The sequence below is a fragment of the Eisenbergiella porci genome (genome assembly GCF_009696275.1).
GTDB classification, from domain to species: domain Bacteria; phylum Bacillota; class Clostridia; order Lachnospirales; family Lachnospiraceae; genus Eisenbergiella; species Eisenbergiella porci.
Genome location: NZ_VUMI01000019.1, coordinates 1 through 57,671, shown reverse-complemented (window position 1 = coordinate 57,671; position 57,671 = coordinate 1). Strand labels below are relative to the sequence as shown.

The 57,671-nt window shown below is 49.8% G+C and carries 40 protein-coding genes (1 of these 40 running past the window's edge); 1 reads left to right on the top strand and 39 read right to left on the bottom strand.

Annotated features, from left to right (window positions below; all coding sequences use genetic code 11):
• From FYJ45_RS13050 to FYJ45_RS12990, 13 genes are all read right to left on the bottom strand, one after another.
• Nucleotides 1–1,220 carry the start of a glycoside hydrolase family 38 N-terminal domain-containing protein gene (locus FYJ45_RS13050; RefSeq protein WP_154464938.1) on the bottom strand. It extends 1,357 nt beyond the left edge of the window, so only the first 1,220 of its 2,577 coding nucleotides appear in the window; its start codon is at nt 1,218–1,220; its stop codon lies off the left edge, out of view.
• A gap of 96 nt (nt 1,221–1,316) precedes the next feature.
• Nucleotides 1,317–4,268 (bottom strand): FAD-dependent oxidoreductase, encoded by a 2,952-nt coding sequence (locus tag FYJ45_RS13045; protein ID WP_154464937.1) that lies wholly within the window; start codon nt 4,266–4,268, stop codon nt 1,317–1,319.
• Nucleotides 4,261–5,724 carry a sucrose phosphorylase gene (gene gtfA, locus FYJ45_RS13040; RefSeq protein ID WP_154464936.1) on the bottom strand — a complete coding sequence of 488 codons (1,464 nt, stop codon included), beginning with the start codon at nt 5,722–5,724 and terminating at the stop codon, nt 4,261–4,263. Before gtfA ends, FYJ45_RS13045 begins: the two co-directional genes overlap by 8 nt.
• Before the next feature lie 210 nt (nt 5,725–5,934).
• Complete coding sequence (locus FYJ45_RS13035) at nt 5,935–6,654, bottom strand: MBL fold metallo-hydrolase (protein ID WP_154464935.1); 720 nt, start codon at nt 6,652–6,654, stop codon at nt 5,935–5,937.
• Nucleotides 6,651–7,685, bottom strand: coding sequence for an ROK family protein (locus FYJ45_RS13030; RefSeq protein ID WP_035323524.1), 1,035 nt, complete (start codon nt 7,683–7,685; stop codon nt 6,651–6,653). Before FYJ45_RS13030 ends, FYJ45_RS13035 begins: the two co-directional genes overlap by 4 nt.
• Before the next feature lie 4 nt (nt 7,686–7,689).
• On the bottom strand, nt 7,690–10,233 hold the full coding sequence (locus FYJ45_RS13025) for a glycoside hydrolase family 2 protein (RefSeq protein WP_154464934.1): 2,544 nt from the start codon (nt 10,231–10,233) through the stop codon (nt 7,690–7,692).
• A gap of 58 nt (nt 10,234–10,291) precedes the next feature.
• Nucleotides 10,292–11,590 (bottom strand): sedoheptulokinase, encoded by a 1,299-nt coding sequence (locus FYJ45_RS13020; RefSeq protein WP_154464933.1) that lies wholly within the window; start codon nt 11,588–11,590, stop codon nt 10,292–10,294.
• A 32-nt stretch (nt 11,591–11,622) separates the two neighbouring features.
• Nucleotides 11,623–13,785: a Sip1-related alpha-galactosidase gene (locus FYJ45_RS13015; RefSeq protein WP_154464932.1), complete on the bottom strand. Its 2,163-nt coding sequence runs from the start codon at nt 13,783–13,785 to the stop codon at nt 11,623–11,625.
• Nucleotides 13,786–13,799: 14 nt separating this feature from the next.
• Nucleotides 13,800–15,023, bottom strand: coding sequence for an ROK family protein (locus FYJ45_RS13010; protein ID WP_025488581.1), 1,224 nt, complete (start codon nt 15,021–15,023; stop codon nt 13,800–13,802).
• Nucleotides 15,024–15,113: 90 nt separating this feature from the next.
• Nucleotides 15,114–16,466 (bottom strand): ABC transporter substrate-binding protein, encoded by a 1,353-nt coding sequence (locus FYJ45_RS13005; RefSeq protein WP_154464931.1) that lies wholly within the window; start codon nt 16,464–16,466, stop codon nt 15,114–15,116.
• 91 nt (nt 16,467–16,557) lie between these two features.
• The gene (locus tag FYJ45_RS13000) at nt 16,558–17,418 is read right to left on the bottom strand and encodes a carbohydrate ABC transporter permease (RefSeq protein ID WP_021639021.1); all 861 of its coding nucleotides are present in this window, start codon (nt 17,416–17,418) and stop codon (nt 16,558–16,560) included.
• Nucleotides 17,418–18,092 (bottom strand): carbohydrate ABC transporter permease, encoded by a 675-nt coding sequence (locus FYJ45_RS12995; protein ID WP_268890941.1) that lies wholly within the window; start codon nt 18,090–18,092, stop codon nt 17,418–17,420. Before FYJ45_RS12995 ends, FYJ45_RS13000 begins: the two co-directional genes overlap by 1 nt.
• A 658-nt stretch (nt 18,093–18,750) precedes the next feature.
• The gene (locus FYJ45_RS12990) at nt 18,751–20,748 is read right to left on the bottom strand and encodes a beta-N-acetylhexosaminidase (RefSeq protein WP_154464929.1); all 1,998 of its coding nucleotides are present in this window, start codon (nt 20,746–20,748) and stop codon (nt 18,751–18,753) included.
• A 266-nt stretch (nt 20,749–21,014) separates the two neighbouring features.
• Between FYJ45_RS12990 and arcC the strand changes: the two genes are divergently transcribed.
• The gene (arcC, locus tag FYJ45_RS12985) at nt 21,015–21,950 is read left to right on the top strand and encodes a carbamate kinase (RefSeq protein ID WP_154464928.1); all 936 of its coding nucleotides are present in this window, start codon (nt 21,015–21,017) and stop codon (nt 21,948–21,950) included.
• A gap of 185 nt (nt 21,951–22,135) precedes the next feature.
• On the opposite strand, the gene FYJ45_RS12980 is transcribed toward arcC, so the two are convergent.
• The 26 genes from FYJ45_RS12980 to rfbB all read right to left on the bottom strand — a co-directional run bounded on the left by FYJ45_RS12980 (nt 22,136) and on the right by rfbB (nt 57,345).
• On the bottom strand, nt 22,136–22,408 hold the full coding sequence (locus tag FYJ45_RS12980; protein ID WP_154464927.1) for a hypothetical protein: 273 nt from the start codon (nt 22,406–22,408) through the stop codon (nt 22,136–22,138).
• Between the two features lie 60 nt (nt 22,409–22,468).
• A complete protein-coding gene (locus tag FYJ45_RS32200) occupies nt 22,469–22,762 on the bottom strand; it encodes a phosphoketolase family protein (RefSeq protein WP_154464926.1) in 294 nt (97 codons plus the stop codon).
• A 33-nt stretch (nt 22,763–22,795) separates the two neighbouring features.
• Nucleotides 22,796–23,644, bottom strand: coding sequence for a MurR/RpiR family transcriptional regulator (locus tag FYJ45_RS12970; RefSeq protein WP_154464925.1), 849 nt, complete (start codon nt 23,642–23,644; stop codon nt 22,796–22,798).
• Between the two features lie 36 nt (nt 23,645–23,680).
• Nucleotides 23,681–25,417: a type 2 periplasmic-binding domain-containing protein gene (locus FYJ45_RS12965; RefSeq protein ID WP_154464924.1), complete on the bottom strand. Its 1,737-nt coding sequence runs from the start codon at nt 25,415–25,417 to the stop codon at nt 23,681–23,683.
• 56 nt (nt 25,418–25,473) lie between these two features.
• Nucleotides 25,474–26,583, bottom strand: coding sequence for a sialidase family protein (locus tag FYJ45_RS12960; protein WP_154464923.1), 1,110 nt, complete (start codon nt 26,581–26,583; stop codon nt 25,474–25,476).
• A gap of 132 nt (nt 26,584–26,715) precedes the next feature.
• The gene (locus FYJ45_RS12955) at nt 26,716–27,633 is read right to left on the bottom strand and encodes a carbohydrate ABC transporter permease (RefSeq protein WP_021639010.1); all 918 of its coding nucleotides are present in this window, start codon (nt 27,631–27,633) and stop codon (nt 26,716–26,718) included.
• Between the two features lie 87 nt (nt 27,634–27,720).
• Nucleotides 27,721–28,668: an ABC transporter permease gene (locus FYJ45_RS12950; protein ID WP_021639009.1), complete on the bottom strand. Its 948-nt coding sequence runs from the start codon at nt 28,666–28,668 to the stop codon at nt 27,721–27,723.
• A gap of 339 nt (nt 28,669–29,007) precedes the next feature.
• On the bottom strand, nt 29,008–29,466 hold the full coding sequence (locus tag FYJ45_RS12945) for a signal peptidase II (RefSeq protein WP_154464922.1): 459 nt from the start codon (nt 29,464–29,466) through the stop codon (nt 29,008–29,010).
• 75 nt (nt 29,467–29,541) lie between these two features.
• On the bottom strand, nt 29,542–31,290 hold the full coding sequence (locus FYJ45_RS12940; RefSeq protein WP_154464921.1) for a S8 family peptidase: 1,749 nt from the start codon (nt 31,288–31,290) through the stop codon (nt 29,542–29,544).
• A 132-nt stretch (nt 31,291–31,422) separates the two neighbouring features.
• Nucleotides 31,423–32,946 (bottom strand): ATP-dependent Clp protease ATP-binding subunit ClpX, encoded by a 1,524-nt coding sequence (gene clpX, locus FYJ45_RS12935; protein WP_154464920.1) that lies wholly within the window; start codon nt 32,944–32,946, stop codon nt 31,423–31,425.
• Nucleotides 32,947–33,353: 407 nt separating this feature from the next.
• Nucleotides 33,354–35,141 (bottom strand): S1C family serine protease, encoded by a 1,788-nt coding sequence (locus FYJ45_RS12930; protein WP_235930788.1) that lies wholly within the window; start codon nt 35,139–35,141, stop codon nt 33,354–33,356.
• A 138-nt stretch (nt 35,142–35,279) separates the two neighbouring features.
• Complete coding sequence (glmS, locus tag FYJ45_RS12925; RefSeq protein ID WP_154464919.1) at nt 35,280–37,106, bottom strand: glutamine--fructose-6-phosphate transaminase (isomerizing); 1,827 nt, start codon at nt 37,104–37,106, stop codon at nt 35,280–35,282.
• 21 nt (nt 37,107–37,127) lie between these two features.
• Entirely contained in the window at nt 37,128–38,060 is a 933-nt protein-coding gene (locus FYJ45_RS12920) for a glycosyltransferase family 2 protein (protein ID WP_102287601.1), read from the bottom strand.
• Between the two features lie 160 nt (nt 38,061–38,220).
• Complete coding sequence (locus tag FYJ45_RS12915; protein ID WP_154464918.1) at nt 38,221–39,501, bottom strand: LCP family protein; 1,281 nt, start codon at nt 39,499–39,501, stop codon at nt 38,221–38,223.
• 26 nt (nt 39,502–39,527) lie between these two features.
• Entirely contained in the window at nt 39,528–40,958 is a 1,431-nt protein-coding gene (locus FYJ45_RS12910) for an undecaprenyl-phosphate glucose phosphotransferase (RefSeq protein ID WP_154464917.1), read from the bottom strand.
• A 593-nt stretch (nt 40,959–41,551) separates the two neighbouring features.
• Nucleotides 41,552–42,523, bottom strand: a complete 972-nt coding sequence (locus tag FYJ45_RS12905) for a glycosyltransferase family 2 protein (RefSeq protein WP_154464916.1) — start codon at nt 42,521–42,523, stop codon at nt 41,552–41,554.
• The gene (locus FYJ45_RS12900) at nt 42,520–43,875 is read right to left on the bottom strand and encodes a glycosyltransferase (RefSeq protein ID WP_154464915.1); all 1,356 of its coding nucleotides are present in this window, start codon (nt 43,873–43,875) and stop codon (nt 42,520–42,522) included. Before FYJ45_RS12900 ends, FYJ45_RS12905 begins: the two co-directional genes overlap by 4 nt.
• 195 nt (nt 43,876–44,070) lie before the next feature.
• A complete protein-coding gene (locus tag FYJ45_RS12895; protein ID WP_154464914.1) occupies nt 44,071–45,798 on the bottom strand; it encodes a phospho-sugar mutase in 1,728 nt (575 codons plus the stop codon).
• Between the two features lie 127 nt (nt 45,799–45,925).
• Nucleotides 45,926–47,923: a glycosyltransferase family 2 protein gene (locus FYJ45_RS12890; RefSeq protein ID WP_154464913.1), complete on the bottom strand. Its 1,998-nt coding sequence runs from the start codon at nt 47,921–47,923 to the stop codon at nt 45,926–45,928.
• 96 nt (nt 47,924–48,019) lie between these two features.
• Complete coding sequence (locus tag FYJ45_RS12885; protein ID WP_195841804.1) at nt 48,020–50,014, bottom strand: glycosyltransferase family 2 protein; 1,995 nt, start codon at nt 50,012–50,014, stop codon at nt 48,020–48,022.
• Nucleotides 50,011–52,077, bottom strand: coding sequence for a class I SAM-dependent methyltransferase (locus FYJ45_RS12880; protein ID WP_154464911.1), 2,067 nt, complete (start codon nt 52,075–52,077; stop codon nt 50,011–50,013). The genes FYJ45_RS12885 and FYJ45_RS12880 overlap by 4 nt, the downstream gene beginning before the upstream one ends.
• 23 nt (nt 52,078–52,100) lie before the next feature.
• Nucleotides 52,101–53,525: an ABC transporter ATP-binding protein gene (locus FYJ45_RS12875; RefSeq protein ID WP_154464910.1), complete on the bottom strand. Its 1,425-nt coding sequence runs from the start codon at nt 53,523–53,525 to the stop codon at nt 52,101–52,103.
• Between the two features lie 37 nt (nt 53,526–53,562).
• On the bottom strand, nt 53,563–54,588 hold the full coding sequence (locus FYJ45_RS12870) for an ABC transporter permease (protein ID WP_154464909.1): 1,026 nt from the start codon (nt 54,586–54,588) through the stop codon (nt 53,563–53,565).
• 14 nt (nt 54,589–54,602) lie between these two features.
• The gene (gene rfbC, locus FYJ45_RS12865; RefSeq protein ID WP_021638982.1) at nt 54,603–55,157 is read right to left on the bottom strand and encodes a dTDP-4-dehydrorhamnose 3,5-epimerase; all 555 of its coding nucleotides are present in this window, start codon (nt 55,155–55,157) and stop codon (nt 54,603–54,605) included.
• Nucleotides 55,158–55,224: 67 nt separating this feature from the next.
• Nucleotides 55,225–56,094, bottom strand: coding sequence for a glucose-1-phosphate thymidylyltransferase RfbA (gene rfbA, locus FYJ45_RS12860; protein WP_154464908.1), 870 nt, complete (start codon nt 56,092–56,094; stop codon nt 55,225–55,227).
• Nucleotides 56,095–56,268: 174 nt separating this feature from the next.
• Nucleotides 56,269–57,345 (bottom strand): dTDP-glucose 4,6-dehydratase, encoded by a 1,077-nt coding sequence (gene rfbB / locus FYJ45_RS12855; protein WP_154464907.1) that lies wholly within the window; start codon nt 57,343–57,345, stop codon nt 56,269–56,271.
• Between the last annotated feature and the right edge of the window lie 326 nt (nt 57,346–57,671).

The window sequence follows — 57,671 nt, the reverse complement described above, 5'->3', positions numbered from 1 at the left end:
AGCTCGGCCTCCACATAATCATCAAACGGCTGGCTGTCCGTGTTGAACAGAACCAGCGGGAAGCCCTCTCCCCTGGTGGAAAGCCTGTTTACAATTCCCTGTATTGCCAGCGCCTTTATTTTGCCGGCCTGGGCACATACGCCGGAAAGCTGCATAATGGCTTCATCCCTGGCTGATTTGATGGTGGTTCCGCCCATGGTGTCATGGAATTCGTTGAACAAAAGAACCTTCCACAGCGCTTCCATTTCCCCGGTCTGCTTCCTCCAGGCCAGCTCGCTCCCGTCACCGCCGTCGGAAAGCATCGCCTCCATACTCATCAGGTTTTCGGCTTCCATCAGCCTGCTTTCCGCCAGCCGGTTCAGTCGCTTGAACTCTGAATCAATGGAATAGCAGCCTTCATTTACCTTTTCAAAAGGGCCTCTCAACACAGGCAGCTTCGTACCTGATGCGGCCGCATCCCCGGTTATCGCTTCCAGGAATTCCGTATAGGTGGAAAATTTCAGCTGTACGTCCCCATAGGCGGCAAAGGCTTCCTTATCCTTCCGGAGGCTCAGTATGCTGTTGATGTTTTCTATCGTGGGACCTCCGCCGTGATTGCCCACACCGTAGCAGCAGGGCATTTTATCATACTCCATGGTGCGTTCCAGCGTGGTTTCTATATTTTTTACCGTGGGTTCATGGAACCAGGTGGTATATTCCGCAGGAAGGCTGATTGCATTTACACGACTGCCGTCATCGCTCTCCCATACAAAAACCGGGGTATCCAGCCTGGGGCGCATGAACACATAGGAATCCATGCCGCTTTTTTTCAATATCTGGGGGAGAACATGGTTATGGCCGAAGCTGTCCACATTGGAACCGATGGTACACAGCTTCCCGAAATGATCCAGCAGATACCTCTGGGCGTACAGCCCCTGCCTGACAAAAGCCTCTCCACAGGGAAGGATGCAGTCCGGCTCCAGGAACCAGCCTCCTGTAATTTCCCATCTTCCCTCCGCCACACGCTGCCTAATCTCCTCAAACATCTCCGGAAGGATTCCCTCTATCCATTCAAAAAACAGCGTGGAGGTGGAGGTAAATTTAAAGTCGTCAAATTCCTTCATCCGCTCCAGGGCCGATGCATAGGTAGCCTTCACCTCCTGCATCCCTTCCTCCCAGTTCCAGAACCAGACCGGATCGATATGTGAATTTCCTATCATGTAAAGTTCTTTTTTATTCATAGTACGATATAACCCTTTTCCGGCGGTTCCCGCCGCCTCTTTCTGTCTGTTTTCCTGTGACTGAATCGTTATAACAGTTCAGACGGGGCTGAACCGCTACCATATTTTCTGGTTTCTTCGCTTTCTCTCTTCCCTTTCGGCTCTTCCTGCCGAAAGGCGGACGGCAAGGCCTGCCGGATAACTCTGCAATGTGCGCAGTCCCCGCACGCCGTCCTCCTCTCCCAGCCCTGCCAGCGCGCGGCAGAGAATCAGATACAAAATCTGCAGCCGTTCCGTCATAAGCACTACCTGCCGTTCCTCCTTCATGCACTCTGCGAATTCCGGAAAACGGATCAGCTTCTGCAGCATGGGAATAAACTCCTTTCTGCCGCTGTGCTCCGCAGCATAAGCAAAGCTCTCCACATAATGGTAAATTCCCCGATGGATATCCTCATAATCCCGGTCCGCCGCAGCCAGCAGCATAAGCGCCCTTTCAAAAACAGGGAGAATACAGTCCTTCCCGCTTCTTCCCAGAAGATTCATATGGTAAACCGTCTCCGGCATCACGCCATGATCCGGAAGCAGCTGTGCACACATGACAGATCCGGCTCTTTCCGGAAGCCCGCTGCCGGACAGCTCCTGCTCTACGAATGCGGCGTATTCCTCCGCATCCTCCTCCCAGCCATGCCACAGACACAGGCCGATCAGCCGGATACGCAGGCCTCCCACACACTCCTGCGGACATCCATCCGAAGCTTCGCCTTTTTTCCAGTCATATGGCGAGGTTTCCTCCTGAAGCCTTTTCAGCAGAAGGGGAAGGACCTCCTCCGACTCTGCCGTCACTGCAGCCGTAACAGGAGACTCCTCTGTTTCTTCATATATAAATGGCACATCCACCCAGTGGGTCCTGGACGCGGCAGTTATCCTGTAAACCGTCTTCTCCAGAGCCTGTTTTCCTGCTTCTCCGTTTTTTCCTTCCAAGGCAGGAAGCGTCAGCGGATCCTCCGTCAGCTTTAAAAGGAATTCCCTTCTTTTTGCGCACTCCATCTGTTCCGGCAGTATGCCCTGCTTCAGGCTCTCAGCCAGCAGCCCGCCCAGCACAGCTCCCTGATGCATCAAATCCGGTTGCATACGTATGCTTGGAAACACATTATGTGTGGCGCTCACAGCCTTGCCCGCCACATAAAGCCCCTCTATCCGTCCGCCCCCTTCCTCACAGGGAAGCAGTGCGGAAAGAGGAATCTGTATTTTTACCTGGGGAGGAAGCACACCGCAGTAGATAACGTCCGCATCCAGCTTTCCTTTAGGATCATAATTGGAGTAGCAGGTATACAAAGCATCCGGATAGGTGCGAAAATCCATCAAATCCTTCAGGTTTACCGTGTATACTCCCTTCACATGCCTGCTCTCCCGCATGCTGACATAACCGCCGTGATCACAGGTCTGTTCCCCCCTGCGCCTTCCCAGCAATATAAAACGTGTCATATCCGCCGGATCCGCAGAAACGACCATGGAAGAAAAATTGTTCCGGTAACGGTTCACATCCGTATACTGCGCCAGGGAAGCCCAATAGGTGATACAATCCCTTTCCGAACCGTATACAGCGTCCGCCCCTGCGGATACCGCCAGATCCCCGTCGCCTGTGGCATCGATCACAGCCCTGCCGTAATATCCGTACAAACCGTCAGGCCCGGCTGCCGCAGCCCCGCAGCAACGCCTGCCTTCTGCAGTCCTCTCACAAAGGGTTCCGAAAACCATGCTGCCAAACCGAAGCTCAACACCAGCCTCCAGACACAGTCTGGCCAAAACCGTCCCGCGGATCCCCGGATGGAAATCATCCGCCCTATCCCAGATCCCTTCTCTGCGGGGAAGCCCCATCGGCGCCGCCATTTTCTCCGTTTCCGCATCAATCTCCCGTACATCATGGAACCGGTTCCCGAACCAATAGGTACTCACGCCGCCCGCCGTGGCCGTGCCGCCCAGCGTATACATCGGCTCCAGCAGCACGGTGCGCAGGCCTCCTCTGGCCGCATACAAAGCCGCCATAGCACCCGCCGTCCCGCCGCCTGCCACCACCAGGTCGTAATGCTCCTCCCGGAGCGCCGCCGAATCCATCACCGGAAGCTTCCTGTAAATTCCCGCCTCCCCGCAGCGAAGCGAGGGATCTCCCGAACTTATGGCACACGTTCTGCAGCCCTCCGCCTTATTCGCCGGAAACCGCTTCCAGTCCGGCCCGTAAAGGCGGTTCTCCTGTCCTTTTGCCATCCCGGCCTTATGTTCCCCGCCTTTTCCTTCCGCAGCATCCACCGTCACCGCCGCCCGCGGCGCAAAACGCCCCAGCTGCAGCCACGGCAGCTCCTGCTTCAGCCTGCCGAACACTTCAGCCGCCGTTTCCTGCGCCTCCGTCAGCAGCCATGCAGACCCATCCGTCTGTCCTGACTCCTTCTTACACAATGCGCCGTCCGGCAGGGAAATGGTGAGCAGCCCTTTTCCCTCTTCCCCTTCCAGGCAGAAGAAGACCTCTTTCTCCCCGCACCGTACGCTTCCCTTCTTTTCAAAGGCATCCATTCCCGGGAAACCGCCTGCCAGGACCGTATACTCATAACCATTTTCCGCAACGGCAGCTTCCTCCTGCCACACCTCATCGCAGAGAATCCCGAACAGGCCGCCCTTTGCAGCAACGCGGACCAGCCTCTTCCTGCTGCCGGCAGCCTCCCAGGAGCTATCCCTGCCCTCCTCCGGGCAATCCACGGGCCAGATCCCATAAAGCAGCGTTATCCCCGCCTCCAGGCAGCAATCCTCCAGAAATCTCTTTCCCTCGTCCGGCCGCAGCAGCCCCAGCTTCTTCGTACGCGTCTCCTCCGGGAAAAAAGAACACTCCTCCTCCGAAAGCCGGTAACGGAAGGTCTGGCAGATATCCTCACCCAGACAGCTTTCCTTCACCGCCAACAGCACCTTCTTTCCCTGCCTTGCCAACGAAAGCGCCCGGTACACTGTATGCAGTTTTCCTCCCAGCACGCACAGATCCACATCACCGATTATGGGCAGACCAGTTATTTTTTCACTCATCCCAGTAAAAATCCTCTTCCAGGTTCAAAATCATTTCCATACCGTTCTTATCCAGATAGGTAATCACAAACGTCCTCGCCTTCAGATCCACATCCAGCACAGCCTCCAGCCCGCCGTCCGTCCACCTGACCACCAGCCTGGAATCCTCCGTCCCGGGCAGGGACATTTCCCCGTCAAACACCGGATACGCATTCCTAAACTGCATCAGACGCCGCAGCCGTTTCACAACAGGCTTTTCCACCGCTGCCTCAATCTCTTCCACCGTATAATTATGCCGGCTGATATTCCTGTCATAATTGGTCCGCTCCATCAGCTCATAATCATTTTCCCCGGCCAGCAGCCCCATATAATATACCTGCGGCACACCCGGCGTAAAAAACTGAATCGCCCGGGACAGCAGATAACTGTCGTCATCCTCACCCACTGCGGAATAATAAGAACAGTTAATCTGATACACCCGCTTTTCTCCCAAAGCCTTCTGACTGTAATCCCATTTAAAATTCGCCCCATACTTTTCCGTCTGATCAATTACCGCCTGCAGCTCCTCTTCGGAAAGCAGATCCTCCACATCCACAGTCCCCAGCCCGTCATGCGTATCCAGCGTAGTGTGCTGATCCCTTGGACAGATGGAAAGCCAATGCCTGATACGCCTGCTGCTCTGACTGTACAGCGTATGCAGTACCATCACCGGAAGCACAAAATCATATACCGTATACCCATGCTCCGCAATCTTCAGCTGCACCGTATAATGGTCATGAATCTCCGGCAGCATGGGAATCCCCTTCTCATCCAGAATCCCCTGCACACGCTTCATCATATCCCACATTTCCGGCTCAATAAAAAAGCAGGAGGTATTCAGCTTCTTCGTGGCAAACGCAAAAGCATCCAGACGAATCATCCCCGCTCCCTGCTCCATCAGAAACCGCAGCGTACTCTCCACGAATTTCCATGCCGCCTCCGATTCCAGATTCAGATCCATCTGCTCATCGTCGAATGTACACCATATTTTTTCCGTGCTTCCGTCTGCAAAACGAATCTCCTCGCAAGGCGCGCAAGGCTTTCTCTTATTCAGCAAATCCACCTGCTCCTGCGTAGGCTCCCCGCCCGGCCAGAACTTTTTAAACCGCAGAAACATATCCGCATATTCCGACGCATCATGCTTCTCTATAAAATCCAGGAACTCCGGACTCCTCCGCGAAAGATGATTGATCATAAAATCAAACATCAGCTCATACTCTCCCGCCAGCGCCTTCACATCCTCCCAGTCCCCGAACGCCGGATCAACCTCCCTGTAATTCACAGGCGCAAACCCCCGGTCCCCCGAAGAAGGAAAAAACGGCAGCACATGAATCCCATTGATCTCCCTCTTAAAGTACCTATCCACCACCCATTTCAGCTCCTTCAAATCCTTCCCGAAGCTGTCCGCATACGTAATCAACATAATCTTATTCTTCATAACACTCTATCCCATCCAATCCTAAATAACTTTGTCCTTTTTATCTTTTGTCCTTCTTCTCTTCCAACAACCTCCGCGGCCCCGGTTCGTCCTGTTTTTGTCCGGCGCAGTCTTGCGGGGCTGTGGGCATCCGGTGAGCGCCCTACCGCAGGCCCACAGCCCCGCAAGACTGCGCCGGACAAAAACAGGACGAACCGGGGCCCCACTCATCTAATACCTATAGGTTTCGAAGAAAGTCTTAAACCAGGGATTATAATAATTTCCAAAAGCCATTTTCGCTTCCTTCAGCCGTTCATCCGCATCCGCTATCAGCTGCGGATTCACATGCCCGAAGGTATAAAAATCATAATGTCTGGAGGTGATTTTATCCAGCGTCTCCCGCCATGCTTCCTCGCTGGAACCGATTTTCTCACTGAAGCCGCCCCAAACAGCGTCCCCCGCTATCAGCAGCCGGTAGTCGCCTGCCGTAACCTCAAAGCTTACCGACCCCATCGTATGTCCGGGCGTATACAGCGCTTCCACCGTAAAGCCCTCCCCTTCCCAGGCGTCGCCTTCCGCAATCAGCCCATCCACAAGACAAGGCACGGACTGCGTTCCGTACAGAAGCGCAGCGGAGGTTTTTACGGAATCCCCCGCTTCCACCTGCTCCCGATCCAAGGCATGGAGGAACAGCCGGCAGCCGAACTCCTCCTTCCAGAGATGCGCCGCCCCCACATGGTCGTAGTGTCCATGCGTTCCCAGAATAAATTTTATCTGCGAAGGCTCCACGCCGGCCTTTCTGATATTTTCCTTCACCTGCTCATACCCTTCCGGCGTACCGCAGTCTATGAGGAACCATCCGTCCTTCCCCTTCAGCAGAGTAACCGTGGCATCAAAGAAATGGGTCAGGCTGGGGCCGCCAACCTGGTATATATTCGTTAAAAGCTTCATATCTGATATTCCTCCGTATCCAACTTCATCTGCACGCTGAACCGCTCCGCATGCCGGTACAGATCCTGATAAGCCTTGATTCCTACAGAAACCGCCGCGTAATCCCCAATCAGCTCGCCCAGGCTTGCCGGAACGATTCTGCATGCCTTTCTTGATACAGGAAGCGCCTCCTGCTCCAGCGCTTCCCTCATCTTTTTATCCAGTACGTTTTTCTGCCTGGCGTAAATACTGCCAATCACTATCATTTCCGGATTCAGGATATCGATGAGCACGGAAAGCCCTCTTCCCAGATAGGTTCCCACAATATCAAAAATCTCCGCCGCCAGCTCGTCTCCCTGTTCCAGCGCCTCCGCGATGGACTTGCAGGAAATGCTGTCAAGCTCCGCCTCGCTTTGGCAGAAAAGAGGCGTTTTCCCTTCCCGAAGCGCTTCCTCCGCCATCATCCGGCCCAGCTTGGCGATCCCGCCGCCGCTGCAGAAGCCCTCAAACGATCCATACTTTCCGTAACCAAAGGGGCCTTCCTTTTCCATCCTGATATGCCCCACCTCGCCGGCCATGCTTGTGGTACCGCTGTACAGCTCATTATTCAGAATCAGCCCCGCTCCCATTCCTGTCCCGAAGGTAAGGAATATCATATTCCTGCAGCCTTTTCCCGCTCCCATGCTCCATTCCGCCAGCGCACAGGCATCCGCATCGTTCTGCAGCATCACCGGCACGCCGAAGGCCTTCTTCAGCGGTGTGTACACATCCGCCCTGTCCCACCGGGGCAGGTTGGGAGGCGACAGTATCAGGCCCTTTCCGGCATCCAGCGGCCCTCCGCAGGATATGCCGATGGATGTCAGCTTCCAGTCCGGGTTCCGTCTGAATCTTTCCCGGATGATTTCGATAAAGCTTTCCATCGCCCTGTCAAAATCCTCCGTCTCGGTCTCCATCCGCACTTTATCAAGAAATATGATATCGTCGGAATGCTGTCTGGCAAAGGACACCGCACACTTCGTTCCTCCTATATCTATTCCTACCACTACCTGCATTGTGTTACCTCCTGATTTTCCGATATTCCACATTCAGCGCCTGGACAGAGGCTTCCTTCAGCTCCCCTTCTCCGGCTGCTATTCTTTTTTCTCCCGGCAAAAGCGTAAAATAATTCTCCTTCCAGTACACGGGATTTCCATCCTCCCGGGTTAAAAACAGGAACAGCGCCGCTGTTTTTCCCAGATTTTCTATTTCCACACCCGTATCCAGGCATGCCATTTTCAGCTCTGGCTCCTCCATTCTAAACACCGCCCCCAAATCGCATTCCCTGGTAAACAAATATTCATTTTCAGCAAGGACAGTCCCGTCAGTCTTCCTGCGCAGAAAAAGTCTGAGCAAAAGCAGCTCCTCCTCCAGCTTTTCCAGCGGCAGGCGGATATTCCCTACCTTGGCGGCGCTCATAGCGGCTTTATCACTGGAAAAGCATTCTGCCATCAGTGTTCTGCCGTCCATGGCATATACCTGCGCCAGTACTTCATAGCCTCCGGGAGCAACACCTGCTTCAACGTTGGCCGCCATATAAATATCCGCCTCCAATGCTTCCTGTCCATAAAGAGAAGCACTGTCAAAGGATGCATTTACCAGATAAGGCGAATATACCTTTTTTACACCATAATAGGCCGGCTTGGGATTACCGTAGTAATCCAGGGAGGAGGTACAGTACAGATTGGGATATGGTTCATTAAACTGCCAGGGAAAGGTGCCGCTGTTATGAAAGGCCCTTCTTCTGTTGCACTCTACCGCATACTTCAGCCCTTCATACTGCATGAACTGGCTTCCCTTTCGTATTTTCTCTATTTCCTTCAAACCGCCGAAGGTTTTCTGCACCAGAGGTTCATTATTCCACCAGGCTCCCCTGTGGAAATAATACGCATTATCCTTGCTGGCCGGAAGGAAATGCTCCGGCGCCGTGGTTTTGCGCAGCGCCTCATAATTCGTCATTCCCTCCACACCGAATTCGGAATGCAGCATGCAGGTTCCCTGATTATACAGCTCACAGTGTTTTTCCAGTCCCTGATGCTCCCAGGGTCCGTGCACATCCAAAAGCTCTCCCGGACATTTCTCCAGATTTTCAAAGGAATTGAGGAATACGCCGCCTGAGGGGGATGTGGGCAGCCATTTTCTGTCCCTGTCCAGCCTTTTTACCTGTTCTCCCATCACCTGCAGCAAGGGATGTTCCTCCGAAAGCGGCATCCCGGCTTCATCCTGCAGTTCATTTCCTCCACACCAGACCGCGAGCGCTGTAAATCCCCTCTTCTGTCTGATAATGGACTCTGCCTGCCCTCTCATCAGCTCCTTATAGGCTTCGGACACCGAAGGCGTATTATCGATTCCTGAACTGGAAAGAATAAATTCCTGCCATACAAGAATTCCCGCCTGCGCACACATCCCATAAAAAATATCGCGTTCTATCAGGCCGCCTCCCCACACACGGAGTATATTAACTCCCGCCTCCCTGGCCAGACGGATGAGCCGGGCATAGGTATCCTCCGGGACGGCGCCGTACATCACATCTGCGGGCACCCAGTTATAACCATTCATATATACTTTTCTTCCGTTCAGGCAGAGTGTGAAGCTTCCTGTTTTTGAGGCTGTCACATCCTCCCTTCCCGGAACCGTTTCCTCGTTTGGGAGAAATTCTATCTTCCGTATTCCCCATGCCAGCGTACGTCTGTCTGACACCTCGCCCAGACGGTCAAGCAGCCTCACCTCCACCGGATATTCATAAGGCTCGCCCTGACCATTGCACCACCATAGTCTTGGATTATCTATATGCAGCACGACCGTACACCGGCCGTTTTCCAATATTCCTGTAAAAGCATGCTCTCCGAAGCGGCCCTCCAGCGTGCAGCCCTCCGCACCCTCCGCTTCCACCTCGATGGACACCTCCGCTTCAGACATTTCCTCAGACAAAGAAGAATGCAGATATACATCCGTCAGCCTGGCTTCCCCGTTCACCAGAAGATATACCTCCTGCCAGATACCCTGATGTATCATCCGGGGACAGAAATCCCACCAATAGGTCATTCTTGATTTATGTGTGGTCACCAGACTCGTCTTTCCTACCTGAGGCTGTTCAAACGGTGCAGGTTCCAGTACTACGGCCAACAGGTTATTGCTGCCATATTGAAGTCTTTCACTGATATTTAAGCTCCAGGGAACAAACATCCCCTCCTGCTTTCCCAGCGATTCTCCGTTCAGAAAAATCTCCGAGCTATAGTCAATTCCTTCAAATACCAGCGTTATCTGTCTGCCTTCCAGTTCCTCCGGAATATAAAATTCTTTTTTATAAACCCAGGTTCTCTCCGGCGCCCATTCTGCCAGCCTGGAATTCAATTCATAATACGGATCGGGAACCAGCCCGTTTTCCATCAAATCATGCAGTACGCTTCCCGGTACACTGGCCGGATACCACCAACGCACATCCGGACTTTCCTGCTTTACCGAATCACGCCAAATCCAGTCCATTCCCACAAATTCCTTCATTTTCCAGTCCGTGCCGCCCAAATCAATCCTGTCTGCGGGTCTTATCAGCTTTCCATTCATATTCCGTACTCCTTTTTGCTCCCGGCTGAAACTACGGGTATTGACTGTCGATATCCTTTTAAAAAAGAAGCTCCAAAGCCGCTTTTGCAGCCCCTGCCGCCGCTTCCTCCTGAAGTTTTCCAAAGATTACAGGCATGCCGAACCTTTTTGCTGTTTCCTCCGCCATAAGCGGATTCAATCTGATGCCGTTTCCGCTGGCTGCAATTTCTGACCGCCCCTTTCTGATTTCTTCCGGAAAAGCGACATACATATTGTACAGCTCCTCTGCCATCCCCTTTACATAGGCCCGTATAAAATCTGAAGCATGCAAATTATCAAAGGAAATATTGTGCACGCTCCCCTTTATGCCCTGATTTCCTCTCACCCCGTAAAGAGAAGGATTTATTAAAAGATCCGTATCCTTTTTTTCACTCCCGATTCGTTCCATCTGGTCAAAAGCCTGTACTTTCCGGCCCGTAAATTCGTATATTATTTCCTCAAAAAAAGCGGCCAGTTTTTCATAAACCTTCCCGCCATTCAATGATGCCCCGACATAAAGAAACCCCTTGTGAAAAAACGGGCGGATATCTGCCGCCGCATCCGGTATCAGCCGCCTGTCAAACAGGGATACCTGTGAACCGGTCCCCACATTTATGCTTATCTGCTCCTCCGGCCTGTCCAGCGCGCCGTAAAGGCTTGCCTGATTATCTCCAAAAGCACAGCTTACCGGAATTCCCCTGTATAATCCCGCCGCTTCCTTTTCTCCTGAAAGCAAAGGATAATATTCGGCCGCCACGCCTGCCATACGCAGCCTGTCCCGTTCAAAGCAGCCCTCTTTCAGAGAGAAACCTCCGAAGCTTGCCGCAATTGACTCGTCTGTAAGCGGCTGGTTCCTCCCCGTCAGACGCATGGCAGCATAATCGCCTATATTGGCAATTGCAACTGCTTCCCCGGGTATCATCCCATTCCGGGACAGGAAAAAATGGGTTACGGTTCCATACCCCGAAAACAATGGTATTCCTGTCCTCTTGCTTAAATATGCCTCATAGGTTTCTCCGTCCGTCATAAACTGTTTTCCCTTTTCATCCTTCCAGGTATAAAAAGGGGACACCGCACGCCCTTCTCCGTCCACATAGAGAATTCCATGCATCTGGCTGGAAATGCCCACGGCAGATACACAATCCGGGCCATAACCGCTGTTTTCCGCTTCTTCCAGCAATGAATATATCTTTTCCATAATCGCTTCGGGATCCTGTTCAAAGGTTCCGTGAAGAAAAGCATTCTGCCTGGATGCGGTAAATAACAGCCTCTCCGCTCCTTCCTCATAACAAACCAGGCATATGGAGGTCGTTCCAATATCTATTCCAAGTGATTTCATGGCAGTTAACGCTCCTTTCAGATTCCGGCTGCTTACTTTCCCGCAGCCTTTCCATCGGACATATCAGCCCTGCTGCTGTCATTCCCCTTCCAGAAAATTTCCGCCATATGATATTTTTTGTCAGGCCCGCAGTTTCCCGGCTGCGCATGATACAGACAGGCTTCGGAACCTGTTATCGTTTCCTTTTCCAGCATTTCTTCCTTACCATCATACAAAAACCTTTCCGGTTCCCTGCTGCTGATAAAACCAAAGGTCCCCTCCTCGGAAAGGATTACGGTCCGCCGCCCTTCCTCCTGCAGCACAGCTTCCACACATCCCGGGCCAATGTATTTTTCCAGAATACCTAACGGGATAAAATCTGCCGCAGGAAGAACAAGAAACAGCTCCCCATCATTGGGTGCAAGCCTGAACTCATAGCTGTGCGCTTCTGAAAGCAGGGCTGCTTTTCTTTCCCGATAGCTGTACAATATCCACTCTTTACCGGCAAGCCCCGGAATATCACTGACTTTAATCTGTCCTTCACATACCCTGTCTTCTTTATTAATATTAAGGGCCGTAATCACATAATTTTCATGATAGCGGTTAAACAGCTTCAGGACATGTGTCGTATCCACCGGATTTTCAAACAGGCAATCCACCGTAGGCATCCCTACCTCTTCACAACGGATCAGCCTGCCGTTTTTTTTCATCAGCGGCGCAATAAACCTTCCATCCGTACGTCCTACTTTGTCACTCGTATAAACCGGGCCGCCGCTTACGGCGCGGAGTATGGAATTCTGCCAGTTTTCTTCATGATCACTCCAGAACATATCCCAGTCTCCCCAGAAAAACTGTCCTTGCAGCAAAGAATTGTAGCCGTTCTGAATTGCATGTTCCCTGAATCCGTGGGGCACGTCCGGTACAAAATCATCACTGCTTCTGGAAATTGCGCTGCTGGGCCGGTTCCACATATCCTCCCCTGCCATCCCCATACAGTTAATAATCCTGTTGTTAAAGTGCAGCGCCGCCGAAGCATTCAAGCCCTTTTGAATTCCGGCCGATGCCCTGCCATATTCCTTTCTGCCGGCATAAAATAAAGAGATTGCACTCTGGCCGTCCACCTTGACAAAATCCACATCACAGCTGTTTTTCAGATAGCTATGCCAGGTATCATAAAAAGCAAAAGCGCTGCCCGGCTCTACATCAGGCACGATCCTTTCATCCTCCAGCGTCCTGCTCCCCTCCCTGAGTTTCCGGCTGGCGCTGCTGTCCGTCTCTAATCCGTTCCAGTAACCCATTACCGCATGCCATACGCCCACCTGCTTTACATCATAATCCTGTTTAATTTCCCGAATACACGCCCCCAGTCCATCCGGGAATTTATCCTCATCCGCATCCAGTCCCTTCAGAACCTGTTTTTTATAATCGGCATCCAGCCAGCCGTCATCTATAAGCACCCATTTTGCAGGAATACTTTTATCTTTCAGCTCCTGCATTTTCTCTATAATCCCTTTATGTGAAACCTCATGGTAAAAGGCATCCCAGCTGCACCAGCCAAAGTATTCAAACATTTCCGGATAGGTTCTCTCCCGTCTGAACATCTTTGTTTTTCCAAGCAGCGCAAGCGCTTTTTTCACTGCCAGCTCACAGCACTGATAAGGATTGGTCCCTGATGCCATAACCAGCCCCAAATCATCCACACTGCGTTTATTAATGCAGTTGGAGGCCGCCGTAATCCTAAGCTCCCGGCCCGCTCCTGCAATATCAGTGCGGTATTCCTCCCCGCATACAGCCAGTATGGCAAGATAACCTGTTTCCCCTTCTGCAATCAAAAGCTGCGTCCTTTCAGGCACCTCTTCGCAGCTTTCGGGAAATGCCGGACGTATCCACCAGTCCTTATGCTGGTAAATAGCAAGCATACGTTTTACTCCCGACAGCTTCATCCGGTAGCTGACACCCTTTCGGGCATCCAGGAAAGTCTGCGGTCCGAAAAAAGGTTCTTTCGGCTGTTTCCTGGCATGAAGATAAATTGCAGCGGTACTCTCATCCCCCAAAAGCTGCAGCCCGCTTATAACCGGCTGGATTTTCCCGCAAGCCGCTGCCTGTTCTTCCCCGGTATCCACCTGTGTTTCCAGCCTTACCTCTATGCCTTCTTCCGTTTCCAGAACAATTGAGCCTACTGCAGGGAATTCTTTTCCGGTATTATTTCTAAACATGTTTTTTCTCCATTTCAGGTATTCCTGGAAAATACTTCGTTAACCAATTCATTAAAGAAATTATCGGCAACAATTTCGCCTGCGCCTATAACTCCCGCATTTTCTCCCAGCTTTGATATCGCAAGGAGGTTTTCCTTAGCGCCCTTTACCTTCCTTGCATTTGCCACATTTGAAACAATATCAAAATATCTGGGATATTTTTGTATCAGGATCCCTCCCAGGATAATAATCTGAGGATCCAATATATTTATGAGATTGCTGATGGCAACTCCCACATAAAAGGCGGATTGATTCAAAATAGAAATAGTCAGCAAATCCTTCTTTTCCGCCATTTCAAATACATCCTCAATCACCAGGCTCTCTCTCTTTTCGTAGAGAGGATGCCCCGGCTCCTTTACCAGCTGGCTCTTTAGTTCCCGCAGCACCGCGATTCCAGAACTCATGGCCTCAAGACAGCCCCGGTTCCCGCAGTTACACAGCGGACCATTGATATCAATTGTAATATGTCCGAACTCACCTGCGATGCTGTTGGCGCCAATATTTAACTTTCCATCTATTATCAAGCCGGAACCAATACCCATATCCACATCCACATAGGCAAGGTCATAGCAGTCTTTTTCTTCTCCATACCAATATTCACCGAAAGCGATTACATTGGTATCCTTCTGTACGTAAACACTGCATCCGCATTTCTGCTCCAGTATTTCCTTCAAAGGCAGATAGTTCAGCATCGGCATATTGGGCGGCGTCATAATCACACCGGTCTCCGTATCCACCGGACCGGGGACACCCACACCGATTCCCAGAACCTTTTCCTTACCGACACCGGATCTGCGGATTATATTTTCCACAGAAGCAGCCAGCATTTCCACAAACGCGCTTTGATTTGGGAACTCCTGCTGCATGGAGCATCTTTCTATCTCAAGGATTTCTCCCCGAAGATCCAGCAGTGCAATGCTGGTCACAAACTTGTTGATATGTATTCCTACCGTATATCTGTAGGTTTCATTGACAGCATAGGTGACCGCACGTCTTCCCATACCGCCCGCTTCCATTTCATCACACCGGATTAGCTGAAGCTCTTCCAGCTCCTCCAGTATTTTTTTGATTGCCATAAAGGTAAGTCCGGTTACCGAAGCCAGCCCCGCTTTGGTTGCGGTTCCATTTTTTCTGATATAATTCAGGACTGTCCTTCTGTTAAAATTTTTCAGCTGTACCTGATTTGTCTGTTCTCCCATCTGCCCCTCGCTCCTTTTATCATTTTCGGACAGGAAGCATGAACGCTTCCTGTCCAAACTTCTTACTCAGGCTCCGGATAATCAGGCAGATTATTCAATCGTAACTTCAGGATACTGGTCACGTAACTGCTTTTTGAATTCTTCTATAATGCCATCATTATCCAGGCCGGCTTTAATTCCGTCTGTTGCTACTTTCTGGAACAAATTCTGTGTTGCTCTTGTATATTTATCGGGTGTTATACCAACAATTTTATCACAGATTTCACTATAGGTCTTCAGCAGATTCTGTCCTCCGAAGTCTTCTGAGGAAAATCCTTCCGCAAGCTCATCACATACTTTTTTGCTTGCAGGAACCTGATTATACTGTTCCATATTCAGCTTCTGGAAATCATCGGAAGCAATATAGGTTAAAAAGGTTGCAGCCAGATCCTTTTTCTCTGAATCATTGTATACGCATGTACCGGTAACGCCTTCATAAGAAGCGTTAAAGGGTGTTGCAATTCCTACATTTCCTTTATTGGCATCCCAGTCGGTAAAGAAATCCCAGGAAGGCATTACTCTGAAAAGAAGCGTCCCCTCATTCCATGCCGCAGCCCATTCGGACCCCCAGCTGCCCAGCTCAGCATTTGCCTTGCTGCCGAACATGGTGCGCATATTGTCAATTAAACCAGTCCAATCATCGGTTATTTCCAGTTTACCGTCTCTTACAAGCGGGTCAAAGGAGAAGGCATCCACCTTAACCATCTCGGTAATATTCGGCCAAAGCTGTACTGTGCCGTTGGATTTTTCATAAATCTCTTCGCCCTTTGCAATTACTGTATCCCAGTCGGTAAGCATTGCAGAAATTTCATCCGGATCACTTGTCCCAAGCCATTCTTCGCAGGCATCTCTCAGATACCAGAATCCAACCGGCGAAGACTGGAAACACAGCGCTTTAAACTTTCCATTGGAATCCTTCATTCCTGCAGTCTGGAAGTCGTAGAAATCTTTTGTCAGCTCTTCAATATTCATATAAGACAGATCCGCAATCAAATCGCTGTCCAGGAATTCGTACATATAATTTTCTTCCAGGTCAAATACATCCGGCACATTATCGCCGCTCTGAAGCGCTGTCAGGATTTTGGTTTTATATTCATCACCGCCAAATACCTGAAGATCTATCTTCACATTGGGATAAACCTCATTGAATGCACTTACCAGATTATTTGCACTGTCCGTATAGGTCCAGTATGTAAATTCTCCTGTTACGCTTGCAGGATCAACTTCCGCAGCGCTCTCTGCCGTCGTCTCCGCCGCAGCCTCGGAAGCCGCCGTACTTTCTGCTGCAGGTGCGCTCTCTGCATTGCTGCTGGTGTTCTCTGTCTGTGCGCTGCTTCCGCATCCGGCAAGGACACCGGCCAGCATAGTGGCACTCAAAAGAACTGACAATAATTTCTTCTTCATAGTAAAACCCTCCTTAAATATTGTTTTGTAACATAGTTTCTATATTCATCAGCACTGTAACTGATTAAATATCTTTTAAAGTCTTTTCTGTTTATCCCTTTACCGCTGCCCCAATTGAAATCTTTTCCATAATAATTTTGGATGCGAAGCAGAATACGATAACCATAGGAATAATGGAAACCAGCATACCCACATATTGCGCTCCATAATCGGCATGTGTTGCATCACGCACCGTTGCAATCATCAGAGGCAGCGTGAATTTCTTTTTATCATTCAATACAATCAGAGGCGTAAGATAGCTGTTCCAGGTTCCGATAAAAGTCATTACCCCCTGGGTAACGAGTGCCGGGATTACCAGCGGAAGCACCAGCTTATGATAGATGGTAAGTTCTCCGCAGCCGTCCATAATGGCAGCTTCAATCAGCTCATTGGGCAGCGCCCCGTCAATATACTGTTTATAAAAGAACACAGCAAAACAGTTGGCAATTGTGGGAACTATCAGCGTAAAATAACTGTTCAGCAGCTTTAATGCCTGGATTTCTTTATAGAAGCCGATAATCCCAAGCTGTCCGGGAAGCATCATAGCTACCAAAACAACTGAGAAAAGGAAATTCTTACCCTTGAAGTTATACTTCGAAAAAGCATACGCCGCCATCATCGTAAAATAATTCTGTATTATAGTGACAGCCGCTGCCAGAATCAGGCTGTTAATTATTCCTCTGTACAAATCGATATTCTGTGTCAGACGCTCGAAATTTTCCTTCAGATGTGTGCCGGGAAGAATATTGATTCTGGCAACGATATTGTAATTATCATGTGTGGAAGAGATAATCATGACAAAAAAGGGATAAAATGCCACAACCGCCACCAGTATTGCGAAGAGATATATCAGCCCTCTGCTTATAAAACGTTTGATTTTAGTTTGAATCACAAGATTATCTTTATTATCCATCAGGCTTTTCCTCCCTTCTTCTTTCCATATTCATCCTGCTTGTCCTTCGTTACGAGAAGCGAAAATACGCTGAAAATTGCAATAATTACGAAAATACCATAGGCAACCGCAGCGCCGTATCCAAACTGGAATCTCACAAATGCAGAATCGTACATATATTTCACCATTGTAGTGGTTGCATCTCCCGGCACAGAGGTAAATACCAGCTTAGACTCATCAAACATCTGCAGGCCGCCGATGATGGAGGTAACCATAACGTAAATCAGAATCGGCTTCATTAGTGGAATTGTAATCTTGGTAATTCTCTGCCATGCACTTGCGCCATCCACTTCTGCCGCCTCCATAACCTCATCTGATATGGAATTAATACCCGCCGTAAAGTAAATGATATTAAAACCGAAATTTTTCCAGCAGATAGCTATTGCAATAACAATTCTTGCAAGCATCTGGTGATTTTGAAAATCCACCGCCTCCAGACCCAGCATTGTAATAATGTTGTTGACCGCGCCGCCGGGATAGGAAAACAAAGCCCCGAATAAAAGACCAATGGTAACCGGTGTAACCAGATTTGGGAAATAATACAGATTTCTCAAAATAAATTTTCCGCGGAACCATTTATTACTGAGAATTAATGACAGTATAAAAGCAATGGTCAGCTGTGGTATAATTGACATAATCCATATCAGCAGCGTGTTTAGAATGGATTTGAAAAAATATCCGGAATCTATCATCCGCTTGTAATTATCCAGTCCCGTAAATGTGAATTTTCCGGACAGTACATCCATGTTGCAAAAACTCAGCACAAAGGAATATACAATTGGGAATACACTAAATATTAAAAAAACTATAAAAAATGGTGCCAGATAAAGATACGCGTACTTGTTTCTTTTCTTCGAATTCAATTTATCCTCTCCTTTTCCCCATAAAACTTTAGGCACTATGTATACAAAAAACATCTTTCCAATAAGTTTATGTGCCATTTCTTTTTCTAATATCAATATATACTATCTTTAATAATAAATCAACCACTAATTAAACTTTTTTTAATAATATCATCCATTTTGTATATTTGCATAAAATCAAAAGAGTGATTTTAGCAATTTTTAATGTAAACAAAATGCCTTTCAGCAGATATTTCAAGCCTAATATAAAAAGGCAGGTTTTCAAAAAGCATTTATTAAATTAAATTGAATATATTTCCAATCCAATAAAAACCACTTCCTCCCCCAATTATTTTTCATCATCCCATCCTCTCCCCAAAAGTGCTAAAAAGGAACTGCCCTCATGGACAGTTCCCTTCAGTCTATTATCTCTGTTCTTTTGCTGTTCTTCTTACACCGGCGAAGCCGAAACAATCATCCGCCAGCTATTGCAGCTGCACAGCTTATGCTCCTCTCCATCCTTCACCGGCCGGTAAAGCAGACGCGCCTCTTCCAGCTCCGGCAGCTTATCCAGTCTGCCGCTCACATAGCCCTTCAGCCTGCGCTGCGCTGTTTCCATACGGGACAGCAGTCCTCCCAGACGGATATCCAGCACCTCATAGCCGAAAATTTTACTCTCCGAATCCCAGATTTCCTCCCTACAGCGTTTATACCCCCTTATCTTTTCCATGCAGGAAGGGATCTCCTTTTCCGCGATTTCCTTCAACGCCGCCTTGTCGCCAGCTGCATATGCCGCGCACAGGCGGTTGCCCATGCCGGCCTTTACGGAAAGCACATCCGCCAGATGAATATACAGCTCCAGCACCTCATCCTCAATAGCCGCCTCGCTTCCCGCCAGCCCCTGCAGCTTCTCCCGGAGCCGCTCATAATAACGCTCCAGACAGGATTCCGCAGCGCCGCCGGCTTTCATTGAACCGTCCGCCTCCTTCACCTGCCCGTCAAATAATCCCATCATCACATCCTGATAAAGAAGATACTTGGAAGGATTGTCAAAGGTCTCGCTTCCCGGCGCCGCGTCAAATTCACCCAGAGCAAGGTACGCGTCAAAGCTGCTGCCCGTAAGGAATTCAAACTGCTCTTTCAGACACTCCCTGTCAGGCTCCTTGGCAAATCCATGCTCCGCAAAAAGCACAATAGAGGGAAGGCCTGCCGCCATGGGAGTTTCCGCGCCGTCATCCTGCCACATGGTGCATACCGCTTCCCGGACCCCCTCCGCCTTGCAGGCGCGCATCGCCGCTTCCGTAGTTGCAAAGGCCACCCGGAAGTTGGGAGCCACGCCGTTCCATACCCAGCCGCCCCCGGCAAAAACAGTCTTTTCCGACAGCTGTCTGTGCATACGCAGATATGACTTATAAAAATTCTCATCATCATGGTAATAATCCCAGTAAACCAGCCCGATTTCCTGCGGCGGCTTCACGGCATCCGACAGATCGGAATCCAGCGGCACATCATAATATTCGCTGGCCGGCGATACCATACGCAGATACATATCCGACCAGATCATGGGCTCCAGCCCCAGTTCCCTGCAAATATCGGCAACCCGCTTCAGATGCTCGGTCATTATCTCCGCTTTGGTATGATACCCGTTTTTCAGAAGGTAATTGCCCAGGCCCAGCGACCAGGCTTCATCCATTCCCAGATGCACCCTCCTGCTGCGGAAAGGCTCCGTAGCGGACTTGATGCAGGCCTTTACAAAATCATAGACCTTCTCCTCCCCCACCAGAAGAATATCCTCCGTATCCCGGGTTCCCTGCATCACATCCCAGCGAAGCGCCGTCTTCAGATGGGCAAGCGCCTGAATACAGGGAATCATTTCAATTCCAAACAGGGCTGCGTAGTTGTCGCACTCAGCCAGTTCTTCCTTCGTATACCTGCCGCGGAACGCGCCGAAATAAGGATACTCCGGCACTTCATAGGTATCCTCTGTGTAAAGCATCATGGTATTCATTCCCAGCGCTGCCTGGATACGGATATACTTCTTTATCGTTTCCACATTGAGTACGCTGTTTCTGGAACAGTCCAGCATGGTACCGTTTTTATCCAGGTACACAGTTTCCTTTTTTTCAAAGCTATCGTCCGTCCCTTTTCTTTCCAGTTCCCGTACAAGCGTCATCAGCGCACGGAAAAGGAACGTTTTCCCGCAGGCCCTGAGCATCGCTTTCCCTTTGCGGCAGCCCTTTTCTTCACAGCAGCCGTAGGAAACCGACACCTCCCTGCCATCTTCCACGCCGGTGAGATCCATTGTAACCTCCACAGGCATTTCCAGCCCGCCGTTCAGCACCGGATTCACCGTCTGGGCGTCTGTAACCACCTGATGGCGCCTTTCCTCCAGCAGCTCTCTCATTCCGGTCAGAAGCTCCGGCCTGTTATTCATCAGCTTAAAATACATATTCTTCACCCCTTATCTTACTGCAGCGACGGCCGCCCTCCCGGCCCCAAAAACCGCCGCCATGTAGTCTAATTGCATACTAGCATACTTTACTGCAAAAGTCATCCGGCATCTTTGCGGTATACAAACTTTTTTGTTTTTGCTATAATAGAAACATAAAAAAGTAACTGTCCAATCATCCGGGCAGCTGCCGGAAGAAGCATGAAACAGACAGGGCGCCCGGCCCGCCGGGGCCGCCAACAAACTATAAAAGCGAGGAACCGCATATGAGCAAAATAAGAGCAGTTGTTTCCCTTGGGCATCAGGCTCTGGGATATACCACCACAGAACAGCTGGACGCCGTGAAAGTGACGGCAAAAGCGCTGGCCGACTTAATTGAGGCGGACTACCAGCTGACCATCACCCACAGCAACGGCCCGCAGGTAAGCATGATCCATAAGGCCATGACAGAGCTGCGCCGTGTTTACATTGATTACACCCCCGCTCCCATGTGCGTCTGCAATGCCATGAGCCAGGGCTACGTAGGCTACGATATCCAGAATTCCCTTCGCGCAGAGCTGTTAAGCCGCGGGATATCCAAATCAGTCAGCACCATCCTCACCCAGGTCACCGTTGACCCTTATGACGAAGCGTTCTATGAGCCCACCAAGCTCATCGGACGTTATATGTCAAAGGAAGATGCGGAAATAGAACAGAAAAAAGGCAACTTTGTAATAGAAGAACCAGGCAAAGGCTACCGCCGTATCGTAGCGGCTCCCAAGCCCATCGATATCCTGGAAATCGACTCCATCCGCGCCCTGGCTGATGCCGGTCAGGAGGTCATCGCCTGCGGCGGCGGCGGTATCCCCGTCATCCCTCAGGAGCATGCCTTAAAAGGCGCCTCCGCAGTCATCGAAAAGGACTGCATCGCAGGCAAACTGGCCGTGGATCTGAAAGCTGATCAGCTGATCATCCTCACCAGTGTAAAACAGGTGTACAAGGATTACCAGAAGGAAACGGAAGCCCCTATCCGTCGTATGAATACAGCGGAGGCCAAAGCTTATATTGCAGACGGCCAGTTCGAAGCCGGCACCATGCTTCCCAAAATCGAAGCCGCCATCTCTTATCTGGAGGCGGTTCCTACCGGAAGCGTGCTGATCACATCGCTGGATTTCGTGGCGGACGCGGTGAAGGGGAAGGCCGGGACGGTGATTACCGCTTAAAGCGCTGCCCCTTTAAAACCAGCCCTTCAGCTCGCCGCCAGCTTAAATCACAATACCAAAAGGAGGATGTCCCCTTTACAAGGCATCCTCCTTTTCTGATATCCGCTGTACACAGATAATAAATTATTTCCGCAGGACTGAACTTCATAGGCCTGAATTCCACAGGCCTGCACAGCAGCTGTTTTTCAGGCCCTAATATCCTCCAGCTTTCCTTCAAACTCCGTCATATCTGTCTCCGTCTCAAAGAACTCTTCCTCCGGATACGCATCCAAAACCGCATTCTCCCCAGTCCCTGCCGCATCCCTTTCTGCGCCGCTTTCAAACTGTGACTCCTGTCCCGCTTCCGTTCCCAGGACCTGGAACCCATGCATCCCCAGGGCGGCGGCCGCAACCAGCACCGCAGATCCCAGCCCCAGCAATCCCATTCTTTTCTTCACTGAATTCTCTGTAAATTTCATAAAAATCCCCTTTCCGGATAAAAAAAGTCAGTTCCATTTGAATCAAATATCCCCGCAGTTTTATTCTGCCCGGAAAAGGGCAGTTCTAACATCAAAGTTCTGTAATGCTTTTGTAAAGAAAACGTAACGCTGTATCTTCTGAAGCAGATAGGAGCTCTTGTTTCCAAGCTGAGACAGGTTGTTGATCACCGACTGCACCAGATGATAACGGTCAATTTCACTCTGCACACGCATATCGAAGGACGTAGTAATCGTCCCTTCCTCCTGATAGACGTATACATGCAGGTTCCGGTTGGTACGGTAATAGGTCGGCTGATTTTCCAGTAATTTCCGGAAAACCAGGGCAATCCTCATTAACAATATGTCAATACGGGCAAGGCCTGTTATTCAGCACACCTCATCCTCCGTCCCTCTCCGTCCGCTTTCTTTTTTCCCGATAGCGGTAAGCGTATCCTGAAAAAGCGCCGTCCTGTACTTGGAATCCATTCCCATAAAAAGGCTGTAAATCACGTCCGTAATTATGAGAAACGGCAGCTGCGGGGATATATTGTCCCCCAGAGACAGCCCTTCCACTGCCGGAACCGTCAGGATCTGTCCGAACTGCTCCTGGAAATGCTGCTTACGGCAGGCTGTGATCAGCACCGTCTCCGTATGATGAAGCCCTGCCGTGCGCAGCGCATCCAGCACTGCCTCCGTCTCCCCGCTGATGCTCATGCCAATCACCAGATCCTCCGGCTTGGTAAGCACCGCCTGCATCTGCATCAGGTGCGGATTGTCGATAACCTCCACCAAAAGCCCCAGACGCATGAAACGCAGCTTGAACTCCCGCGCCGCACAGGCGGAGCTGCCCAGGGCGAAAATGTAAACCCTGGCAGCCTCCGATAAAGATTCGCAGAACCGGTAAACCTGTTTGGTAATCCCGCCGTCAAAATGCAGCAGTATTTTCTGATAGGTATCAATGATTCTGTGCAGCAGCTCCTCATCATCACACTGTACCATCTGAAAATTAATTTCATATAAATACTGGAATTCCCGGTACCCGGAAAACCCGATTTTTTTAGAAAATCTGGTCATGGCAGGCTCCGAAACATGCAGCCTGGCAGCCACCGCCTTGGCGGAAAATTCCATCTTTTCCGTATTGCTGAGAAAAAAATCGGCAATAATACGCTCCGTATTCGTCATCTTTTTATAGTGCATCCGGATTCTTTCCATGATGTCCTGAAAATAAATATTCATCTCTCGCTCGCTCCATGCTGTCAATAAGAACCGCTTTTACTTTCCATAGCTGGCGATAATGTCCTCCAGCGGTTCCACCTTTTCCAGTTCATCCATCATTTTATTATAGCCCATACGATCCAGCTCCGCCAGATAATCATCCCAGGTGGCATCCACATCTATCTGTCCCAGAACCGCTTCCGCACAGTAATTGTTCACATAGGCCCATACATCGCTGCTGATTTCGGAAGAAATGGATGCATAATCCGTCTCACTCCTGATATCGGATTTATAAGGGATCGTCTGCCACTTCATCCAGCTTCCGTTCTCTTCCGCCGACCAGTATTTCAGCCCTGCAACAAACAGCGGCTCATAGGTGGTCCATCTGGTTACGTCACGATCCTGTCCGTACTGACCGAAGGTCCAGGTTCCCTTCTTTCCAGAAGGCATTTCGTTGAGCTTCACGGGCATTTCCCCGGTTTCATCCCATTCCCAGTCAACTCCCTTTTCCCCGTAGAACATGGAAGCATGGATGTCAAGGTCGCCGTCTCCGAACAGTGTATAGTTCAGGAACTGTAGTATTTTTGCCAGCTTCTGATCATCCACATTGGCATTCACGTAAAAGCTGCCGTAAGCGGGGGATTCGTTGGTTCTGGCCTTCACTTCGCCGCCGTCCGGCTTCACTCCGGGCGTGGCAAGGATTTTCACATCGGGATATTTTTCAATCAGCGTAAGCGGAGGACGTTCCACTGCCCAGGAATTCAGGGCGTTGGTAGAGGTAATCCAGTAGCCTGCCGTCTGATTGTTCACTTTTTCCCAGGACAGGGTTCTGTCGCCCGTGATGATTTCCGGATCAATCAGACCGCGCTTATACATATCCGCAAAGCCCTTCAGGAATTCCTTATATTCATCCATCACATAATACTGCTCCGCCCTGCCGTTTACATCATTCACGCCGGTGTAGAAATCATAGCCGGAGAAAAATACTCCCTGGGTAAGGCTGGGTGCCGTAACGCCCACCGTATCCCTGGCTCCGGTATGGTTGGGATCCTTATTTACAAAAGCATCCATAATTTCAATGAACTTGCTCAGCTCAATCCCGTCGTCAGCCACATAAATATTATCGGAAATCTGCTCCACATTCACGCCCAAATCAATGCCCAGATCAAGAATCCAGTCATAACGGTAATAATCATTGGGCAGATAATAATCCACAAACTGGAAGGTAATCCCCGTCAGATACCGGAACTGATCCTCATTTTCCGGATCCAGCGTCATTTCATACATCAGCGGGAATTCCTCATAATATTCAATCAGCTTCGGGCAGTAGTATTCCACCATTGCCCTGGGAATCGGCCTGGCCAGCTCCTGCTCATACATCCAGTTAACCGTCTTGTCGAACCATCCGCAGTCCGGCATCTCTCCGGAGGCCAGCAGCAGATCAATGGTATCGTTGGTTTCCGCCTTTTCCACCGTGATGTCAACGTTCAGCGCATCCTCAATCATGGTTTCAACGTAAGAGCCGTCCTCATAATCCGCTCCCGACCACATGCCGGTATAGCTGATGCTGTACCTTTCATCCGGGTCAGGCTGGGGAATATCCGCGGGCGCATCCTTTGTTTCCCCGCCTCCGGCAGACTCTTCCACCGCCGCGCTTCCCTGTTCCTGTGTTGCCAGGGCATCCGCCGTACCTGAATTTCCGCCTGCGGCATTTCCTCCGCAGCCGGCAAGCGATGCCGTAAGAATACAGGCCAGCCCCAATGCAATACCTTTTTTCAATGCTCTTATCTTCATTTGTTCTCCTCCTCCCAATCATTTTCAGTTACTTAATCATGAAAACTCCCTGCGGTTCAGCGTATTTCCTCCAGCTGGGAACGCGGTATCCTCCGGATTCTTGTTTTGGCCAGACAGCTTCCGTCCTCCGGCCCTCCTGCGCAGTAAGCCAGCAGCATAGCCTCTTTTGTAAAATGAATGGCACAGTAGCAATAACCGTGATCCTCTTCCTCTTCAAAGCTCACCGGCTCCGTAAAGGTCTGTCCGTTGTCTCTGCTGACTGCAATCACATAAGGTGTCCTGCCTCCCATAAAAACCTTCCCCGGCTCTTCTCTTCCGTTATACTGTGGGATAGGATTCCAAATGGCATACAGCACCCCATTTTCATCCCTTTTCATGCTCAGGGGACCGTTGGGCGAAGTAAACCGGGATGGCTGGCATGCGGTCCAGGTGTTGCCGTAATCCATGGAAAACATTTCATACTGCCGCCCCAAATCGGTTCTTGCCCAGCCCCACAAATGTCCGGGCGTAAGTTCCACAACTCCCGGCTCCTGCAGTCCGGAATAACAGCAGCTGGAGTAGGGCATACTGCATTTCCCGGACGCAGGCTTCCAGGTGGCGCCGTCATCCTCGGAATAAAAAAACATATCCTCCGCGCGGCTGTCAAAGAATCTGCTTCCTTCCTCCATATCACCACGCAGCCCCGACCTGTGGGATGCTGCCGGAATCAGTATCCTTCCGCTGGAAAGCCGTATCACCCTGTCATTATTTACAACAAAGAAACCTTCCTGCGGTGTGCACAGCACCCGTTCCCCCCAGGTTCTTCCCCCGTCCCGGGAACGCCGGAGAAACATCCGCAGCAGCGTATACGAGGTCCTGACCAGGTAAAAAAGTCCGATATCCCCGTTTTCCATATGCATCATGGACAGAGACATGGCGTTGACGCCGTCCTCACCCTCGCAGGTCAGAATGGTACTCTCCTCGCCGAAGGTTCTTCCGTCATCCAGTGACCGCAGAAGACATAAGTCCGTTGTAGCCTCATCCGAACAGCTCTCCCCCTTATAGCGGCTGTACGCATACAGAATTTCCCCATCCGGCAGCGTCAGGAACGCGCCCTCACTGTTTCTGGGATTGTCCGGCCCGGGGACCAGATCCAGACTTACACTCCCCAATTCCATTCTTTTCATACTCATTCCTCCCTCGATATCGCATTTTCCTGCAATACCGCATCAAAATCAGCAGTTTAAAAGAAGCTTTCCAACCGCCTCACAGCTGCGCGTTCCAACGCGCATTCTGCTGCAACTGCGTCCCAATTCAGATCAGCCCTTCACGGCCCCAATCATGATTCCTTTCACAAAATACTTCTGCAAAAACGGATAAACAAGAATGATAGGAAGCACGACAAGGACCGTTGTGGCCGCCTTTACCGTATCAGGGTTCATATCCACCATTTCTCCCATGGCCTCGATTTCATAAGGGGTATCGGGCGTCCGGTTGAGGCTGTCCAGCATTCTGCGCAGAAGGTACTGGAGCGTTGTCAGGCTGGCGCTCCTGCGGCAGTAAATCATGTTGTCAAACCAGGAATTCCACTGGCCGACCATCTGCCACAGGGCCACCGTAGCGATAACCGGCTTAGACAGAGGCATCATAATGGAAAAGAAAATCCTTGTCTGGGATGCGCCGTCAATGCTTGCAGCCTCCTCCATTCCCTTATCCACCGAAAAAAAGTAATTCCGGATGATAATGCAGTTAAAAATGCTGAACCCGCTGGGCAGGATATAAACCATAAAGTTATTCAGAAGATGAAGATTCTTCATGTTTAAATACGCAGGAATCATGCCGCCTGAAAAAAACATGGGAATCAGCAGCACCGCTGTGATAATTTTCCGGAACGGCATCTGTGTCCTTGTGAGCGAATACGCCGCCAGGCAGCACACCAGCAGATGGAAAACAGTGCCGCATACAGTCCTCGCAACCGATACAAAGGCTGCGCCAAGTATTTCATTATTCTGAAGACAGTACTGATAGGCGCTCAGCGTCCATACTTTCGGGAAAAAATTAATATGCATGTAGGAAATATCCTGCGCCCTGGAGAAGGACCGGACTATCATATCCCAGAAAGGAATCAAAATGGTAATACAGAACAGTATCATAAAGATAACATTACAAGTATCGAATATCCTGCTTGCCTTTGACTTTTTTATTTTATTTTTCTTAGTATAAGCATGCTTATTCATGGTATCCTCCCTCCCATAGCAACGGCCTGCCTCCGGACAGCCGGATCTGCGCAGCCCGCAGCTCCTGTCCCGGACGGCTCCTGTGGCCTAAATTATTTTGTAATCCGGATTTGCCTTTCTGGCAAGCCAGTTCGCACCCAGCACCAGCACAAGGCTGACCACATTCTGGAACAGCCCCACCGCCGTGGAAAGATCATACTGGCTGTCCACCATACCTTTCCGGTAAACATAGGTGGAAATAACATCCGCCACCGGATAGGTCGCATCATTATACAGGTTGAAAATCGGATCAAAGCCAACGCTGATAAGAGAACCCACATTCAGAATCAGCAGTGTGCACATCGTGGGAAAAAGCGCCGGCAGAGTGATGTACAGAACCTTATGCAGACGGTTAGCGCCGTCAATGGCCGCCGAATCATACAGCTGAGGATCGATTCCCGAAATGGTCGCAAGATAAATTACGATACTGTAGCCGGTAGACTTCCACAGGTTTGTCAGCAGATATATGGGAACAAACATATTCTGCTGTACCATGAAAAATATGGGCTTCTCCAGGACTCCCAGCTTAACCAGCACTGCATTTATAATACCGCTGGAGGGAGAAAGCATCTGATATACAAACGCCCCGACAACAACCCAGGAAAGGAAGTGGGGCATATAGGTAATCGTCTGCACCACCCGTTTGAATTTCATATTCAGGATCTCATTTACAAGCAGGGCAAAGCAGATTGTAACCGGAAAAGACGTAACCAGGGTCAGTATGCTGATTTTAATCGTATTCCCCAGTACCCTGTAAAAATTCGGATCGGAAAATACTTTTTTAAAATGATAAAGACCCACCCATTCACTGCCCAGGATCCCCCTCGCCATCTTATAATCCTTGAATGCAATGACTATACCCCACATAGGAAAATAACAGAATACAACAACCAGAACGAGCGCCGGCAAAAGGAAGAAGTAAAAAGGGACATGCTTCTTCACCTGCTTCATAAGCTGCGCGTTTCTGGCTGTTTTGACACTTCTCGTCATACTCATGTCTGCCTCCTCTGATTTTGCAGAATGCGAAAAAGCCGACAATCATCCCCGGGTGGATTATCATATTTTCAAACATTCATATACATTTTGTAATACATTAATTATCTTACCATTCCAAAAAAGAATTTGCAATACGCCAATCTATTTTTGGTTAACCATTTAACATATTGTACGTTTTTGTAGTAATTCCCAGAAAAATGTATAAAAATTTGTGCACTATTTAATGTGCATTATACTGTTCTTTCATTGTCTCACCATGCTGCAGCGCACTAAAAAAAGCAGCCGAAGTTCCGCTCCGCCGCTTTTTTTCAAAGGCTCTGCTTCTATCGTCCGGGCCCCTTATTTCACTCCATTCCCGCCGGTCAGCGCCACAATCAGCGAACCTGCAAGAATACAAAAATCCGAGATATTGAATACCACAGCTCTCAAAGGCGCCCATTTTACGCCCAGACTGAAATAATCCACCACATATTTCCGCTTAAGCCGGTCATAGGTATTGCTGAACGCCCCGCCCAGCAGAAGAGACAGCCCCGCCTTCAGCCATGCATTTCCCTTCGCCGTAAGGGTAACGAGAAACACAATAGTAAGAACAGCCGTCAGAATCAGTGAAACTGCCGCCACCACGCTCCTCTTCTTTTCTCCCAGGTTCATGCAGGCTCCCTTATTGTGATACTTTCTCAACAATATCCTGCCATGCAGTATCTCTTTCTCTTCCCCATCCTTCCTGTTTTTTTCCACATGGTTTTTAATAAACAGTTCTCCAATAAATATCAATGCGATAATACCTGCATATATCATCCGGCCACCTGTACCTTTCCGATTTAAGCCGCAGCACCGCCGCCCAAATCTGTCCTTATCTTTCATCTGTCCCTCTTATGGCAGTATTCCGGCAATCCAGTTGAATACGCCTTCCATATCAAGCCTCCCCATCCCCCACTGGCGGCTGGGATAGGTATAGGCCGCGTCCCTTGCGGCTCCTCTCAGGAAATAATTCCTTGTGGAAATTCCTCCGGCATACGGCGAATTATCTTCCACAACCGCCCACTGCATAAACTGGGCGGCAGCGCCTGCCGTCAGCGCGGCGGCAAGGGAGGTTCCCGTTCCGGTTCCCACAACAGTTCTCCCCTGTATGGTGCCTGTAGCCACCGAGATATCCACCCCCGGGGCCGACAAATCCGGCTTAATTTCACCGTCTGCACCGAAACCCTGGCCGGAATTATAATAAAAGCTGTTGTTTCTGCTGTTATAGGCAGTGACCGCCATAGGCGGCTGCGCAAACGACGGAGAGGTCAGCGTAGTCTCCGGGTTGGGTTGGAGGAACTCCGCAGTCCCATCAATAAACTGCCTTATCGGAAGCCACATGTTAAAATTCCCGCTCCCGTTTCCGCCCTCGCGGATGACAATAACCGTCCAAATCCCCTGGGTGGGATTTTCAAAACGCAGCACTGCCACTTCCTTTCCCGTATCCGCTTCCACAGGCTGGTAATCCAGACGAATTCTCGTTTTTTCGTACACAAAGGTATACTCCAGGCTCTGCCCCAGCCGTCCGCTTACCGGAGGAATCACCTCCCCGCCCGGCGAACGGACGGAAATGGAAAAGAAGTCCGGCACGCTTCCCCAGGTTTCCAGAAGAAAGCCTCTCGTCCCTTCACTCACCCGTATCTCCACATTGACCGAACCGGTACCATCAATATGTCCGCTGAAATGATGGGCAGAATTACCTTCATTTCCTCCTGCCACCACCACCACCTGGTTAATCTGTGTCCCAACGGTGGAAATGTACTGGGACAGCGCGGAGTTTCCGGTATGACCCCCGAAGCTGCTTCCCACCCCCAGGCAGATAACCGCCGGACGCTGAAAGGGAATGCAGAAGGAACTCAGGTATTTTACCGCAAGCATGATATCGTTGGTCCCATAAGCCGGGACTCCGGGAGGCGTCATATAATAATCACGCAGAAACTGCTTCGCCTGCTTCAGCTTAACCACCACAATATCCGCATCCGGCGCTGCTCCCAGAAAATCAATACCGCCGTTCAACGCACTTCCCGCCGCAGCGGATGCCATGGCTGTACCATGCCCGATATCATCGGTAACAGGCACCAGCTCCAGCGGATTATCCAGCCGAAGCGCTTCATTGATCTGCTCCCTTGTATATTCACTTCCATAAATAAGGCCATCCGGAGGTGTGCCGGTCTGCACACTTTGGTCCCAGATGGCCAGTATTCTTGTGCTTCCGTCCTCCCGTCTGAAAACAGGATTTCGGTAATCTATTCCCGTATCTGCAAATCCCAGAACAACATTCCTGCCCGTCAGATTCAGCGGCTCCTTCTGTACGAAGGAAATCCCGCTGCGTATCAGCGGCTGGGGATCGAAATTCCTGTTCAGCGCTTCCGGCACAAATAAATCCATCAGGCCGTACAGCCTGGGGATATATCTGTAAAAATAACTGGAAACCTCCAAAGGCGGCAGCATCGCTCTGCTGTAATAAATGGACAGAAACCTTTCATTAATCGGGATATAGCAGAAAACATCATCATTTCCCTGCACGATGCCTTCCGGAAGAATAAAATAGTTAATCAGATCCATGTAGTCCTCTGACAATATTTTTTCCTTACATGTCATAGATGTCAAGCTTTCCTATACCATTTTTATCAGTGTATGTCGCTTGCCCTTCCGGCATACATGCTTTTTCCGCAGTCTGTTATTCCGCCGCTTATTACTTCGCCGCCGTTGCTATTCCGATGCTGTCGTCTGTTATTCCGCCGCCTCAGCCTGCTTATCCTGGATGGCGTAGCCCGCCCCCCTGATCTGGATAGCCGGCCCTCCGGTCCCTTCAATGTAATTTTTCGTTATCGTCACTCTGCCGATGTTATCATCCTTCGGAATTTCATACATAATATCCAGCATAAAGTCCTCAATAATAGCGCGCAGCGCCCTGGCTCCCGTATCCTTCTTCGTGGCCATATCCGCAATGGCCGCCAGCGCCTCTTCCTCAAACTGCAGATCCACTTCATCCAGCGCAAGAAGCTTCTGATACTGCTTCAGGATGGCATTTCTGGGTTCCTTCAGAATTCTTACCAGCATCTCCTTTGTCAGGCCCTGCAGAGTGCAGACGATGGGAAGCCTTCCCAGGAACTCTGGAATCATGCCAAAGTTCCTTAAATCCTCCACAGTTAACTTAGAAAGAATATCCGGGTCCTTATCATATTTATCCTTCAGTTCCCCGTTAAAGCCCATGGAGGTCTGCTTCGTCAGCCTCTGCTTGATGATGCCCTCCAGATCGGGGAATGCACCTCCGCAGATAAACAGAATATTCCTCGTATTCACGGTGGCAAGGGGAACCATGGCGTTCTTGCTGCTCGCGCCCACAGGCACCTCCACCTCGGAACCCTCCAGCAGCTTCAGCATCCCCTGCTGGACGGACTCACCGCTCACATCCCTTGAGGTTGTATTTTTCTTTTTGGCGATTTTATCAATTTCATCAATAAAAATAATGCCCCGTTCCGCCTTCTCCACATCGTTGTCCGCCGCGGCAAGAAGCTTGGATACCACGCTCTCAATATCATCGCCGATATACCCGGCCTCCGTCAGAGAGGTGGCGTCCGCGATGGCAAGCGGTACATCCAGAAGCCTGGCAAGGGTTTTCACCAGATAGGTCTTTCCGGAACCGGTGGGCCCGATCATGAGGATATTGGATTTCTCTATCTCAATATCATCCATCGTATTAGTCACAACACGCTTGTAATGATTATAAACCGCCACAGAAATTATCTTTTTGGCCTGCTCCTGGCCGATAACGTATTCATCCAGGCTGGCCTTGATCTTATGAGGGGCCGGAATATCATGGATATTGAATACAGGCTCAGTCTCTTTTTCCTTAGCTTTTTTCTTTTTAATCTTCTGCTTGTTGGGAATACCGTCGTTTCCCTGAAGATCAGCCAGATTGACAAAGCTGATATTGGAATATTTCCCGTCCTTGTTCATGTTGTTCAGCATGTTCATCATTTCGGGATTGTTCAGCATACCCTGATAATCATACTGGCTCACTGCATCCATAGTCCTGTGCATGCAGTCGTCGCAGACACAGATATTATTGGGCAGATGGTACATCTTGCCTGCCTTGCTTTCAGGGCGTCTGCAGATAAAACAAACATCCTCATATTCCTTTTCCGGCTTATCTGTCTTTTCTTCTTTTTTATCCGAAGGCTCCTTGCCCTTATTTTCTTCCAGGCCTGTTTCCTTCTTTTCTTCTTCGTCTCTATTATCAAAATCGCTCATCTGGCAATCCTCCGTTTGATTTAATTAGTGCCCTTCCGGCAGTCCTGTGCTAATACACACCGCGACACCGCCGCAACAGCATAAGCTCACGTTTCCGGCCAACAGACATTGTATCAGCAACTGTCGCAGCCAGCCCAATCAGTTGGGCAGCTGCAACTGTTTTCATTATAAATCATCGTGTATATCCATACAAGTTAAGTTTCTATAAACAAACTAAATAAAACAGGCAAAAACAAGGACAGACGCCCTTACTGCCGGGCATCTGTCCTCATCTGACGGCTGTATTTTAAAAACAAGGCCGTTTCTTACTGTAATTTATTGCAGCTGCTTCAAAACATTAGATAACTTTAGAAAATCTACACTAAAATTTAAAACTCGTTATACATCCAAATAATTTCCCGCCGGCTTTAATTTCTGCCGGATGTATTCATGGCTTCCTGGGAAGTAAGGGTTACATTCACCTTCTGCTCCTGATAGCCTTCCGTCGGGTTACCGCGCATAATGGTTAACTCAACAGTGTCTCCTACAGCATAATACTGCATGGAATTGGTCAAATCATCCTGCGTTGTTACCGTAGCGCCCGCAAAACCGGTAATGATATCTCCCTTTACCAGACCTGCATTATCCGCGCCTGTGGCAGGATATACCTGTGCAACGTAAATACCCTCCGGCATACCATACGCCTCACCCATGGCCTTTGTTACGTTGATACAGGAGATTCCCAGGAATCCTCTGTTACTTTCATCTACCTTTTCCTTGGTTTCCCGGTTCATCAGCTCTTCTATAATCGGTTTTGCAGAAGAAATCGGGATGGCATAACCCATACCTTCAATGGTGCTTCCGCCGATTTTGTTGGAATTAATACCGATAACCTGGCCCTTGATATCCAGCAGAGCGCCGCCCGAGTTACCGGGATTGATCGCCGCATCGGTCTGAATCAATGCATTGCTGGTACCCGTTTCGCTTACCTCAAGCGTACGGTTCAGGGCGCTGACCACGCCTGTGGTTACGGACTGCCCATAGCCCAGCGCGTTGCCGATAGCTATAACAGGCTCGCCTACCTTCAGTGTATCGGAATCGCCCATGGTCGCAATGGCAATGCTGCCCTTGGTGGAGCTGTTGATATCCTCAAGCTTAACGGCAATCACCGCCAGATCCATGGAAGGGCTGGTTCCCTTAATCTGCGCTTCAACCACTTCATCGTCAATAAATTTCACAGAAAGCTTAGTGGAATCCGCAACCACGTGGTAATTGGTCACCACCAGCAGCTCCTTATTATTTTCACCGATAATAATACCGCTGCCCGCCGCTTCCTGCTCCTGTTCCATATTCTGTCCCCAGAAATCCGTGCCGGAAATAATCATCTGATTTGTTATGGAAACGATGGAAGGCATGGTAGCTTCCACCACCTTTGTCACATCCGTTACCACCGCGCTGGAGGTTCCCTGCGTTACTGTGGATTTGATTCCCGAATCATTCGCTGCGCCAGACTCCTGTGTATCCTGCGGGTTCTCCGCTCCATCCGCAGTGGCCTGGGTGATTTCCTTGGGCTGCTTATCATTTCCAAGAGAATTTACCGCAAGGAAGCTGACTCCCGCGCATACACCGAAAAATACGCCGCATACCACCACAGCTATCACTTTTTTCATCAGCGGGTTCATTGGCTTCCTGGGCTTTTTCTCCTTATGCTTCTTTCCCTGACGTCCGCCTCCGGCTGCAGCGCCATAATCGTTATTAGAAAAAGTACTGCCGTACTGGTAATTTCCCTGCTGGGACTGATAGCTGCCATAACCGCTGTAGCTGCCGTGTGGCTGTCCTTTCTGCCCCATGCCTCCCTGTCCGGCGCCGTTTTGTCCTGCCCCGTTCTGTCCCGCATTCTGATATCCGCCCGTCTGATAAGGGTTGCCCTGATATCCGCCCTGCGCTCCCACGCCGCTCCGGTAACCTGCGTTGTTCTGGTAACCACCCTGTCCGCCGTTCTGGTAGCCGCCCGCATTCATCCCGGAATAGCCGCCCGTATAGCCGCTTCCTGTATAGCTTCCGGTATTGCTGGTACTGTCCGTACTGCCAGCGGCGCCGCCGGCCGTCTGTCCGTTATTATGTTCTGTATGAGCAGCATCACTGCCGCTCTGGACAGTCTGCGAATTATTTTGTTCATTCACGTTTTCGTTTGAATAATTATTGTTTTCAAACATATCGCTTACCTCTTTTCTTCTTTATCATTTCAGGTTTATCCCAAGCTTTATTTAAAGTATATACAGGAATTGTGTTCTTTCTGTGAAATCTATAGAAAATATGTTAAATCCCCTATAAAAAAGAAAAAAGGCCGCTTTTTATTCCACAGTAACAGATTTTGCCAGATTCCTCGGCTTATCCACATCACAGCCCTTTCCAACCGCCACATAATAACTGAAAAGCTGGAGCGGGATAATCGCCAGCGAATTGGCGAAGAAAGGATTGGTCTGCGGGATATAGATTACATAATCCGCTGCTTTTTCGATTTCCCTGTTTCCTTCACAGGTCACGGCAAGCACAAATGCGCCTCTCGATTTTACCTCTACCATATTGCTGATGGTTTTCTGGTACAGCGAGGGCTGCGTGGATACCGCCGCCACAAGCGTTCCTTCCTCTATCAGGGATATTGTGCCATGCTTCAGTTCTCCCGCCGCATAGGCCTCCGAGTGGATATAGGAAATTTCCTTCAGCTTCAGAGAGCCTTCCATGGAAATGGCATAGTCAATTCCCCTGCCGATAAAGAAAACATCCTTTGCCGCAATATACCTGTTGGCAAATCTCTGAATCCTGTTTTTATTATTCAGAAGAAGTTCTATCTGATCGGGCAGACGGCCCAAATCTTCCAGCATACCCTCAAATTCTCTTTCCGTTACCGTGTGTCTCACCCGGGCCAGCTTTAAAGCAAGCAGATAGAGCGCAATCAGCTGGGCGCTATAGGCCTTTGTCGTAGCTACCGCAATTTCCGGTCCTGCCCAGGTATACATAACGTTATCCGCCTCCCTGGCGATGGAGCTTCCCACCACATTGACGATGCCCAGAACCTTAAAGCCACGTTTCTTCGATTCCCGCAGCGCGGCCAGGGTATCCGCAGTTTCCCCGGACTGGCTGATCACCACCACCATGCCCCCATCCTCCAGGATCGGGTTGCGGTAACGGAACTCGGAGGCCAGATCCACCTCCACCGGTATACGTGCCAGCCCTTCCAGCACATATTTCCCGGTAACTCCGGCATGATAAGCGGAGCCGCAGGCAACGATATGGATTTTCCTTACGGACAGAAGATCCTCATCACTCATTCCCAGCTCTTCAATGACGATATCATTCTTCCTGATCCTGGGGCTTATGGTATCGGTTACCGTCTTTGGCTGCTCATACATTTCCTTCAGCATAAAATGCTCATAGCCGGCTTTTTCCGCCGCTTCCGCATCCCAGTCGATGGTAACGCTTTCTTTTTCCAGCTCTTCCTCATCCACATTATAGATGTGCAGTCCTTCCGGAGTCAGACGGACGATTTCCTGATTGTCAATATAGGTGACCGTTCTGGTATACTTCAGTATGGCAGGCACATCAGAGGCGATAAAGCAGCCCTCCCCACTCTGCCCTACAATAAGCGGGCTGTCCTTCCTTACGGCAAACATTTCCCCGGGAAAATCCGAGAACAAAATTCCCAGCGCGTAGGATCCCTCCACACGATGAAGCACCTTTACGATAGCCCCCATTGGATCTCCCTTGTAATAATAGTCCAGCATATGGGCCAGAACCTCCGTATCCGTCTCCGAAACAAAATGATAGCCCTTGCTTTCCAGTTTTTTCTTCAGCGGAAGATAATTTTCAATAATTCCGTTATGTACGACGGCAATTGTGCCCTTTTCATTAAAATGCGGATGGGAATTCACATCACTGGGCGCTCCGTGGGTCGCCCATCTGGTATGGCCGATTCCAAGATTTCCCGGCATCGTCGCCCCGTCATGGGTAAGCTCCTGCAATACCTTCAGTCTTCCCACAGATTTGGTGATGTTGATTTTGCTCCCGTCAAAAATGGCCATCCCCGCCGAATCATATCCGCGGTATTCCAGTTTGGAGAGTCCATCAAGGACGATGGGTGCTGCCTGATTTTTACCGATGTAGCCTACAATTCCACACATACTTGCCTCCATTCAATCACATTACACTTGTTTCCAATAATCTTTATTCATTGCGCAGGCCCTTACAACGCCTGCGGGCAGGCTTTTATAACGCCTTCCCAGGAAAAATCCCGCATATTTGGCCGCGCTTTCCGCAAACAGCCGCAGTACAAGCCAGGGCTTATGGATACTGCACAAATGGGCCGCCGTCTGTTTTACCAGCTTAACCCCCTCCGACTCGGAAGGAAGCCCCTTAAAAACCTCCGGATGCTGCGCCTGAGATACTCCGTTGTCAAAATTACGGTGGAACTGCTCTGCGCAGGTATAATTATGGCAGTGGTACACCTTCGCCCCGGCACAATAAGCAATTTTCCATCCCGCCTGCACCGCTTTGGCCGCAAACAGCATATCTTCATTAAAATTCACATGCCGTTCAAAGCCTCCCAGCTTACGGAAAACCTCTTTTTTATAAGCAGCGCACACATTGGAACAGAAATAGGTCTTAATTCCCATTTCAGGCAGCTGCCCTTTCCCCTTTACACAGCTCTCCTCCGGATAGTTAAACTGCCTGGTGTATTTTTCTATCTCTCCGCTGTCCTTTTCAGGCAGCTGCCTTGCATAGGAAACAGCAATGTCCTCTTCCGCGCTCAGCGCCGCCGTCAGCTCCTCAAGAAGCCTGTTGTCGGCCGGCAGCGCATCCTGAGTCATGCATACGAAAATATCCCCTGTGCTGCGGGCCGCTCCATCATTTCTGGTTCCACCATGATTGAATTCCCACTTGGAAAGATGGTGCACCTCGGCGTTCGGGTGCTCCCTGGCAAAATCTGTACCATACAGAAGAGCTTCAAAATATTTTTCTTCCGTATTCATTATTATGATCCGATTCGGCTTAAGAGTCTGTTTTTCCAGCCTGCTGATCAGCTCCAAAAACCTTTTCTCCGGCTTGTATACAGGGATAATAACATCAATCTTCATTCGTAACTTCCCTTTCCTTCCGGCCAGCATCATTCATTGCCGGATTAAAGCACATAAGAATAACTATAAACAGTTATCCTTAATTTTAGAAAAAGGGGCCTTGGATTGGCCCCTTTTAGCTCATTTCAGGTAATATCTTCTTTTTTGTCCTGATTTCCGGTTACCTCCCGGTATCCCTTGACACAATAGCGCTGTAGCTCTTCACAGACGGAGAAGGTGTATATTCCTCCTGCTCAAAGAAGAACTTGTGGAGAAGCACTACATTATCCTCCAGAGAGGTGGGGATAACACAGCTTCCAGCCTTACCGACCTTTCCGGTAACCCTGTTGGTTTCAAACGGGAAGCCGTCGGTTGCCACTACCTTATACTTGGTCAGTTCTCCCAATACCTCCAGCATCTCCGCCGTATTTAAATTGGTGGCCACATGCGGCATAACCGAATCCAGTATCGAGTTCAAAGTGGATACGGAAGCAGTCTTCGCCTTTTCAAAGCAGGCCAGCAGTACGGTACGCTGTCTCTCCGCCCGCTTGAAATCATCCCCTGCCGTATAACGGATACGGCAGTACGCCGTAGCCTGCAGTCCGTTCAGTGTCTGGAGGCCAGGCTGCGTAACCTTGACATAATTATCCGTTAATTTTTCCTTGCTTTCCGTACTGAACATACTGGCCTGGTAATTATTCAGATGCTTAATTTCATCTTCCTTAACATCAATCTGCACACCGCCCAGGCTGTCTATTGTTTCAATCAAACCTTCAAAGCCAATGCTGATGTAATTGGTAATGTTCATGTCCAGGTTCATGTTCAGCATATCTATCGCCTGCTTCGGCCCGCCAGCCGCATAGGCAGCATTGCATTTGCTGTATTTATCATTACCCAGATTCATATACGTATCACGGTATACGGAACAAAGCTTCACTTCTCCCGTATCCTGATTGATAGAAGCGATCATTATTGTATCGGAACGGTTTCCTTTATCCAGATTATCATTCCTGGCATCAATACCGAACAAAGCGATATTACGGTATCCCTTCATAGCTGTATTATTCTCTACCGTATCGTTGATTACAATGTCCTCTTCGTTAACATTGATTTTCTGAATGGAGGTCTGTTTCAGCACCGCCCAGAGAACAACTGCCAGCACAACAAGAGCGACCATTTCCACCGTAAACATAATGATCCTTCTTCTCTTTCTGGCCTTCCTCTTTTTGGACATGGACTTTTTTCCTTTGGAACTGCTGCCTCTTCCATCGGAATTCCTTCCGTCGCCATAACTGCCGCGGGAACTGCGGGGTTCGTCATATTCGTCACGGTAACCGCCTCTGCGGGGCTCTCTGTATTCATCACGTCCGCCTGCACTGCGTGAGCTGCCGTTTCGTGACGCGCTGTTGCGGGAGCCGCTGTTCCGGTTCCCTCCATTACCTCTCTGCGATGATGATGCCATACTTTTTTCTCCTGTTTCCTGTATTTCTAATAAGCATTCTCATTGATAAATCCTTTGAAAAAAGTAAGAAAAAGGATTTTGATATCAAGGGCCATGCTCCAGTTCTCAATGTAGTATATATCATATTCAATCCGTTTGCGGATGGACGTGTCCCCCCGGTAGCCGTTAATCTGTGCCCATCCGGTCATTCCGGGGCGCACCTGATGCTTTATCATATAGCGGGGTATTTCTTCCCTGAACTTCTCCACAAACTGAGGCCGTTCCGGTCTTGGCCCCACCAGGCTCATATCCCCCAGCAGGACATTAAACAGCTGAGGCAGTTCATCCAGGCTTGTTCTGCGCAGGAATGCCCCAACTCTGGTAATCCTGGGATCGCCCTTCACTGTCCAGCCCTTCTTCTCTTCACCGGGCTGCTGCTGCCGCATCGTCCGGAATTTATACATCATAAAGGTTTTATTATGAAGCCCTACTCTTTCCTGCTTGAATATAACCGGCCCCTTGCTGGTAGCTTTCACCAGAAGCGCCACAACAAGCAAAAGCGGCGATATCAGGATCAGTCCGAAAAAAGATCCTGCAATATCCACACAGCGCTTCGCCAGCGCGCTGAGCGTATTGGAAAGCGGCACATACCTGATATTGATTACCGGAAGCCCCATCAAATCCTCCATGTAAGGCTTTCCTGGGATCAGAGAATTATAATCCGGTATAAATTTGGTATGGACACCCGATTTTTCACATAAATCCACCAGCTCCTCCAGTCTGTCATAGCTTTCCAGGGAGAGCGTGATGGCGATTTCATCCAGCTTGTTTTCCGGTAAAATATAGAGAAGGTTGTCAATTGATCCTAATACCTTCACTCCCTTATAGGTTGCTCCTCTGGGCACTTTATCATCCAGAATTCCTCTTACCACATATCCCCATTGAGGGTTGGAATTGATTCTGTTGATATATTCTTCCGCTGCCCTGGAATATCCTACCAGAAGAATGTACTTGAGATTGTAACCTTTTTTCCTTACATAATACAGTATATAGCGGATAAGGGCGCGCATGAGCAGGGTATTTACCGTATTGACGGCACAGAAAATACCAACCATGCCACGGGAAAAATCGTGCACCTGGAAGGAACTGAAGGTATTATTTACCATAAACAGCACCGCCAGAAAAACTGTCACGCCAACGATGTTCGCCTTGCACACATTAACGATTTCCGATTCACTGCGCTGAACCCGTTTGGGTGAGTAAAGCTTGAACCAGTAATACAGAATCAGATATCCCGGCACAACAAAATACAGGGCGCTGAAATATATCTTCATATCCAACACGCCCACCTCAGGACCCGTATCTTTTAAATTGCTCCCTATTTTCAAATACCACGCAAGTATATAGGAGCCTGCAATAACAAATGCATCTACTATGACATGCAATCGGTTAAAGTATTGCTGGTTGTCCTTAATCATGGCTTCACCTGTTTCCCCATATACAAATTGTATTGTACAATAATAATCTTAAAAGCACAACTTAAATTTTCCTTAATCGCCATTTTACGACAGTGATGTTGTGTCTGTGGCGCATGCGTTAGGTATTGTTGCCCGGTCTGGGTCCGCTTCGGGTGGGAAGGGTCGTGGATGAGGGGAATTTTCAATTGCCATATCAGCCTTGGGCTGTTTCTAAAAGCCTGAAACGGCAGCTTGGACGACCTTGATACGGCAGGAACTCATCGCTGGCGCTCCTCAGACAGCTGCCGTATGGCAGGTTAAGCTGCCGTTTCAGGCTTTAAGAAACAGCTCCAAGGCTTCCCAGGCATTTGAAAATCCCCCTCACCCACGACCCTTCCCACCCGAAGCGGACCCAGACCGGGCAGCGATAGCTGACGTACCACAGACATAACGTCGGAAAGCTTTCGAAAGCCGGTTATGAGGACATTGCCGGGGCAAATTGAGGGGAGCTAAGGTATGTCTTATATTAAGATGTAATTGGTTGTCTGAAAGTTTTAAAAATAAATATTTTTTTTAATTTTTCCGGCGGTTTGAATGCTTGACAGGCCGGTGGCTTATATACGGCGGAACATATTGAGCCAGAGTTCCAGCTGTATGGTTATATAGTGCCCGAAATTGGCGGGTTTGAAACGGACTTTTCGGGCGCGGGCTTCGGGCGTTGCGCAAAGCCTGAAGCCCTGGCCCATGCCCTTAAGGTATACGCCTCCATAGCCTTTGGCGCAGAAGAAGAGGATTTTCATGAAAAATCCTGCGGCCAGGAAGGGGAGGTTCAGCAATAACTGGAAGAACGGCATGTTTTTGTAAATGAGGTATATGTTATTCCTGGAGGAGTGGGCAATTTTAAAAGGGTTGTAGCGGGAACCAGTGGTGGCGCTGCCGGCATGGTACACCCTGGCAGTGGGTTCGTAACAATTTTTGTAGCCCAGGATTCGGGCGCGGTAGCCAAGATCCACATCCTCCAGGTAGGCAAAGTGGATTTCGTCCAGCAGCCCGGTTTTTTCCAGGTATTCCCTGCGGTAGAGGGCGGCGCCTGCACATGCGGAAAATACGGGCACGGGAGCGTTGTAGTCGGCGGACGGCCGTCCCTTTCCTATTGCATAGGCCCAGCCAAGGGCGCTGTAAAGATCCCCGGCGCCGTCCATGACGTCCGGCTGTGCCATGGAAAGCATTTTGGTTGCGACGGAAAAAAGGGCAGGATCGCTGTCCATACGGCGTTCCAGCCTGCGGATGCAGCTGGGATCCACGGTAGTGTCATTGTTCAGCAGGAAGACATAAGGAGTTGCCGACTGTCGGATTCCCTCGTTTACAGCCTCCACAAAGCCTCTGTTTTCCGGAAAACGGATAAGTCGTACCCAGGGAAAAAGACGTTCCGCCATTTCCGCGCTGCCGTCGTCGGAACCGTTATCAACGATAATGACTGCAAATGTGGGTCCGCCGCGCTCCGGGAAGCAGTGTTCCAGGGAGCGGAGGCAGTTTTCCAGATATTGTATGCCGTTATAATTGGGGATAACTACGGTTGTTTTCAATGGATTTCCTCTTTCCTGTCCGGATCCCACAGAATGCGGAAGCCTCGTTTTCTTAAGGTCAGGCAAAAGGCAATGCTTGTCCTGACCGGATCGGCGCCGGCGCGTATTTCCTGCAGGGCCAGATCCAAATCCTTCCTGAATTCAGGCCGGACCTGCATGGTGCGGATGTCTGCGGCCTCCACATCCTGAGTGAGGACCGCCCGGTGCATGTACCCGCTGAAGCGGCGTTTAAGGCCGTCATAGCGCATGGTCACAGTAGAATCGGGCGATTCGTCGTATATTCCGCTCACCAGACGGCCATTCCTGGAAGGAAGGGGGCCGGCTACAGCGCCCAGATCACTGCGCTGGCTGAGCGCATCCGGCATAAACTCCAGGCGGTAAAAGCCCAGGTGCCTGGTATCTTCCGCCTGCACTTTCCAGCCGTGTTCCCTGCCAAAATCCTCAAGGGCTCTCCTCCCCGCTTCATAGGCATAGGTCTTGCTGGCAGGATTGGAGGCCGTGGAATTACGGTGGCAGCGCCAGTGGTAGAGGATCTTTGGGATATGGACATAGGCTTCCTCGGGCGTTCCTTCAAGAACCTGTCCCGCCGCGCGAAGCACCAGATCATAATCCTGTGCGCCGTCAAATCCGGTGCGCAGACGCAGACGTTTCATAACCGCAGCGTCCATCACCAGGAAATGACAGATATAATTATTAGACAGCAGCAAATCCAGGTTAAAGTCCGTTTTTCTGTGGGGCTCGTAGGTATTCTGCGCTTCGCCGTCACATTTATCTTCATCGGAATACAAAAATACGGGATGTATTCCGTTTTGTTCCTGTTTTTCCAGGGCGCAGGCCATTTCGTAAAGAGCGTCCCGGGTGAGAATATCGTCATGGTCAAGAAGGCCGATATAGGCTCCCTGTGCCAGTTCTATCGCCGCATTGGTATTTCCGGCAATTCCATCATTCGAGGCCAGCCTGATGTAGCGGATTCTCTCATCAGCCCTGGCTTCGGCCGCTTTTCTGACACTGTCTCCCGTGCCCGCATCCGCCAGGATGAGCTCCCAGCAGGGGTAGGTCTGTTCCTGAAGAGAATCCAAAAGCTCCTTCAGGTAAACAGGATCGGTTTCATAAGCCGGCACCGCAATGCTGAAGAGCACCGGTTCAGGCCAGCTGCGTCTGCGCTGGGCATCCAGTTCTGTCTCAGAGGGCGGCTGGTACCGGCTGCCCGTACCATTGCCTCCGGCCTCTTCCGCCAGGGAACGCTCCTGTAAAATACGTTCTTCCACGGCAGAAAATGCCGCGCCCAAGCCGTTTTTTTTCAGATAACGGAATGCCTTTGTGAAATTGGACAGGTTCAGAATATGTCCCATGCAACTCTCCTGTTTTTAAACTCTAAAGTGCAAGAAGCGGTGTCCACCCGAAAAAGAACGGATGGGCACCGATACCTGCCGGCTTTCTGCGCCGTGATATTCATTACTGTAAAAATAAGCTTCCGTCAGGGTACTGCGCATACACTGCGCAGTCCGTACACGCAGCATAATAACGTCCCTGCAGCTTCCCTTGCTTTATGCTTCGATCACTGCCTTCAGTTCTTCCGTCAGCTTTTCGTTCTTAGCCTTCGCATCCTCCAGGCTGGTTCCCTTAACGCCCATGTAGAATTTGATCTTGGGTTCGGTTCCGGAAGGTCTTGCACAGCACCAGGAATCGTTGGTCAGGTCAAAATACAGGACATTGGACTTGGGCAGTCCCGTAGGGGTTTCTTTCCCGGTTGCCAGCTCCCTGGTAATTCCTGTCTCGTAATCGCGGACATTTACCACCTCCAGCTCTCCAAAACGGGCGGGAGGATTCTTTCTCAGCTTATCCATCATTTCCCCGATCTGCCTGGAGCCGTCGATGCCCTTTAAGGTAATGGTGTACAGATCCTCTTTAAAATATCCGTATTTTTCATAGAGGGCAAGCATCTGATCCCACAGTGTCAGGCCATGCTTTTTGCACCATGCGGCAACCTCACACAGACACATAACCGCCACAACGGCATCCTTGTCTCTCGCGTGGGTTCCTGCCAGGCAGCCGTAGCTTTCCTCCAGGCCGAATACGTAGTTGTTGGATCCGGTCTGCTCAAACAGCTTGATCTGTTCCCCGATGAATTTAAATCCTGTGAGAACTTCAATCAATTTTACGTTGTAATCCGCCGCAATGGGGTCTGCCATATTGGTGGTAACGATGGTTTTCACCATGGCCGGGTTGACGGGCATGGTCCCTGTGGCGGTGCGTTCCCTCAGGATGTATTCCGCAATGAGCATGCCGGACATGTTTCCTGTAAACGGCACATATTCACCGCTCTTTGTATCCAGCGCATAAATGCCCAGACGGTCGGCATCCGGATCGGTTGCCATCACGATATCCGCATTTTTTTCCTTAGCAAGCTTAAGCGCCAGCGTAAATGCCTTGGGATCTTCCGGATTGGGATAATCCAGCGTGGTAAATTCGGGATCAGGCAGCTCCTGCTCCGGAACCACATACACATGCTTGAAGCCCAGCTCGGAAAGCACTCTTCTGACCGGCTTGTTGCCCGTGCCGTGGAAGGGTGTGTATACAATCTTGATATCGTCAGCCATTTCCTGAATCACTTCGGGATGGATGATCTGTTTTTTCAGCTCTACCATATAAGCATCGTCGATTTCGGAGCCGATTACCTGGTAAAGCCCTGCTGCCGCGGCGGCATCCTTATCCATGGTCTTCACATCGGCATAATCGGTAACCGCCTTCACCTCATCGATGATTTCCTTATCCTTGGGCGCGGTCACCTGGGCGCCGTCCTCCCAGTATACCTTATAGCCGTTATATTCCGGCGGGTTATGGCTTGCCGTTACCACGATTCCGGAAATACAGCCCAGGGTGCGCAGCGCAAAGGAAAGCTCCGGTGTGGGCCGTAATTCATCAAAAACATAGGCCTTAATGCCGTTAGCCGCCAGGCACAGAGCCGCCTCGTCCGCAAATTCAGGGGACATGAAACGGGAGTCATAGGCAATTGCCACGCCCTTTTTCTCTCCGCCCTGCTTTAAAATATAGTTTGCCAGGCCCTGTGTGGCCTTTCTTACCGTATAAATGTTCATGCGGTTGGTTCCCGCGCCGATTACGCCGCGCAGGCCGCCGGTGCCGAATTCCAGTTCCTTATAAAACCGGTCCTCGATCTCCGCTTCGTTTCCTTCGATTCCCTTCAGTTCCTCTTTTGTCTTCGGGTCAAAATAGGGAGCTTCCAGCCAGAATTTGTATTCCTCCATATATCCCATGTGTTTCTCCTCCTTTTCTTCCGCTTCCGCGGGCCTGTGCAGCAAATGTGCCGCCCCGCCGGGCGGTTATCTCTGATCTCAATCGTTGAAGAAGTCATACTGTCCTTGTTCAGTATACTACATTTTTTTATACCCGTAAAGAAAAGTCACTTTTATCCAGCGTAAAATTCGGGTTGTAATAGGGATCCCCCGCCTCCAGCTGCACCTTCCACTTTTCCCGGAAACGGGCGGATTCCTCATTATAGCGCGCCGCCTTTTCCCCGTCCGTATCCAGTCCCCTGGACACGGATTCATAATGATACAGCTCCGCAAAAGGGGTAAATACGTTCAAATAGCCCAACTGCCGCAGCTTCAGGCAGAAATCCACGTCGTTAAGAGAAACGGCAAAGCCTTCGTCCAGGCCGCCGGCCTCTTCATACAGCTTTTTTTTCACCATAAGGCAGGCCCCGGTTACCGCGGAAACATCCTGCGCATAGCAAAGCCTTCCCATATACCCCAGGTTTTCCCGTTTCTGACGGTAATGTGTATGCCCCGCCGTCCGGTGGGCGCCAAGGCCGATTACCACGCCGGCGTGCTGGATGGTCTTATCCGCGTAATACAGCTTTCCGCCCACAGCGCCCACATCCTCACGCTGTGCGTACATAAGCAGTTCCTCCAGCCAGTTTACGGTTATGACCTGCGTATCGTTATTCAGAAGCAGGACGTAATCTCCCGTGGCCGCGCCCACTCCAAAATTATTCACGGCAGAGTAATTAAAGGCCCCCTTGAAGGTTACTATTTTTATGGAAGGATTGTTCTTTAGCTCCTCATAATAGGAGAAGATTTCCTTTGTCTCGCTGTTATTTTCCACAATGACGATTTCGTAATTGTCATAGGTGGACTTCTCTATAATAGAAGTAACGCATCTGCGCAGATCCTCCACATGATCCTTATTGGGGATGATAATAGATATTTTCGGATCCCCGATGATTTCATAGGTGATCTTGAAAATGGTCTCAAAGGCCCTGGTGCTTGTGATGGTAAAATGCTCAAAACCATGCTTTCTCAGATGATCCGCCACCGCACCCCTTGCCGATTCAATGGCGTAGGGCTTGGCTTCGATTCCCGAGGCAACGCTGCCTGCGTGCAGTCTCCAGTAATACAAAAGCTTTGGCACATGCACCACATGCTCCGCCTTATCCGTAAGCCGCAGAATCATATCATGATCCTGGCTGCCGTCGAATTTCGTGCGGAACAGCTCGGTCCCGTCCAGAAGCTTTCTGGAAAAAACGCTGAAATGGCAGATATAATTATTGGCCCGCAGGTTGTCGATAGCGTAGTCCGGTTTAAAATGCATGGTAATCATCTGGTTGATGTCGCCGTTTTTAAAGGTGGCTTCATCACAGTAAACGTAATCCGCATTTTTCTCATTGATTGCCTTTACATATTCAAAAAGCACACAGGGATGCAGCATATCGTCATGATCAAATAGGCCGATATATTCTCCCGTGGCCATTGTCAGGCATTGGTTGGTATTTCCTGCAATGCCTTCGTTTTTTTCCAGCTTCCTGTAGTGGATGCGTTCATCCTCCTCAGCCAGCTTTCTGCAGATTTCTCCCACGTAAGCATGGGCATCATCCGAGCCGTCCGCCAGGCACAGCTCCCAGTTCCCATAGGTCTGCTTCTGCACGGAGCCGATCATGTCCCGCAGGAAATTTTCCGGCGTATTCCAAAGGGGGGTCAGGATACTGATTTTCACCATATTGGGAAAAACGGTTTCCTCCTGCCGCTTCCTTTCCTCCTCCGAAGGAAAGCTCTCCGTACCGTAATGCTTCATGGCCCTGCGTTCATTGGCCTTATACTTCATCTTCGTCACAACACCGCCGATGCTGCCGCAGTTTTTCACACGGTCCACCTGACGGATGGCAAAATGCATACATTTACGCAGAGGGGTGCTCGCCTTCCACACAGGGTTGTTCTTAATTCTGTCCAGCTTGAACTGCAGGTCATCCACCTGATCCTCCAGCTCCGCCACACGGCCCGCAAGATAGGTGCTTTTATAATGCTCCTGCTCGTAAGCCTCTTTATAATCCTTTTCCGGCACGACCGATTCCTGTCCGCCGTTCTTTTCTTTCTTCTGATCCATACGAATTGTCCTGCTCCTCTCAAAGTACGCCGCGGCCGGCCGCCTTCCTTTTCATACAGCCAGACGGCCGCCGGCCGGCATTCTCACAGCTGCCGCTCAGTGTACGATCTCCATGGTTTCCGCCGTCCACTGATACAGCTTCTGCCTGGAACAGCAGTCCTCCCAGAGGAAACCGATGCGGTATTCCCCTTCAGGCAGCGCCTCTCTTCCAAACTGCAGGCACACGCCCGTAAGCGCCACCATCTGCAGATGGCCCAGATTTTCCTGGATATCCGGCCTGTACTGCCTGCTGACAGGCAGCTTCCACACAGCGCCTTCCTCCCCGCCATTCTCCGCCGACGGACCGTCGCCCCGATCCACCGGCTTTAACAGAAGGTTAAAACGATACTGGCTGTTGTCCACCTGAAGCGCATAGCACCAGCCCTGGATAAAATAATTTCCGCCGCCGCTGCGGCCGGTTTCCCACTTACACAGATCACCGGCAAATTCAATCCCCATGCGCAGCACCTCATTGCACCACTCTGGACGTAAACCATCCCGCAGGCTTTCAGGCTCCACGGTATCCAGCCGATCCGTATACTCATATCTGTTTCCGGCGTAAAATTCCTGATCCAACACATCCTTCACCAGATATCTGTGGTAAAAAGGATCCCGTCCGTAAATATCCGGATGCAGCTCATAAAGCATATTCAGCTCCTGATGGAGGCGTTTCAGCTTCTCCACGCTGTCGTCCATGCCCCGGCTTAAGGACTCATGATGATAAAGCGCCACATCATTACAGATCACATTATAATAGCCCATCTCATAGACATGATAGCAGAATTCCACATCATTAAAGGCCACTCGCAGCGCCTCGGACAGACCTCCGGCCTCCTCATAAATACTTTTTTTCACAAGCAGGCAGGCCCCGGTCACGCCCAGCACATCAAAGGCCAGGCGGTTCCTGAGGAAATAATAATCCGTCCTGTCATCCCGAAACTGCAGCTTATGGGCCGGGCCCAGACGGATATTTGTGATCCCGGCATGCTGGATGGTATGGCTGCCCGGATAGAAAAGCTTCACACCTACCGCACCCACATGGGGAAGCACGGCCTTACGCATCATTTTTTCCAGCCAGTCTTCCTGGATAATTTCTATATCATCATTCAAAAGCATTACATATTCGCCGCGCGCCAGCCCCACGCCTTTGTTGCACATGGCGGAAAAATTAAATTCCATCGGCTCATACACATAACGGAACCGGCACTCCGGCGTCATCAAGGACAGCATGAGTTCAATGCGCCTCCGGTTCTTTTCACTGCTGCCGTTATCTACGACGATGATTTCAAAATTACGGTAGGTGCTGGCTTCCATCACGGAATGGATACATGTGGACAGGACGCCCGGATTGTCCTTGGAGGGAATCACGATGGAAACCATGCCTTCCGCCTTCAGGGGCCATCCCCGTCTTATGTATGCCGCGCTTTTGAGCTCTTCATATTTTTCTTCCATACCGAAAGGACGGATGGGGCTTGTATTATGGAAAAGCACGCTGTCAAAATGGCAGGCCTCCCCCGCCTTTTCCACCGCCTTCAAACAGAAATCATACAGATTGCTTCTGAAATCCCCGGAGCCCAGCCACGGGATATCCTGAAGGCTTTTGGTCCTCACCGCAAAGAGGTTCCCAAAATAAAAATAGGAAATCAACGTATCCGGGGACCAGTCCGGCTTCAGCCATGGATTCCGGCGCCTGGGTTCTCCTGAAGCGCTGTCGATTTCATCCTCGTCCGCATAAACCAGCAGCGCCTTTGGATGTCTGGCAAAATAATCTGCAAGAAGGGCCATTTCTTCCTTCTCCGGTTTTCCGCCGTCCCCATAGAACACCGCAATGTCCGCCTCAACCTCCTTTAAGGAAAACTTTTCCCCGCAGCCGCTGTAGGCGATATATTCCATGGAAAGCTCCTGCCCGAGCAGGACAGAGCCTTCCCTTTCCTGCTGTTCCTTTTTCAGAATCCAGTCATGATAGGCAACCGTCTGACTCACGATTCTGTTTTCATATTTTAAAGTCTGTCGTCTCCGCATAGGAGCCTGCAATATTTTCTTCAGGTTCAAAACCAGTGCCTCCTTTTGAGATTGGCATCCACCGCGGACGCCGTTTCCTCCGACAGCCATTCTATCTCGAACTCCACCTCTAAAATCCCATCGCCGCCCTCCGGCACTTTATCCAGCCGGATATTGATGTTGGGATCATTGCTGTGGAAAAAGAATACAGGATGGGGATCCTTTTTCGGCGTCAGCTCCCATCCGTTCATCGCCAGATAAGCCGGCTCCGACAACGGCAGCTCCATGCCGTTCAGCACGGCGCTCTCCATGCGTACAATACAGGAGCTTTCCGCAGGATCGATACGGATTCCCCTGACGCCCTCCTTCACAGGCACACTGATACGCATGTGATCATCCACAAGATAGCTTGGAAAATGATGATAGGAATGCTCCGGGCTGTAGCCCGCGCCGTAATCTTCGAATATCTCCACCTTTTTGCGATCAAGCCTTGAAAAAAACTCCTGCCATGGGATCGCCCTCCTGCCAAGCAGCACCCGCATATCGGAAACCGACACACGGTTGCCCGTAACGGCCTTTTGGAAACGACGTTCCCTGGCCCGGTATTCCTGCGCCCCCTCCTCGCTGATTCCCAGCTCCTTCAGGAATTCCTCCACAGGAAGTCCCTTACGCTTGCCGTCTCCCATCTGATAGCAGTACAACGCACGGAAAGCCAGCGCATTGGAATCCACACATTCCTCAAAGGTCCACTCATAATCAATCAGGTTCCAGCGGCCCTCTTTATCTACAATAATGTTTCCGAATACCAGATCATAATCCGATACCGGCACCTGCGCCCTGTAACGGATTTTATCCAGATATGCCCCGAAAAGGCTGCGGAAGCAATTCATGTCCTCCCGATCCAGGCAGTCATCCATCATTTCCTCCAGCGTACAGCCCTCCAGATATTCAAACTGTGCTTCCGGCAGGCCCTTCCCGTCCTTTATCAGATGACATTCATTTATAAAAAGTCCGCTTCCTTCGTATCTTTTTTTCAGTTCCTTATAAAATTTCGCTATATTTTCCACATGCTCGGCCGCTGCCGGCGAATCCGGTATTTTGCGGACGATACGCCTTTTTTCCTGCTCCACAATATCCGTACGGATAGCATAAATATCCGCCCGGTCATTGGAGAATTTCGTATAAACGGTGTCCGGCGCAGGTCCTGTCATCACCATGTAGGAGTTGCTGTACATGGGGAATATGCCTTCCCGGATCACCATATCAAAGGCATTTTTCTCATCGAAAAGAAGCATTCTGTCCGCATCGAAATTCCGCAGGTTCTTGCTCAGCTCGCCCACCTTGGGAAGGCGTCTGTCGGAATAAATGGTGTCGGCAAATTTATAATCCGGGTAAGGGTAGTAAAAATGATAGTCAGCAACACCGCATTTACGCATCAGCCTCTCCAGGCCGTTCCTGGTAAAGGTGCGCACTACGCCGCCGTCAGGATAATCCTCAATCCCCGCGAAAAACCGGGATAAATGATCCTCCGCGCAGCCGGCCCAGTACTTCATCCCCATCTTGTTTTCTATGGCAATGACCAGGTTGCCGTCCTTTTTTACATGCTTCTGGTTAATGTTCAGGAAATCCTCAAAGGGCGCTTCCGTGGGAATGTAGCTCTGTCCGTATTCGAAAACGCCTATCAGCAGGACATAATCGTAATCGCAGGGCAGAATCGGTTCTATATCATTGAAATTCCCCACATAAATCGTTACATTGTCATATTCCTGGTTGCGATAGGCATTGATGAGACTCCTTTTTTTGGATAAATCCACACAGGTGACGCTGCCGGCCTTACGGGCCAGCACTCCTGTGACCGCTCCCATACCGCTGCCTACCTCCAGCACCTTCGTATTTTTATCCATGGGAAGCCAGGCCGCAATATTTTCCCGCTGCGGCGAAAGATGATAAAACACAGGCCAGCTGCGCTTTTCCTCTATTTTTTTCTGGTATTCCTCCGGCGGATAATTTTTTACAATATCCAATATTTCATCCTCTACCGTTCCGTCACAGTAGAAGTCTTCTCCGGGGTAAAAGGATAAGTCCAGTTTCACTTTCCCTATCTGCTCAGTCATCTTTGGCCCCTGCCTTTCGCACTCTATAATCTGGCAACCTTCACATCAGATTCCATATCGAAGTATCCCACCGTATCCCTGTCGGAAATCACGGTCAGGTTCATAATATCATACAGACGGTGGTATACCGTAAAGGAATCTCCCTTATATCCGGTCACTCCCAGAGACAAAAGGTAATCGCCGCCCTGCAGCCTCACCTTCTGTGAAAAAGTAATTTCCAGCTCTTCCCCGGCCTTTACCCCTTCCAGGAACGCCCGCTCCACCATGGTATTCGTCCCGGTAATTTCCACGCCCTTGATATTTTTAATGGAAAGCGCAAAAATCGGCGCGGGCACATCCTCGTGGATATGCACCCTCATATGCATGGTAAAGGGATCACCCTTCAGTATGGTTGTCGTCTCCACACCATTTCCGTCCGTCACATAATAATCTATAATCTCCGCTTCCTTCGTTCCGTATTCCAGCGCCTGAGGATTTACTCCCTGCGCCTGTGTTCGGGGATGCTTTTTCAACGCAGTCCGACCTGACTTTTCACTGGCGGAGGCTTCGTTTTCCGCGCTGTTGTTTTCTTTACTGTTGTTTTCCTGAGCGCTGCCGTTTCCGAAAACATTCTCATTGACCGTACCGCCGTCCGCCTTTGCCGCAGCAGCCCGTATGTCCTTATCCTGAAGCAATCCGCCTTTGCCGCCTGTTTCGGGCATTTCATACTGTCCCACCAGCACGCGCTTGTAGGCGTCAATCATTTCTTTGGGGCTGCCCTCACCCAGCTTTACGCCCTGATTGAGCAGTACGGCCCGATCGCAGTATTTGCTGATGGCGCTCAAATCATGGCTGACAAAAAGAATGGTCTTTCCCTGCTTCTTGAATTCTTCGAACTTATGATAGCACTTTGCCTGGAAAAAAACATCGCCAACGGAAAGCGCCTCATCCACAATGAGGATTTCCGGATCGATATTGATGGCCACAGCAAAAGCCAGCCTTACAAACATACCGCTGGAATACGTTTTGACGGGCTGGTATACATATTCTCCGATATCCGCAAAATCCAGGATATCCTGAAGCTTTTCATCTATTTCCTTTTCTGAAAACCCGATCATGGTTCCATTCAGATATACGTTCTCAATCCCGTTGTACTCCATGTTAAAGCCGGCGCCCAGCTCCAGCAGCGCGGAAATCCGCCCGTTGACTGCCACCACGCCGTCCGTCTCATTAAGCACGCCGGTAATGATTTTAAGAATCGTGGATTTACCGGAACCGTTGGTACCGATGATCCCCACGCACTCCCCCTGATAAATATCCAAATCCACATTACGCAGGGCATAATGCTCCCTGTACCTTTTCTTGCGGGCCAGGCCCAGGGAATCCACCAGACGATCCCTGTTATGATCATAGAGTTTATATACTTTATTTAAGCCCTCCACATGGATGGCAAGCTGTCTTTCTTCCATTTTTGCTCCCAACTGCGCGTTTTTGACGATACGGCGCTTACATGATATCCGCGAAATGTACCTTCAGGCGTTTATAAACAAGCGCGCCGATACAGAACAGCACCACCGTGATAATCCAGAAATACATCGTGGAATAAAAATCCTCCCAGAACCACTGTTTTTCATAAATGGAGCTGCGGTAGCCTTCCACAATATAGACAAGCGGATTGATTTTCACCAGCATCTGGGCCTTTTTGCTCAGAGTCCCCAGCTGCCAGAGAACCGGAGTCGCCCACATGCCAATCTGCAGGCCGATGCCCACTATCTGCTGAAGATCGCGGAAATAAATGACCACGGAGCAGGTGGTATAGCTGATAGCCAACACCAGGGCAAACATACAGAAGCTGTAATAAAAAGTCTGTAGCGTATACAGGCTGGGGGTAAAACCATAGAAAAATGCTATGATTAAAAGCACCAGCACAAAAAAGCCATGGATGAACGTGGCCGCAATAATTTTAATAATAGGCAGAATGCTTATTTTAAATACTACTTTTTTTACCAGATATTCATATTCCAGCAGCGCCATCATCCCGTTAGTGAGCGCTTCGGAAAAATAGAACCAGGGAACCAGTCCCGCCGTCAGGAATACTAGATAGGGAACTTCAATCCCATCTCCCAACAGCTGCGCCTTCTGCGGCATAATTACCTGAAATACCACATAATACATCGCCACAGTGACCACCGGCTGCACCATGGCCCATATGCCTCCCATATAGGATCCCGCATACCGGCGTTTAAAATCGTTCTTCGCCAGACGCCATATCAGCCGCCGGTTCTGGTAAAGCTCAAACGGGAGGAGGATTATCTTATCGTAAAATTTCAGTACGGCTACTACCGCCGCCGCAATTAACGTGCAGGCGATAATCTTCTTTATCAGCTCGTCAGTCTGGTTTGCCAGCGGATTATGGTAACACGCAATAATCACCCCCATGATTAACATTACGAGGGTGAATATGGTTAGTCCTGTCTTTTTGCTGATGCCCTGTCTGAGCGCGGGCTTCTCTTTTCTCTTCTTGTTATTCATTCCTGTTTTCCGGTTCACTCCGCTTTATACTCTTTGATTCCGCCCCATTTAGTATCCTTTTCAGACTGGATCAGCTCCATACCTTCGGGAATAGGCCATTCCACTCCGATATCCGGATCATTCCATGCAAGGCCGCCTTCATCATTCGGATGATAGAAATCCGTACACTTATAGGCAAATTCGGCATAGTCAGAAAGCACCAGGAAGCCATGGGCAAAATTCTTCGGAATAAAAAACTGCTTTTTATTCTCTTCTGTCAGAAGCACGCCGAACCACTTTCCGAAGGTGGGGGAATCAGCCCTTAAATCCACCGCCACATCATACACCTCGCCCTTCAGGACGCGCACCAGCTTATCCTGGGGATAATGTATCTGGAAATGAAGGCCTCTGAGCACTCCTTTTTTTGAAGCAGACTGATTATCCTGCACGAATATCTGATCGATTCCTGCCTCTTTATAATCATTATAATTATAGGTTTCCATAAAATATCCGCGGTTATCGCCGAAAACGGTGGGAGTAATCACCTTCAGCCCTTCAATTTCACATGTTTCTACCGTAATTTTTCCCATTTCTGTAATTCCTCGTTTCTGATATCAATATTTTGCTTTAGCACAGCCGCCCGCTAAAGGAAGGCCTTTACAGTCCGTTGGCAACCTCTACCATGTATTTTCCATAATCCGTTTTCATCAGCGGCTCCGCCAGCTTCAAAAGCTGTTCCCTGGATATAAAGCCGCGCTTAAAGGCAATTTCTTCAATACAGGAGATATACAGGCCCTGTCTTTTCTGGAATGCGGATATGAAATCCGCCGCATCCAGCAGGGAATCGTGGCTTCCCGTATCCAGCCAGGCGAAGCCCCTTCCCAGAGTTTCCACACGGAGAGTACCCCTGCGCAGGTACTCATTGTTTACAGCCGTAATTTCTATCTCTCCTCTTGCGGAGGGCTTTACGCTCTTTGCAATTTCCACCACATCATTATCATAAAAATACAGCCCGGGAACCGCATAATTGCTCTTGGGATGCTCCGGCTTTTCCTCAATGGAAAGTGCCTTTCCGTCCTCATCAAACTCAACTACGCCGTATTCTCTGGGGTCGCGTACATAATAACCGAAAATTGTAGCTCCCTTCTCCCGGGAAGCAACGGTCCGCAGCACTTTGGAAAAGCTCTGCCCATAGAAAATATTGTCTCCCAGTACAAGCGCCACGCTGTCTTTTCCGATAAATTCCTCTCCGATAATAAATGCATCCGCCAGTCCTCTCGGAGCTTCCTGTACGGCATAGGATAAAGTCAGCCCAAGCTGCTCTCCGGTCCCTAAAAGTTCCTTAAATATCGGAAGATCCCTCGGTGTGGATATGATGAGGATTTCCCGGATATCCGCCAGCATCAATATGGACAAAGGATAATAAATCATTGGTTTATCATATACCGGCATAATCTGCTTGGATATTGCTTTGGTCAGCGGATACAGTCTGGTTCCGCTTCCTCCTGCAAGAATAATTCCTTTCATGGTCGTGCTCCTCCTTTCAGAGGCCCTTTTTCCACCGGGCCGTTCATCACTTACCTGAAACCTTATCTCATAAAGCACTGCAGTGTTGCCGCAAAATTAAGGCTGTTACACTGCAGTGTCTGCACTGTCTTAACTAAATGACATTGCCCGCTGAACTGTTACGAACCGCTACCATTATTTGTACATCTCGTTGTAATATTTCTGGTAATCACCGCTGGTAACGTTTTTCATCCAATCCTCATGCTCAAAGTACCATGCAATGGTCTTCTTTATGCCTTCCGCAAACATGGTTTCCGGTTCCCAGCCGATTTCCGCCTTGATCTTATCCGGTGCAATGGCATATCTGCGGTCATGGCCCTTGCGATCCTCCACATAGGTAATCAGATCTCTGGAAACCAGCGTCCTTCTCGGATCGTCCTCAGCCAGCATTTCCTGGAGGGTATCTATGATAATCTCAATGATCTGTATATTCTGCTTTTCATTATGTCCGCCGATATTGTATGTTTCAAAAAGTCTGCCGTTCTCCTGTACCATATCGATGGCCTTTGCATGATCCTCAACGTACAGCCAGTCACGCACATTCTTGCCGTCTCCGTAAACGGGCAAATTCTTTCCATGAAGCGCATTGTTAATAATCAGCGGAATGAGCTTCTCCGGGAACTGATAAGGGCCGTAATTGTTGGAACAGTTGGTAATATTCGCCGGGAAATGATAGGTATCCATATAGGACTTAACCAGCATGTCCGAGCTGGCCTTACTTGCGGAATAGGGGCTGTGAGGCGCATAAGGAGTTGTCTCGTAAAAATACTCACCCTCATTTTCCAGGGAACCGTATACCTCGTCGGTAGATACATGAAGGAATTTCTTTCCTTCCTTAAAGCTGCCGTCGGGATTCTCCCATGCCGCCTTGGCACAGTTCAACATGACTGCAGTGCCCAAAACATTGGTCTGGACAAAAATTTCCGGATTGCGGATGCTTCTGTCCACATGGCTTTCCGCCGCAAAATGCACCACTCTGTCAATGTCATTTTCCGTAAAAATCTTTTCAATCGCTTCCTTATCACAGATGTTGGCTTTAACAAAGGTATAGTTCTCCCTCTCCTCCACATCTTTAAGATTTTCCAGATTGCCGGCATAGGTGAGGGCATCCACATTGATAATCCGGATTTCGTTGTCATATTTCCTGAACATATAGTGGATGTAATTGGAACCAATAAATCCTGCGCCGCCTGTTACCAAATAAGTTCTCATATTTTTCTCCTTTGTCTCCGCCTTAAAAATTAAATGCCCTGCAGCCGTTCTTTCTGCCGGAATCCGGCCGGTCTTCTTTTACACCGCAGGCTGCCGCCGCTTTAAAAAGCTGTTAAACAGGCAGAGGAACTGACATTAAGCTTAATTTTAATTAGTATACCACAAAATTCTTGTTTTACCAAATAAAACCTTGAAAATGCAGCGCCGAAAGGCGCTGGCAGGTTGTAAATAATCCTCTCGATACTTTTATACTTAAATATTTATTTTCCACATCGCTACGCCCTTTTCATGTTTTTATCCACACCCTTTAGGCATTCGTAGCCTTC

Coding starts and splice junctions, on each gene's coding strand:
- FYJ45_RS13045 (WP_154464937.1), bottom strand. CDS start 4,268: ATGAGTGAAAAAATAACTGGTCTGCCCATAATCGGTGATGTGGATCTG.
- gtfA (WP_154464936.1), bottom strand. CDS start 5,724: ATGAAGAATAAGATTATGTTGATTACGTATGCGGACAGCTTCGGGAAG.
- FYJ45_RS13035 (WP_154464935.1), bottom strand. CDS start 6,654: ATGAAGCTTTTAACGAATATATACCAGGTTGGCGGCCCCAGCCTGACC.
- FYJ45_RS13030 (WP_035323524.1), bottom strand. CDS start 7,685: ATGCAGGTAGTGGTAGGAATAGATATAGGAGGAACGAAGTGTGCGGTG.
- FYJ45_RS13025 (WP_154464934.1), bottom strand. CDS start 10,233: ATGAATGGAAAGCTGATAAGACCCGCAGACAGGATTGATTTGGGCGGC.
- FYJ45_RS13020 (WP_154464933.1), bottom strand. CDS start 11,590: ATGAAATCACTTGGAATAGATATTGGAACGACCTCCATATGCCTGGTT.
- FYJ45_RS13015 (WP_154464932.1), bottom strand. CDS start 13,785: ATGTTTAGAAATAATACCGGAAAAGAATTCCCTGCAGTAGGCTCAATT.
- FYJ45_RS13010 (WP_025488581.1), bottom strand. CDS start 15,023: ATGGGAGAACAGACAAATCAGGTACAGCTGAAAAATTTTAACAGAAGG.
- FYJ45_RS13005 (WP_154464931.1), bottom strand. CDS start 16,466: ATGAAGAAGAAATTATTGTCAGTTCTTTTGAGTGCCACTATGCTGGCC.
- FYJ45_RS13000 (WP_021639021.1), bottom strand. CDS start 17,418: ATGGATAATAAAGATAATCTTGTGATTCAAACTAAAATCAAACGTTTT.
- FYJ45_RS12995 (WP_268890941.1), bottom strand. CDS start 18,092: ATGTCAATTATACCACAGCTGACCATTGCTTTTATACTGTCATTAATT.
- FYJ45_RS12990 (WP_154464929.1), bottom strand. CDS start 20,748: ATGTATTTTAAGCTGATGAATAACAGGCCGGAGCTTCTGACCGGAATG.
- arcC (WP_154464928.1), top strand. CDS start 21,015: ATGAGCAAAATAAGAGCAGTTGTTTCCCTTGGGCATCAGGCTCTGGGA.
- FYJ45_RS12980 (WP_154464927.1), bottom strand. CDS start 22,408: ATGAAATTTACAGAGAATTCAGTGAAGAAAAGAATGGGATTGCTGGGG.
- FYJ45_RS32200 (WP_154464926.1), bottom strand. CDS start 22,762: ATGAGGATTGCCCTGGTTTTCCGGAAATTACTGGAAAATCAGCCGACC.
- FYJ45_RS12970 (WP_154464925.1), bottom strand. CDS start 23,644: ATGAATATTTATTTTCAGGACATCATGGAAAGAATCCGGATGCACTAT.
- FYJ45_RS12965 (WP_154464924.1), bottom strand. CDS start 25,417: ATGAAGATAAGAGCATTGAAAAAAGGTATTGCATTGGGGCTGGCCTGT.
- FYJ45_RS12960 (WP_154464923.1), bottom strand. CDS start 26,583: ATGAAAAGAATGGAATTGGGGAGTGTAAGTCTGGATCTGGTCCCCGGG.
- FYJ45_RS12955 (WP_021639010.1), bottom strand. CDS start 27,633: ATGAATAAGCATGCTTATACTAAGAAAAATAAAATAAAAAAGTCAAAG.
- FYJ45_RS12950 (WP_021639009.1), bottom strand. CDS start 28,668: ATGAGTATGACGAGAAGTGTCAAAACAGCCAGAAACGCGCAGCTTATG.
- FYJ45_RS12945 (WP_154464922.1), bottom strand. CDS start 29,466: ATGATATATGCAGGTATTATCGCATTGATATTTATTGGAGAACTGTTT.
- FYJ45_RS12940 (WP_154464921.1), bottom strand. CDS start 31,290: ATGACATGTAAGGAAAAAATATTGTCAGAGGACTACATGGATCTGATT.
- clpX (WP_154464920.1), bottom strand. CDS start 32,946: ATGAGCGATTTTGATAATAGAGACGAAGAAGAAAAGAAGGAAACAGGC.
- FYJ45_RS12930 (WP_235930788.1), bottom strand. CDS start 35,141: ATGTTTGAAAACAATAATTATTCAAACGAAAACGTGAATGAACAAAAT.
- glmS (WP_154464919.1), bottom strand. CDS start 37,106: ATGTGTGGAATTGTAGGCTACATCGGTAAAAATCAGGCAGCACCCATC.
- FYJ45_RS12920 (WP_102287601.1), bottom strand. CDS start 38,060: ATGAAGATTGATGTTATTATCCCTGTATACAAGCCGGAGAAAAGGTTT.
- FYJ45_RS12915 (WP_154464918.1), bottom strand. CDS start 39,501: ATGGCATCATCATCGCAGAGAGGTAATGGAGGGAACCGGAACAGCGGC.
- FYJ45_RS12910 (WP_154464917.1), bottom strand. CDS start 40,958: ATGATTAAGGACAACCAGCAATACTTTAACCGATTGCATGTCATAGTA.
- FYJ45_RS12900 (WP_154464915.1), bottom strand. CDS start 43,875: ATGGGACATATTCTGAACCTGTCCAATTTCACAAAGGCATTCCGTTAT.
- FYJ45_RS12895 (WP_154464914.1), bottom strand. CDS start 45,798: ATGGGATATATGGAGGAATACAAATTCTGGCTGGAAGCTCCCTATTTT.
- FYJ45_RS12890 (WP_154464913.1), bottom strand. CDS start 47,923: ATGGATCAGAAGAAAGAAAAGAACGGCGGACAGGAATCGGTCGTGCCG.
- FYJ45_RS12880 (WP_154464911.1), bottom strand. CDS start 52,077: ATGACTGAGCAGATAGGGAAAGTGAAACTGGACTTATCCTTTTACCCC.
- FYJ45_RS12875 (WP_154464910.1), bottom strand. CDS start 53,525: ATGGAAGAAAGACAGCTTGCCATCCATGTGGAGGGCTTAAATAAAGTA.
- FYJ45_RS12870 (WP_154464909.1), bottom strand. CDS start 54,588: ATGAATAACAAGAAGAGAAAAGAGAAGCCCGCGCTCAGACAGGGCATC.
- rfbC (WP_021638982.1), bottom strand. CDS start 55,157: ATGGGAAAAATTACGGTAGAAACATGTGAAATTGAAGGGCTGAAGGTG.
- rfbA (WP_154464908.1), bottom strand. CDS start 56,094: ATGAAAGGAATTATTCTTGCAGGAGGAAGCGGAACCAGACTGTATCCG.
- rfbB (WP_154464907.1), bottom strand. CDS start 57,345: ATGAGAACTTATTTGGTAACAGGCGGCGCAGGATTTATTGGTTCCAAT.